This window comes from Streptomyces morookaense (genome assembly GCF_013030945.1).
In the GTDB taxonomy this organism is placed as follows: Bacteria; Actinomycetota; Actinomycetes; order Streptomycetales; family Streptomycetaceae; genus Streptomyces; species Streptomyces morookaensis.
This window is the reverse complement of sequence record NZ_JABBXF010000015.1, coordinates 1-56,557: the sequence shown is the minus strand read 5'-3', so window position 1 is coordinate 56,557 and position 56,557 is coordinate 1. Positions and strand designations below refer to the sequence as shown.

Genomic DNA, 56,557 nt, shown 5'->3' with positions numbered 1-56,557 from the left:
CGGACCACGCCTTCGCCTACATCACCGCCGTGTCCACGGGCGGCGCCATCACCGTCTGGAGCGTCATCCTCGTGACGCACCTGCGCTACCGGCAGGCGGTACGGGCGGGCCTGGCCGCCCCGTCCTCGTACCGGATGCCGGGGGCTCCGTACACCAACTGGCTCGCCCTGGCGGCCTTCGCCTTCATCACCGTGCTCATCGGCTGGGACTCCGGCACGCGCGTGGCCCTGTACGTCATCGCCGTGTGGTTCGCGCTGCTGGGGATCGGGTATCCGCTGGTGCGCCGCCGCGAACGGGCTCAGTGATGGAGGGCGTCACACGACCAGGACCCGCCGTCCGCGCGTGTGCCCCGCAGCGCTGTCCGTGTGCGCCGCCGCGGCCTCGGCGAGCGTGTACGACTTCTCGACCGGGATGTGGAGCCTGCCCCGCGCGATGAGGCGGACGGCCTCGGCGAGCGCTTCCGGTACGTTCCCGGTCACGCCGGAGAACCGGGCACCGGCCTCCGGTGCACCGAGATCCGCGATGGAGACCACCTTCCGCGGGTCCCCGGTCAGTTCGACGAGCTCGCGGATCACGCCCGAGCCGGCCAGATCGAGAGCCGCGTCGACGTGGCCGAGCTCCCGCACCCGCTCGGCCCAGCCCTCGCCGTACGTCGTGGCGAGGGCGCCCAGGCTGCGCAGGTAGTCCTGGTTCGCGGCGCCGGCCGTGCCGATCACCGTGATGCCGCGGTCGCGGGCGATCTGCAGCACCGCCGAGCCGACTCCCCCGGACGCCCCGCTGACCAGCAGCGTCTGCCCGGGCTGCACACCGGATTCGCGGATGATGCGCAGCGCAGTCTCCACCACGGAGGGGTACCCGGCCGCCTCCTCGAACGTCAGGCCCTCGGGCATACGGGCCCAGGCCGACAGCACGGCGAACTCGGCGTACGTGCTCGACCCCCGCCCGAGCACATGGTCGCCGATCCCGACCCCTTCGACGCCCTCGCCGACCTCGTCCACCACCCCGGAGGCGTCCTGCCCGACTCCGGAGGGCAGTTCGACAGGGTGGGCCTTCAGTTTCTGGCCTTCACGGATCCTCCAGTCGACGGGGTTCACGCCTGCCGCCCGTACAGCGATGCGTATGTGGCCGGGGCCCGCGTGCGGCTCCTCGGCGTCGGTGAGGCGCAGGACATCCGGACCGCCGAACTCGGCGAAGCTCACTCTCTTCATGCCGCCGAACATAGCCCTAACGGTTAGGGTTTAACAACCGTTTCGACTTCACACCTGGTAGCGTCAGGGCATGACCGTGCCGACCACGCCGACCGGGCGCCGCGAGCGCAAGAAGGCCGCGACCCGCCAGAAGATCGCCGACACCGCCCTGCGGCTCTTCCTGGAACGCGGGTACGACGCGGTGGGCATCCGGGACGTGGCCGCCGAGGCCGACGTGGCCGTGACCACGGTGTTCTCCCACTTCGCTTCGAAAGAGGCCCTCGTGTTCGAGCAGGACCAGGGCTTCGAGCAGCGTCTCGTGCAGGCGGTCACCGGCCGGGCGCCGCACGAGCCGCTCGTCCCCGCGCTGCGCCGCGAGATCGAGGCCCTGGTCCGCCATTGCGCGGGGGACGGTGCCGCCCCGGTCCGGCGCATGATCGATGCATCACCCGCCCTGCGGGAGTACGAGGAGTCGATGGCGCTGCGCCACGCGGAGTCGCTGGCGACGGCCATCGCCGCCGATCCCGGCCTGTCGCAGTCCGCAACGGCCTGCCGGACGATCGCGCGGTTCGCGATCGACGCCTATGCGCTGGCCCGCGAGGCGGCCGATCCGGAGGCGGCGCTCGACGAGATCTTCCGGATGATCGAGGCGGCCTGGGCGGTCGCCTGAATCGGGGGCAGGGCCTCGGTTCACCGGTCGGGGCCTCCCCGGTCGCGGTTTCGCCGGCAGCGGCCGATGGTGGGCCGGAGGGCGCCCGGCCGACCGCCGGTGCGGCCAGGACCTGAGGAGCGAGCAGCCGATGACCGAGTACGAGCGATCCCGCACCATGCCGGCCCTGCCCGAGCTGGTCTTCGACGAGGCGGCCGACACCGCGCGGCTCGAGGCATGGATGCCCCGCGACCTGCATGTGCAGGTCGGCGAACCGCCCGCGGTGACCGTGCACGAGGACCGCACCGACTCGGACGAGCGCGGACTGCTGCGGTCGCAGAAGGACCAGATGCGGATGGAGTGGGGCACCCGGGACGACGGGCGGTATGCCGGGTGGCTCCAGGTGGCCGGCATGGAATCCGCCGGGACGAGCCGGGTGACCATCCATCTGTCGTTCTTCGACGAGGACTCGGCCCCGCCGCGCGAGGTGATCGAGCAGGGGCTGGACGAGAGCCTGGCCCGGCTGGAGGAGCAGGTCCGTCTGCGGGCCGAAAGCAGCGGCTGACCCGCCGCGCCCGCCCCGCCGCCCTCCGGGGGGCACAGCCCTTCCCGTTTTGTGCAACACGTTCTACCGTGTGCGCCGGCAACGGGACCTTGGAGGGGCCGTGGATCTCCAGTACACCCCCGGACAGCAGGCGCTGCGGGCCGAACTGCGCGACTATTTCGCGGACTTGGCGCCCGGGGCCGCCGCGGCCCGGCACGCCGACCTCGCCGAGCAGAAGCGCTTCTACCGGCGCACCATCCGCCGGCTCGGTGCGGACGGGCGGCTCGGGGTGGGCTGGCCCGAGGAGTACGGGGGCAGCGGGATGACCCCCATGGAGCAGTTCATCTTCTTCGACGAGGCCGCGCAGGCGGGCGTGCCCCTGCCGCTCATGGCCCTCAACACCGTGGGTCCCACGCTGATGCAGTTCGGCACGGACGCGCAGAAGGCGTACTTCCTGCCCCGGATCCTCTCCGGCGAGATCGACTTCGCCATCGGTTACAGCGAGCCGGGAGCCGGCACCGACCTCGCCGCGCTGAAGACGCGGGCGGTGCGCGACGGCGGTCACTACGTCGTCGACGGGCAGAAGATCTGGACCACCAACGGCGACACCGCCGACTGGGTCTGGCTCGCCGTGCGCACCGACCCGGACGCCCCGCCCCACAAGGGCATCTCCATGCTCCTGGTGCCGACCACCGACCCCGGCTACTCCTGCACCCTCATCCACACCCTGGCCTCGCACGACACCACGGCCAGCTACTACGAGAACGTCCGCGTGCCCGTCGACCACCTCGTCGGCAAGGAGAACGAGGGCTGGCGGCTGATCACCACCCAGCTCAACCACGAGCGCGTCACCCTCGCCGCCCACGGCAGTTCCGTCATCAGGATCCTGCGCGATGTACGGGACTGGGCAGCCGCCACCGCCCTGGCCGACGGCCGCAGGGTGATCGACCTCGGCTGGGTCCGCAGCCGGCTGGCCCGTACGCACGTCCGGCTGGAGGCGATGAAGCTGCTCAACTGGCGGATGGTGGACGCCCTGCAGCGTTCCGCGCTCACCCCGCAGGACGCCTCGGCCGTCAAGGTGTACGGCTCCGAGGCGCGCCGGGATGCGTGTGCCTGGCTGATGGAGGTCCTGGGCGCGGCCGGGCCGCTGAAGGAGGGTTCGGCCGGGGCCGTGCTGCACGGCGAGCTGGAGCGCGCCTACCGCAGCGCCGTCATCTTCACCTTCGGCGGCGGCAACAACGAGATCCAGCGGGAGATCATCTCGTGGATCGGGCTGGGGATGCCGCGGGTGCGGCGCTGATGCACATCACACGAGCCCGTCACGCGGAGCGGCGGCGGACCTGGTCCTCCTGGGCGAGCCGCCGCAGGAGTTCGAGCAGCGGGCCGGAGAGGGCGACGACGACGACCGCCTGCTCGGCCAGGGTGGGGGAGTTCTCGAAGGCGGCCGCGCGCTCGAGGTCCAGGCGGGCGACGGAGCAGGCCAGTTCGGCGTAGCGGACGAGCCGCTCCGGGCGGTAGTCCGCGTCGAGCCGCCTGAGCTCCCGCAGGGCCGTCGTCAGCCCCTGCACGTGCGGGGAGGTGCCGGGGACCTGCCAGTCCATGGCCGCGATCAGGTCCGCCACATCCGCTGCCGCCGCCGCTGCGGCCTCCGCCTCCTCGTCGGCGTCCCCGGCCGGGGCCTGTGCGACGGGCACCGGCAGCGCGTAGCTGATCTCCTTGAGCGTCTCGTCGGTGCTCTCGGTCTGGTCGACCGCCGTCAGCACGTCGCGGGCGGCGGCGATGGACAGTCCGCCGAGCGTGGTCAGCGCCTTGATCAGGCGCAGGCGCTGCACGTGCTCCTCGCCGTACTCGGCCAGCGTGGCGGCCGTCGCCCTGCCCGCGGGCAGCAGGCCCTCCCGACGGAAGTACTTGATGCTGGCGACCGGCACGCCGGTTCTGCGGCTGAGCTCCGAGATCTTCATGCAGCTTCCTCGCTGGTGGTGCGGCCGGGCGTCCGCGGTCGCCACGGACGCGACTGGACACCCCAGGTAGATACTGCCACTATCGAGTACTGGATACTTTAAGTATCCAGCTACTTCCTGTCATCGAGTCGGAGCATCCATGCCTTCCCCTCAGCCCCCCTCCGTACTCCGCAGTCCGCGGCTGTGGATCGGTTCGGGCCTCATCCTCGCGGTGGTCGCCGCCCTCTTCTCCCTGCTCTACGTGGGCGGCAACGTCAACCCCAAGGGTCACCTGCGTGACCTGCCCGTCGCGCTGGTCAACAGCGACAAGGGCGCCACGGTGCAGGGCAAGCGCCTCAACGCCGGCGAGCAGGTCGTCTCCGGGATCACGAAGTCCGCGGAGGGCAACAACAGCTTCGACTGGCAGGTCCTCGACCGCGAGGAGGCCGACAAGAAGCTCGGCCAGGGCAAGCTTTTCGGCGCGATCGTCGTGCCCGAGAACTTCACCGCCTCGCTCGCCGGGCTGAGCAGCCCGCAGCAGACCAAGCCCGTCCGCCCGACGATCACGGTGCTCACCAACCAGTCGGCCGGCAGCTTCGGTTCGTCCATGGCGAGCACGGCGACGCAGAAGGCCGCCCACGCCGCCTCCGCCCAGCTCGGCCAGCAGCTCCTCAAGCAGGCGAACGCCCAGGGCGCCAAGCTCACCCCGGCCTCCCAGCTGATGCTCGCCGACCCCGTGACCGTGCAGGTCGCCGACGGCCACCCGCTCGGCACCCACAGCGCCATGGGCCTGAGCGCCTTCTATTACGCGCTCGTCCTGGTCGTCTGCGGCATGCTCGGCGCCAACGCGATCGTCTCCCAGGTCGACACCTTCCTCGGCTACCTGCACACCGACTTCGGCCCCTTCCGTCAGCGCATGCCGCTGCGGCACACGAGCCGGGTGCGCACCCTCGCCGTCGACTCCGTGCTCATGGCCGTCCTCTCCCTGGTCATGGGCTCCCTGGTCGAGCTCGCCACGGTCGGCATCCTCGGCATGGACGCCTCCCACCTCGGCCTGCTCTGGGTCTACTCCGTGACCACCGTCGCCGTCGTCGGCATCGGCGCCCTGGCCCTGCTCCGGGCCTTCGGCGTCCCCGGCATGCTGCTCTCGACGATCGTCTTCGTCGCCATGGCCGTCCCGTCCTCGGGCTCGACCGTGCCGCTCCAGGCGCTGCCGGACTTCTTCCGGGTGCTCTCGGAGTTCGAGCCGCTGCGGCAGATCACCGGCGGCCTGCGCTCGATCCTCTACTACGGCGCCCAGGCCGACGCCGGCCTGACCCGCGCCTGGGCCTCGCTGGGCATCGCGCTGGCCGCCGCCCTGGTGTTCGGCTTCGGCATGACCTGGTTCTACGACCGCAAGGGCCTGCACCGGGTCCCGCGCCCCGCCGACGAGGCAGCGGACGCGGAGCCGGTGCCCGCGGCGGTCTGACGCCGGGCACACATGGCAGTACGGGCATGACAGTGAGGACGCCGGGGCACCAATCCCCGGCGTCCTCACTGCAGTCATGGGCTGCAGTCGCACTGTCGACAGGAAGCCGCACCATGACGATCTACCAGCACATTCCCCACCCGCACATCGCCTCGCGCCACGCCCGCGGCCCGGTCAGGGTCGCCGACCAGCACGCCACGGGCAATGCGGTCACCCGCTTCAACACGAAGGTCGCCATCCTCGTCACGCGCGCCGTGGGCAGCATGTGGTGTGCCTACGCGTTCGCGCTGTTCGACCTGATCAGCCTGCCCGAAGCGATCCGCGGCGGAGCTGCGGCGATCGTCTCCTGGGTGGCGCAGACCTTCCTCCAGCTGGTGCTGCTGTCCGTGATCATGGTGGGCCAGAATGTCCAGGCCGCTGCCTCCGACAAGCGGTCGGAGGCGACGTTCCACGACGCGAGTGCGACGCTGCACGAGGTGGCGCATGTGCAGAGCCATCTTGCTGCGCAGGACGTGCTGTTGACGCGGATCGCGGAGAAGATCGGGCTGGAGCCGGTGCCGGTCATCGATATGCCGGAGGAGGAAGCGGAGGGCTGAGCTCTGCCCTCGGGTGCGGGTCCGTTGTGGCTGCTCGCGCAGTTCCCCGCGCCCCTTACGGGGCGCCTCTCAACGGGCGCTGCGCTTGAACGTCTTGCGGCCGTTCGCCGCGCACGACGTCTTTTCCGCGCCCGTCATCTTGCGGCTCTTGACGACCACGGCGTTGCTCACGCCCTCCGTGCCGTTGGGCGCCGGGCCTGTCACGGTGTCGGGGACGTACCAGTAGTAGTGGCCCCACTTCGGGTTGTCGTAGTGCGTCTGCCAGGTGCCCGAGACGGTCTGCATCACCTGGGCGCGGGAGATCCAGCCGACCTCGCCCGGCTGCACCGTCATGTTCAGCGAGCTGGACTCCGAGTGGGAACTCGACCACGTGTGGCTGTAGTTCGCGGTCACGCTGAGGTCGATGATGTCCGCGATCTTGCCGCCCGCGGTGATGGACACCCCCACCGAGTCGGTCGAGCCCACGGTGTCGGACCACGTCATCGACTGGGTCGCGGGCGAAGTGCTGCAGTTGTAGAGCGAGTCGGAGACCTGGCGGAAGTCGCCCAGGTAGGCCTTGCCGAGCACCGGGTCGTTGAAGCTGCACTTGCCCAGCCCCGAGGCGCAGTCGGCTATGAGCTCCTTGCGGGTCGGGCCGCTGTCGGCCGCCGCGGGCAGGGCCATCGCCGTCACCATGCCGAGGGCCGTCGCGCCCAGGGCCAGCGCGCGGGTGCCGCGGCGCAGCGTTCTGTTGTCCACCATGTCTGTTCCTCTCGCTCCGTGCGTGGGGGGAGGGGCGGCAAGCGCAGGTCGATACCAATGGGCCTGAAATCGCCGCCTGTTGCGGAAGAGACTGGTGTAAATGCTTACTCAAATATACCAAGGGTAAGTAAAGTTGTAGTTGATCGTTCAGTGAAACCGCTATGGGAGGCTCCAGGGGCGCGTGAAGTGCCGCGCGCGCCGTCGGCCTACAAGCTGCGCAGACCGGACGCCATACTGTGAAGGGGCCGGGGGCGGGATGGCGAATCGACGGGGGCGGCGGCAGGGGATGGCGGAGACCAGGCTGATCCAGGGCCGGTACCAGCTGCTCGAACTGATCGGCCGGGGCGGGATGGGCGAGGTCTGGCGTGCCCGCGACGAGTCGCTCGGGCGGCATGTGGCCGTCAAGTGCCTGAAGCCGATGGGCCCCCGGCACGAGCAGTCCTATCTGCGGGTGCTGCGCGAGCGGTTCCGCCGCGAGGCCCGGGTCGCCGCCTCCCTGCAGCACCGCGGCATCACCGTCGTGCACGACTTCGGCGAGTCCGACGGCGTGCTGTACCTGGTCATGGAGCTGCTCGACGGGCGCAACCTCAGCCAGCTGCTGGAGGACAACAAGCACCACCCCCTGCCCGTGCCCGACGTCGTCGACATCGCCGAACAGGTCGGCGCCGCCCTCGCGTACACCCACCGGCAGGGCATCGTCCACCGCGACCTCAAACCCGCCAACATCGTGCGGCTCGCCGACGGCACCGTGAAGATCTGCGACTTCGGCATCGCCCGGCTCGCCCACGACATCGGCTTCAGCACCCGCCTGACCGGCACGGGCATCGCCATGGGCACCCCCCACTACATGTCGCCCGAGCAGATCGGCGCCGGCAACGTGGACCACCGCAGCGACCTCTACTCGCTGGGCTGCGTGCTGTACGAGCTCGCCACCGGCGCCCCGCCCTTCGACATGGACGACGCCTGGGCCGTCCTCGTCGGCCACCGGGACACCCCGCCGCAGCCGCCGCGCGAACTGCGGCCCGAACTCCCCGAGCCCTTCGAGCGCGTCGTCCTCGACCTGCTCGCCAAGGACCCCGCGGGCCGGCCGGAGGACGCCGCGGACTTCCTGCGCCGCGTCCTGGCCGGCCACCCCGAACGCCCGTACCGGGACGGCACCTCCGGACACCTGATGCTCCCCGGCCCCCGGACCGCCCTGCGCGACCGCACCCGGCAGAACGAGCCGCCCCGGCTGCCCGGCTGGGCACGGCACATGACCACCGGCTCCAAGGCCGCCGGCACCGGCCCCCTCCAGCCGCCGCCCCCCGACCCCGCCGACCAGCTGACCGGTGCGTGGACCCGGTCGTGGACCACCCAGGGCGGCATCGCCGGCACCGAGCACCCGCCGCCCCCGGCACGCCTCACCGAACTCGCCGGGCGGCACAGCGAGGGACTGCGCTTCGCCCGCCTCGGCCGCTGGTCCGAGGCGGGCGAGGTGCACCGCGGCGTCGTCGCCGAGCGCGAACGCGCCCTCGGCCCCGACCACCCCGACACCCTCGCCAGCCGGTACGAACTCGCCTTCGCCCTCAGCCGGCTGGGACGGACGGACGAGGCCATGCGCGAATTCGCCCGCACCGCGGCCGGCCGCGAACGGGCGCTCGGCGCCGACCACCCCGACACGCTGGCCGCCCGCCAGGAGACCGCGTACGTGCTCGGCCAGCTCGGCCGGCACTTCGAGGCCCACCAGGTCTACGCCGCCGTGCTCGCCGCCCGTGAGCGCACCATGGGCCCCGACGACCCGGACACCCTGCGCTGCCGGCACAACCTCGCCTTCAACCTCAGCCGGCTCGGGCGCCTGGAGGACTCGTACCGCATGGCCCACGAAGTGGCCGAGGCCCGCGCCCGGGTGCTCGGGCCGGACCACCCCGACACCCTCGTCACCCGCTACGAAGTGGGCTACGCCCTCGGCCAGTTGAACCGCTGGAGCGAGGCCCTGCGCACCTACCGCGAGGTGGCCGAGGCGCGGGCCCGGGTGCTCGGGCCGCTGGAGCCGGACACCCTCGCGGCGCGTTACGAGGCCGGCATCTGCCTCGGCCGGCTCGGCCGCAGCGCGGAGGCGCTGGAGCTCTACCGCGGTCTCGTCGAGGACCGCACCCGCGCCCAGGGGCCCGCACACCCCGACACCCTGCGGGCCCGGCACGGCCTCGGCGTCAACCTCGGCCGCCTGGGCCGCTGGGAGGAAGCCCTGGCCGAGGCGCGGGACGTGTGCGCCATCCGCACCCGGGTGCTGGGGGCCGACCACCCCGACACGCTCGTCAGCCGGCGCGAGGTGGCGGTCGGGCTGGGGTGGCTCGGCCGGTGGACGGATGCGCTCGCCGTGTACCGGGAGGTGGCGCAGGCGCGGCAGCGGGTGCTGGGCGCCGACCACCCTGATGCGCTTGCCAGCCGGAACGACGAGGCGCACTGTCTCGAGCAACTCGGGCGGTCCGCCGAGGCGGTTGAGCTCTACCGGCAGGTTGCCGCCCTTCGGCAGACGCGGGCCACGCGGGGCGCCCCGTAAGGGGCGCTGGGGGCACCTCCCAGCGGTAGCTGGGGGAGGAACTGCGCGACCAGCCCCCACCGGCCCGCAGCCGAACGCACCACGCCCGGGGGTCCGGGGCGAAGCCCCGAGCACCTCGCCCGCGGGCGCGTCGTGGTTGCTCGCGCAGTTCCCCGCGCCCCTTACGGGACGCGGACGACGGGGCGTGCACCAGTCTTCCCCTTGCACCCCGCATGCGCCATCCTGCGCCCCATGCGGACCGCCCTGAGCGAGCAACTCGGCATCGAGCACGCCCTCTTCGGGTTCACCCCGTTTCCCGCCGTGGCCGCCGCCATCAGCCGGGCCGGTGGGCTCGGGGTGCTCGGTGCCGTGCGGTACAGCGAACCCGAACAGCTTGCCCGGGATCTCGACTGGATGCAGGAGCACACCGACGGCCGGCCGTACGGGCTCGACGTCGTCATGCCCGCCCGGCAGGTGCGGGGCGTGACCGAAGCCGACATCGACGGCATGATCCCCGCCGCGCACCGCCGGTTCGTCGAGGAGACGCTCGCCCGCCACGGGGTCCCCCCGCTGCCCGCCGGCGGGCGCTCCGGGTGGCGCATCACCGGCTGGCTGGAGGACGTCGCCCGCGCCCAGCTCGACACCGCCTTCGACTACCCCCTCGCCCTCCTCGCCAACGCCCTCGGCCCGCCGCCCCCCGACGTCATCGACCGCGCCCACGGTCACGGCATCCGCGTCGCCGCGCTCGCCGGCAGCGCCCGGCACGCGCTGCGCCACGCGGACGCGGGCGTCGACATCGTCGTCGCCCAGGGGTACGAAGCCGGCGGCCACACCGGGGAGATCGCCACCATGGTGCTCACCCCCGAGGTCGTCCGCGCCGTCGACCCGCTGCCCGTGCTCGCCGCCGGAGGCATCGGCAGCGGTGAACAGATCGCCGCCGGGCTCGCGCTCGGCGCGCAGGGCGTCTGGCTCGGCTCCATCTGGCTCACCACCGAGGAGGCCGGGCTGCAATCCGGTGCGCTCACCGGCAAGCTCCTGGCGGCCGGTTCGGGCGACACGGTGCGCTCGCGCTGCCTGACCGGCAAGCCCGCACGCCAGTTGCGCACCGCATGGACCGACGCCTGGGAGGACCCAGCGGGGCCCGGCACGCTGCCGATGCCGCTGCAGGGGCTGCTGGTCGCCGAGGCGCTCACCCGCATCCAGCAGCACGAGGCCGTGCCCCTGCTGGGCACGCCCGTCGGGCAGATCGTCGGCCGGATGGACTCCGTCCGCGGAGTGCAGGCCGTGGTCGACGAGCTGACGGCCGGCTTCGAGCGCGCGGTGCGCCGGCTCGACCGCATCGCCGGACACGCCTGAGGAGGACGACGCGCCATGACCGCAACTCCCAACGGCTTCTGGGCCCAGGCCGCCGCCGACCCCGCCCGCACCGTCCTCATCGCACCGGACGGCAAAGGATGGAGCGCCGGACGGCTGCACGCCGCCGCCAACCGGCTCGTGCACGGGCTGCGTGCCGCCGGGCTCCGCGAGGGCGACGCCTTCGCGACCGTGCTGCCCAACGGCGCGGACTTCCTCACCGCCCATCTCGCCGCCACCCAGGCCGGGTTCTACCTCGTGCCCGTCAACCACCACCTCGTCGCACCCGAGATCGCCTGGATCCTCGCCGACTCCGGCGCCAAGGCCCTGATCGCCCACGGCCGTTGGGCCGCCGCCGCGGCGGCCGCCGCGGACGAGGCCCGGCTGCCCGCCGCCGCGCGCTACGCAGTCGGGGACATCGCCGGCTTCCGCCCGTACACCGCGCTCCTCGACGGACAGCCGGACACCCCGCCCGCGGGGCGCACGCTCGGCTGGGTCATGAACTACACCTCCGGCACCACCGGCCGGCCGCGCGGCGTCCGCCGCCCGCTGCCCGGCAGACCGCCCGAGGAGACCCATCTGGGCGGATTCCTCGGCATCTTCGGCATCCGGCCCTTCGACGGCAACGTCCACCTGGTGTGTTCACCGCTCTACCACACGGCCGTCCTGCAGTTCGCCGCCGCGTCCCTGCACATCGGCCACCGGCTGGTCGTGATGGACAAGTGGGCGCCCGAGGAGATGCTGCGCCTGATCGAGACCCACCGGTGCACGCACACCCACATGGTGCCCACCCAGTTCCAGCGGCTGCTGGCCCTGCCGCACGACATCCGGAACGCGTACGACATCTCGTCCATGCGCCATGCCATCCACGGCGCGGCCCCCTGCCCCGAGCACGTGAAGCGGGCGATGATCGGCTGGTGGGGCGACTGCGTCGAGGAGTACTACGCAGCGAGCGAGGGCGGCGGCGCGTTCGCCACCGCCGAGGACTGGCTGAAGAAGCCCGGCACGGTCGGCAGGGCGTGGCCCATCAGCGAGATCGCGATCCTCGGCGACGACGGCGCACCGCTGCCGCCGGGCGAACTCGGCACGGTCTACCTGAAGATGAGCACCGGAGGCTTCGCCTACCACAAGGACCGGGACAAGACCGAGAAGAACCGTGTCGGCGACTTCTTCACCGTCGGCGACCTCGGCCACCTCGACGAGGACGGCTATCTCTTCCTCCGCGACCGCAAGGCCGACGTGATCATCTCGGGCGGGGTCAACATCTATCCCGCCGAGATCGAGTCCGTCCTGCTCGCCCATCCCGCCGTCGCCGATGCCGCGGTCTTCGGCATCCCGCACGACGAGTGGGGCGAGGAGGTCAAGGCCGTCGTCGAACCGGCCGAGGGCCACCGCCCGGACGAGCGGCTCGCCGCCGCGATCCTCGCGCACTGCACGGACCGGCTGGCCGGCTACAAGCGCCCCAAGTCCCTCGACTTCGTCGCGGAACTGCCCCGCGACCCCAACGGCAAGCTCTACAAACGGCGTTTGCGCGACCCTTACTGGCGGGGCCGCGCAAACGCGATCTGAGGGGGCGGTTCGGCGCCCCGAAGGGGCGCGGGACAGTTACACCATGCGGCTCCGCCGCGTGGGCGCGACGAGCCACAACGCACCCGCACCCGAAGAACCACGCCTACCGGCGCGGAGCGCTCACCCGCTGTAGTGGGGCGACGTGGGGTCGGAGTCACCTGATCCCGCGATACAGGCTGGCGCCGAGCTCGGCCGGGGCGGTGGTCTTCCATGGACCAGAGCGGATCCGTCGACCTGGTCTGGAACGGCATCAGGTGCGACGAGAAGATCACGCCGGGCGGGCTCACCGCCCAGGGACCGATGAGGGTCGACCGCCGTCGAACTCACCTGCTCCCCGACGAGCTACGGGGACGACGCCCACTGGCTGCTTCCACTCCACCCGCCTGTGCCACGCCCTGGCCGACCACCTGCTCGACAAACGTTTTCCGGGGACAAGAGCTCGCCTCACAGGTGAAACGGCGTATGTCTGTCGTGGCCGTAGCCACTGCCCGGACAACCGTTTGAGTCACTTCGACCGACACCGCGGACACGCCTTCGACCGACGAGAACAGCAGCTTTTCCAGCTGCGGCCGTACTTCGCTCACGCTTGGTCCCGGGCGCGCCTCTGCCCGACGCCGTCAGGCCGTACGAGACGGACATGCTCGACCACGGCTTCGCCGCGGTCGCCGCCGCCACCCGCAACCACGGGGGATGACTCCTGGGCCCCTGCGGGCCGCGCCGCCGCGCCGCGTTCTCAAGGCGCCGGCCGCCGCGGTGTGCCGGTGACTTCGGCCAGTAGGCGGGCCAGGTCGCGGTGTCCGGACCGGTTGGCGTCGTCCAGGGGGGTGCCGCCCCAGCGGTCCACGGGGCGTGGGTCGACGCCCTTGGCGAGGAGATATTCCACGAGGCTGCGGTGCCCTTCGGCCGCAGCCAGGTGGAGGGCGGTGCGTCCGTCGTAGTCGGCGGCGTCGAGGGGGATGTTGCAGGCGGCCAGGCGGCGGATCTCGTTGACGTCGCCCCTGCTGGCGGCGAAGCACAGGCCCACGATGCCTTCGGTGGCACTCTGGTGGCGCTTGAGGCGGGGGTCGCGTTTGCCGGTCTCGGCGCCGGTGCCGGTGAGCAGGTCGTAGGTGTGGACGTTGTAGCAGTCGACGAGACGTCGGCAGACCTCGATGCCGCGCACCGAGTTCCCGTGACCGTCCAGCCGGGGGGACCAGATGGCGATGCCCATCAGCTGGGGGACGACCAGCATCAGCGCGCCCGATACGCCGCTCTTGGCCGGCAGGCCGATGGTGAAGGCGAACTCGCCGGAGAAGTCGTACATCCCGCACGAGGACATCAGCGAAAGGCAGTGGCGCACTGTTTGAGCGGAGAACACCGGGTCCTCCGTCAGCGGGCACACCCCGGCGTTGGCCAGGGACGCCGCCGCTACGGCCATTTGCCGCGTGTCGACCTCGATCGAGCAGCACTGTATGTAGAACTCCAGCGTGGCCAGCAGATCGGTGCCGGGCGGGAAGGCGCCGCGTTCGCGCATGGAATAGCCGAGGGCGAAGTTGCGGTCGGCGGTGTTGCGTTCGGACAGGTAGACGGAGTTGTTGAACCCGACGCTCCGGCCGCCGGCGAGGCGTTTCCAGGTTTCGGCGACGAAGTCGAAGCGGTCCGCGGCGTCGAGGCCGCGCTGGATGAGCGCGCAGCTCATGATGGCACCGGCATTTATCATCGGGTTGTGCGGCAGGCCTGCCTTGTTGAAGGTCAGCTCGTTGAAGCCCTGGCCGCTGGGTTCCCTGCCCACATGCCGGTGGACGGTGTCGGGGCCGTGTTCCTCCAGGGTGAGGCAGTAGCCGACGGTCTTGGACACCGATTGCAGGCAGAAGTTCACGTCCGCGTCGCCGATGGAGAAGCGCTGCCCGTCCACCGTGCACACCGAGATCGCGAACTGCTCCGGGTCCACGCGGGCGAGCTGGGGGATGTACGAGGCGACGGCGCCGCTCCGGTCGGCGCGGACCTCCTCGTGGATGCGCTGGAGGTCGGCCACCAGCGCTGGGAAGTCGGGCACCGCGAGTTCCCCGCAGGCGGCCCGTTCGATGATGCCCCGGTTGTGCCGGGTCGCGGCGGTGAACTCCTCCGCGGTCAGCAGGAGCGGCCCGGTCGCCGGTGGTGCGGGCCGGCCGCGGTCCAGATGGGCGATGGTCTCGGCGATCCTGGGGTCGTCGCGCAGGATGCCCGCCTCGTTGAGCACCTTCAGTAACCGGTCGGGAGAGAGCCGGCCCGGCGAGTCCTGTGCGAAGCAGGCGAAGACGTCCGCGTGCGATTCCCCGCCCCGGTCGGCTGCGCCGTGCGCACGGGAACGGGTCGCGGTGCGCTTCCCGCTTTTCGCAGCAGGCATGGCTTCCCTCCGGCCCCGGACATCTCCACCGCACCGACGATTCCCGGCCGCCGGAGACGAAAACCAGCCAGTTTCGCGGCCTGTGCGCCCCGGCCGGTGGTGCGGTTGCGTACACCGGTGCGCAATTTCTCTCGCGCGCCGTAGGCCCCGCGGCTGTTCGTCAGGGCGATTCCGACAGGTCCAGCGCCGTATCGGGTGCCACCCGGTAGAAGTCGAGGACGCGCTTGCGCCACTCCTCACGGCGGTGCTGTCGCAGCCAGGCGTTGTATCCGGCGGCCCAGCCCCGCATCAGTTCCTTCGCCTGCCGGGTGGGCCCGGCCGGAGCGGGCTGGCCGAGGAGCTTCTCCACGGTCTTCGCGTTCCGGATGCCGCGGAAGAACAGGTCGCTGGAGAGGGTGGACCTGGCGTTGGAGAGCGAGCGGTCGGTCGTACCGTCGGGGTAAGTGGTGGCGCCGTTGCAACGTGACCTCCTAAGGGGTCACAAGACGACAACAGGCGTTCTGTAAAACGCCAGTTGTGAGCGTCACGGTTGCGTGAACTGATCGTCGAGTTGTCACCGGCCAGCCCCCTTGACGCCCGTCGCCCGCTGCCCAAAGATCCGGGCCATGTCCGGAGTACGCGAGAGCACCGTGGACGGCATCATCCGGCGCACCGCCCGGCGCGTACCGGACAGAACCGCGGTGCGCTACGGCGAACGCACCTGGACCTACCGCGAATTGGACGAGGCGGTGACCGCGGCGGCGGGCGTGCTCCTGGAACACGGCCTGCAGCCCGGCGACCGCGTCGCCGCCTACGGCCACAACTCCGACGCCTACCTGATCGGCTTCCTCGCCTGCGCCCGCGCCGGGCTGGTGCACGTACCCGTCAACCACCAGCTCACCGGCGGCGAACTGCAATACCTCCTGGACCAGTCGGGCAGCACGCTCGTCCTGGCCGACCCGCAGCTCGAACCCCGGCTCCCGGACACCCCGCGGTCGCTGCCCCTGTGCGACGCCCCCGGCTCGCTGCTGGACCGGCTCGACGGCACCCGCTCCCGCCTGCTGTACGAACTGAACGGGAACCGCCCCGAACTCGTCCAGCTCCTCTACACCTCGGGCACCACCGCGCTGCCCAAGGGTGCGATGATGACCCACCGCGCCTTCGTGCACGAATACGTCAGCGTCATCACGGCAATGGACTTCAGGGAGACGGACCGCCCCGTCCACGCCCTGCCGCTCTACCACTCGGCCCAGATGCACGCCTTCCTGCTGCCCTACCTGGCGGTGGGCGCCGAGAACACCATCATCGACGGGCCGGATCCCGCACGGGTCATGGCACTCGTCGAAGAGGGGCGGGCCGACAGCTTCTTCGCCCCGCCGACCGTCTGGATCGCCCTCGCCCAGCACCCCGACTTCGCCACCCGCGACCTCTCCGCCCTGCGCAAGGCCTACTACGGGGCCTCCGTCATGCCCGTCCCGGTGCTGGAGAAGCTGCGCGCCCGGCTGCCCGGCCTCGCCTTCTACAACTGCTTCGGGCAGAGCGAGATCGGCCCGCTGGCCACCGTCCTCGGCCCCGACGAGCACGAGGGGCGGATGGACTCCTGCGGACGGCCGGTGCTGTTCGTGGAGGCGAAGGTGGTGGACGAGACGGGCGAGGAGGTCCCCGACGGCACGCCCGGCGAGGCCGTCTACCGCTCGCCGCAGCTGTGCGAGGGCTACTGGAACAAGCCGCAGGAGACCGAAGAGGCCTTCCGCGACGGCTGGTTCCGCTCCGGAGACCTGGTCGTCCGGGACGCGGACGGCTACTTCACGGTCGTCGACCGAGTGAAGGACGTCATCAACTCCGGCGGCGTGCTCATCGCCTCCCGGCAGGTCGAGGACGTGCTGTACGGGCACCCCGATGTCGTCGAGGCGGCGGTGATCGGCCTGCCGGACGAGCGCTGGATCGAGGCCGTCACGGCCGTCGTGGTGACGCGCGGCCCGGTCGGCGAGGACGAGCTGATCGCCTACGTGCGGGAGCGGACGGCCTCCTTCAAGGCACCGAAGCGGGTCCTGTTCGTCGACGAACTGCCGCGGAACGCCAGCGGGAAGATCCTCAAGCGGGAGCTGAGGGAGCGCTTCGCAGATCGACGATCCTCCTGAGCTTGCCGACGGACCGCTCCAGGGTCTCGGGGTCGACGAGCTCGACGGCCACCGAGACCCCGATGCCGTCCTTGACCTGCCGCGCGATCTCCGCGGCGGCCGCCGCGCGTTGTGCGGACGTCGCCTCGGGACGGGCCTCGGCGCGCACGGTCAGCCGGTCCATCCGGCCCTCGCGCGTGAGGCGCAGCTGGAAGTGCGGCGAGGCGGCGGGCGTGCGCAGGACGATCTCCTCGATCTGCGAGGGGAAGAGGTTCACCCCGCGCAGGATGATCAGGTCGTCGCTGCGGCCGGTGAGCCGCTCCATGCGGCGGAACTCCGGGTACGCGGTGCCGGGCAGCAGCCGGGTGAGGTCGCGGGTGCGGTAGCGGACGACGGGCATGGCCTCCTTGGTGAGCGAGGTGAACACCAGCTCGCCGAGGGCGCCTTCGGGGAGCGGCTCGCCCGTGAACGGGTCCACGATCTCCGGATAGAAGTGGTCCTCCCAGATGTGCAGCCCGTCCTTGGTCTCCACGCTCTCCTGGGCCACGCCCGGGCCCATGACCTCCGACAGCCCGTAGATGTCGACGGCGTCGAGCGCGAACCGCTCCTCGATCTCCCGCCGCATCTCCTCGGTCCAGGGCTCGGCACCGAAGATGCCGACCTCGAGCGAGGTGGTGCGGGGGTCGATGCCCTGGCGCTCGAACTCGTCGAGGAGGGTGAGCATGTAGGAGGGCGTCACCATGATGATCCGGGGCCGGAGATCCTGGATCAGCCGCACCTGGCGCGAGGTCATCCCGCCGGAGGCGGGGATGACGGTGCAGCCGAGGCGCTCGGCGCCGTAGTGGGCGCCGAGGCCGCCGGTGAACAGACCGTATCCGTAGGCCACATGTACCCGGTCACCGGGCCGCGCGCCCGCTGCACGGAGGGAACGGGCGACCACATCGGCCCAGGTGTCGAGGTCGCCGTCGGTGTACCCGACGACGGTGGGAGTACCGGTGGTGCCGCTGGAGGCGTGGATGCGGCGGATGTCCTTCTCCGGCACGGCGAACATGCCCCAGGGGTACTGGGCGCGGAGGTCGTCCTTGGCGGTGAAGGGGAAGCGGGGGAGATCGGCGGGGGTACGGCAGTCCTCGGGACGGACGCCGGCGGTGTCGAAGGCGTTGCGGTAGAAGGGGACGTGCTCGTAGGCGCGGCGGAGCGTGGCGCGGAGGCGCTCCTGCTGGAGGGTTCGGAGATCCATGGCGCGCTCGCCTCCGGGGTGTGCCGACCGATCGTTCGGTCCAACCAAGCAGGCGGGGAGGGCGGCGTCAAGGGGGGGGCGCCCCCTGGGGCGTGTACGGAACGCAGCACCGTGGAGCGGTGCATCAACAAGATCAAGGACTGGAGAGGGCCGGCCACCCGCTACGCCGGCCCGTTGCGGAGGCGAAGCCCAGCCAGGTGTGGCGGTTGCCCGCCCAGCACCAGCCGACCTTGGGGGCGTTGCGGCGCTCGCGGCCATCGCGCCCGGTGCCGTTGCTGATCCAGAGTGCCGGCGTGCGGGCGTCCAGAGTGCCGTTGGCTTTGCGCAGCCGAGAGCCGACGGTCATGAAGCAGTGGTTGCGTTCCAGGACGGCGGGCTGCTGCATCACCCAGTGGATGCCCTCGGTGAGCAGCAACGGGGTCCGGGCCTTCGCGGCGAGGGCGGGCAGCGCCTCGTTCGGGCTCCAGTTGGCCATCTGGTCGCCACGGTCGAGGCCGGTGAGGAGGTAAAGCGGAGCGTCGGGCAGCGCGACCGTGTCGAGCGGGGCGAAGAGGTCGACATCCGGCATGTCTGTGACAACGAAGCCCGCTTTGCCGTCCCGGCGGAGCAGCGGCGCCAGGGCGGAGGCAGGGGCTTGGTCCGGGTGAACAGCGAGCAGGGCGCCATCGCCACCAGCAGTGGCCTCGGCGGCTGCGGCAAAGGTACGAAGCTCGGCGGCAGGCAGCCCTGCCAGCTCGTGCACCCCCAGTTCGATGAGTCGCTCGGCCTGCGCGCTCAGGGCCGGGAGTGCGGGGAGAACAGCGGAGGTGGCGTGCGTGGTTTCGGGCACGGTACTCCCAGTGATGGCAACGTGGATGGGCCCAGGGCGCAACGAAACGCCTCGCCGGAATGTTCCCGCCGCTGCGGCCTTCCCCCGGTCCCGTGATCGCGACTCCGTACAGGCCCCGGGCGTCGTGCCGCCGAAGTATGCGCCGAAGCGGGCGTAACGGAGCAGGTGGACGGTTCCGGCCGGGCAGCGTGCGTTTCGGGCCGTAGGGGCGGAGTCTGGTGTTGGGGACACGGCAAGGAGGTGGTGGCCCGGATGCCCACGTGCACCACCCGGAGCACGACCCGAAGGCGGGACGCCTCCGCTGAGGGAGGAGGCGCCGACGATGTCGGATGCCACGACCACCGACCTCTACGAGGTCACCATGGCCCTGTCGTACCTGCGCGACGGGCTGACCCGGCCCGCGACGTTCAGCCTGTTCGTACGCGATGTCCCGGAGGATCGCGGTTTCCTCGTGGCAGCGGGCCTGGAGCCCGCTCTCGACCACCTCTCCGGCTTTCGCGTGGACGCCGAGGACGTCGAGGTCTTCGCCGCCGTACTGGGCCGTTCCCCGGAGGATCTGGAACCGCTGCTCGGCCTCGGGTTCACCGGCGACGTACGGGCCGTACCCGAAGGGCGCGTGGCGCTGGCCGGTGAACCGTTGCTGGAGGTGACCGCGCCCCTGCCGCAGGCTCAACTGGTCGAGAGCTACGTCCTCAACCAGGTCAACCACCAGACCACCGTCGCCTCCAAGTGCGCCCGCTGCGTTCTGGCCGCCGACGGGCACCCGGTGGTGGACTTCTCGCTGCGCCGTGCACACGGCACGGAAGCCGCCCGCCAGGCGGCCCGGCTCGGAGCCATGGTCGGCTTCGCCGGCACCAGCAACGTGGCGGCCGCCCACGCCGAAGGCCTGCCCGCGTTCGGGACGATGGCCCACTCCTACATCGAGGCGTTCGGGACCGAGGAGGCGGCCTTCCGTGCCTTCGCCCGCGCCCACCCCGGCCCGGTGACATACCTGGTGGACACCTACGACACCGAGCGCGGCGTGGCGACCGCGGCCCGCGTCCTCACCGACCTCGGCCTCGGTCCGGGCTGCGCGATCCGCCTGGACAGCGGTGACCTGGGCGCGCTCGCCGTACGGTCACGGCACATCCTCGACGCTGCCGGGTTGCCCGAGGTGCGCATCGTCGCCAGTGGCGGCCTCGACGAGTTCGCCATCGACCGGCTCGTCCGCTCCGGGGCGCCCATCGACACCTACGCGGTCGGCACAAAGGTCGGCGTCTCCGCCGACGCCCCCTGTCTGGACTCCGCCTACAAGCTGGCCGAGTACGACGGACGGCCCGTCATGAAGCTGTCCGCCGCCAAGGTGACGTTCCCCGGCCGCAAGCAGGTCTTCCGGCGCCCTGGTTACGCGGACGTCATCGCCCTCCATGACGAGCCCGCGCCGCCGGACGGCGAGCCGCTGCTGGAGACGGTCATGAGAGGCGGCCGACGGACTTGTGCCGGTACGCGGCGGGACCGGCTGCAGGAGGCGAAGAGGCGGTTCGCCCGCGACCTCGCGGACCTGCCTGCCGACGCTCGGCGGATCACCTCGCCGGTCCCCCCGCGAGCGGTCGTCTCGCAGCAGGCTCTGGACCTCGCAGCCCGGGTGCGGCGCCGGATCGAGCGGGAGTTCCTGACCGACACATGATGAACGGGCGCGCCGGCTCTCACCGGTGGGGCACCACCGCCACAGGGCAGCCCGCGCGATGCAGAGCCGTGTGACTGACCCGGCCCAGGTGCAGCCCGACCCCGTCCTGCCGCCGGGTGGCCCCGAGGACCAGAAGGTCGGCGTCGGCGGCCGGCCCGAGCAGCACGTGGTGCGTCGGCCCTTCCACCACCGTGCGGGTGACGGAGACGTCCGGGTGCTCGGCCAGGGACTCCTCCAGCACTTCGTCCAGGACGGCCTTCGCCCACGTCTCGTAGGACCGGGCGGCGGAGTCGAGCACGCTCAGTGGATCCGTCGGCTGCTGAGGGCTGCGCCAGGCTCGTACGGCCTGCAGCTCGCAGCCGCGGGCCGCGGCCTCGCGGAACGCGAAGCGTACGGCGGTGGCGGCCTCGTCCGCCTCACCCACGGCGACGACCACCCGGTGGCTCATGCCCTTGATGTTGCGTCCCTCGCCGCGTACGACGACGACCGGGCAGCGGGCGCGGCCCGCGACGGCGAGGCTGACCGAGCCCAGCAGGAGCTCCTTGACGGCTCCGCGCCCCGAGCGGCCGGTCACCAGTAGGGACGCGTTGTCGGACTCCGCCACGAGGGCCTGAGCGGCGTCGTCCGGCGCTGTCACGGCGTTCACCTCCACGTCGGGGCAGAGCTGCCGGGCACGTTGTTCCGACGAGGCGACGATGCGTTGAGCCGCGACCTCCTCCGCCGGCCGTTCACCGCTGAAAGAAGGGACTGCTACTTCGTAGCGTTCCCAGAGCGACGCGTGGACCACACGCAGAGGAAGCCGGAGGCGGGCGGCTTCCTCCACGGCCCAGTCGAGGGCGGCGAGGCTGCCGTCCGACCCGTCGACGCCCACCACTACGGGTTGAACCATCCTGCTCACCGCCTTCCCGGTCCGCCGGCCCCATTGGGCACAGCTCTCCGCATCCACCATCTCTCGGCGTCGCCTTCGTGGCATGTCCGGGCACGTCCGGGCTCCGGGAGTGCGGGCGGCAGCCGGGCTGGGGAAGATAGGGAGGAAAGCGCTGTTTGCGGCGAGGAACGGGGACACGGCATGGCCGCGGAACCAGATGACGAGGCCGGCTCCTCACGGGTACCTCCCGGCAGTGATCTCGGGCGGCGCGTGGCGCAGCGCAGGGAGGAACTGGGCCTGACGCGTGAGGAGACCGCTGCCCGGGCCGGCATGGACGCCGGTTACCTCGCCTACGTGGAGTCGCGAGCGGGTGTCGTCTCGCTGCAGACACTCACCGCCCTGGCCGGCGCACTGGGTACCTCGGTCTCCGCCCTGCTGGGAGGGGTCACCCAGCACCCGCCGGGTGGCGGTTCCCCGGCGCGTGCCCCGGTCCTCGAAGAGCTCCCGCTCGCGGAGTGCTGGGAGAAACTCGCGGCGGGCGGCATCGGCCGAGTGGTCTTCGCCAGGTCGGAGGGCCTGGAGGCCGCACCCGTCAACTACAGGTTCGCCGGTGACGCCATCATCTTCCGCACGGCCGCCGGAGGCGTGCTCGCGAGCGCCGTCGGCGGTGAGGTCGCCTTCGAGGTCGACAGGATCGACGAGGCACGCAACGAGGGATGGAGCATCCTCGTCAGAGGAATGGCCGAACCGGTCACCGACCCGCAGGAGCAGCAGCGCCTGCGCGAGAGCGCCGACCCGCAGCCCTGGCCGGGCGGCGGACGGGACACCTGGGTGCGCATCAGGCTCGGCACGATCAGCGGCCGCCGCATCCGCAGCGGCCTGTAGGCCCGCGGGGAGGGGGATCCGCCGGTGACGATGCGCCCTGGGGCGGGACCGGGGCATCATCCCCCACCCACCACCCCCCGCGCCCACCGGTAATCCGCCTTGCCGCTCGGCGACCGCCGTATGCAATCGGCGAACACCACCACACGCGGCACCTTGTACCCCGCCAGCCGTTCCCGGCAATGCGCCTGCAAGGCTCCCTGCGACGGAGTCGCAACCCCCGGACGCGGCTGTACGACCGCCGCCACCCGTTCGCCCCACCGCTCGTCCGGCGCCCCCGCCACCACCGCGTCGTACACGCCCGGGTGCGCCTTCAGCACCTCCTCCACCTCCTCCGGGAACACCTTCTCGCCACCCGTGTTGATGCACTGCGACCCGCGCCCGAGCACCGTGACGACGCCGTCCGTGCCGACCGTCGCCATGTCCCCCAGCAGCACCCACCGTTCGCCCTGCTCGTGGAAGAACGTCCGGGCGGTCAGCTCGGGATCGTTGTAGTAGCCCAGGGGGACGTGCCCGTGCTGGGCGAGCCGTCCGGGTTCGCCCGCGGCCACCGGGCGGTGAGTCACCGGATCCACCACCGCCGTACGGTTGTTGACGCGAATCCGGAAACCCTTTCCGTCCTGTGTGGCCGTGCCGTTGAAGCCCGACTCGGACGAGCCGAAGTTGTTGAGCAGCAGCACCCCGGGCAGCAGGGCCGTGAACTCCTCCCGCACCGTGCGCGACAGCACCGCCCCCGAGCTGCTCACGCTCAGCAGCGACGAGCAGTCGGTGCCCCGCAGCGGGCCGGCGAGTGCGTCCACCAGGGGGCGCAGCATGGCGTCGCCCACCAGCGACACGCTGGTGACGCGCTCCTGCGCCACCGTCCGCAGGACGTCCTCCGGCACGAACTTGCGGTGCAGCACGGTCTTCTGGCCGAAGCCGAAGGCGATGAACGCGGTGAGCGTGGACGTGCCGTGCATCAGCGGCGCGGTGGGGAAGAAGACCAGCCCCTCCCCGCCCGCCGCCACCCGCTCGGCCAGTTCCTCCGGGCGTTCGACCGGCCTGCCCGTCGGGGCGCCGCCGCCGAGGCCGGAGAAGAAGAGGTCCTCCTGCCGCCAGACCACGCCCTTGGGCATGCCGGTGGTGCCGCCGGTGCAGATGATGAAGCGGTCGTCGCCGGAGCGGGACGGGAAGTCCCGCCCGGGGGAGCCGGATGCCTCGGCTTCCGTGAAGGGGACCGCGTTGATACGGGGTTCCTCCGTAGTTCCCACCTGCACCAGATGCCTCAGCATCCTCGTCCGCGGCAGCGCCTCCGCCACCCGCTGCGTGAACTCGGCGTCGAAGACCACCGCCACCAGGTCCGTGTCGCGGTACAGGCGGGCCAGCTCGTCCGCCACGTAGCGGTAGTTGATGTTCACCGGCACCGCCCGGATCTTCAGGCAGGCCAGCACGGTCTGGAGGTACTCGACGCCGTTGTAGAGGTGGAGACCCACGTGCTCGCCCGGCGCGATGCCGCTGTCGCGCAGGTGGTGGGCCAGCCGGTTGGCCGCCGCGTCGAGCTGCGCGTACGTGAGCCGGCGGGCGGCGCCGCCGGGCGGGCCGAGGTGGACGAGCGCCTCCCGGGCGGGCACCGTGTCGGCGACGGACTCGAAGAGATCGGCGAGGTTGTAGTCCACGGCGGCCATTAGAGCGCCGGGCCGGGGCGGCGGGAAGGGCCGGCGCCAAGAAAACTGACGGGTTGTCAGAAATCTCTTGTACCGCCCCGCACCCTCCTGCACCCTGTGCGGCATGGACGGCAACGGACACCTCACCGTGGAGCGCGTCGGTGCGACCCTCGTGCTCACCCTCGACCGGCCCGAGGCGAAGAACGCCCTGTCGCTCCCGATGCTGGCCGGCCTGTACGACGGCTGGCTCGCCGCGGACGCCGACGACGGCATCCGCTCGATCGTCCTCACCGGCGCGGGCGGCGCCTTCTGCTCCGGCATGGACCTCAAGGCCCTCGCCCGCACGGGAGAACCCGACGGCGGCGACGACTCCGTACGCGCCCGCTTCCGGGCCGACCCCGACCTGCACTGGAAGGCCATGCTCCGCCACCACCGGCCGCGCAAGCCCGTCATCGCCGCCGTCGAGGGGCCGTGCGTGGCCGGCGGCACCGAGATCCTCCAGGGCACCGACATCCGCATCGCCGGACAGAGCGCCGTCTTCGGCCTGTTCGAGGTCCGGCGCGGCCTCTTCCCCATCGGCGGCTCAACCGTCCGCCTGCCCCGGCAGATCCCGCGCACCCACGCCCTGGAGATGCTGCTCACCGGACGCCCGTACGGCGCAGCCGAAGCGCAGCGCATCGGGCTGATCGGCCATGTCGTGCCGGACGGGACCGCCCTGCGGAAGGCGTTGGAGACCGCCGAACTGATCAATGCCAACGGGCCGTTGGCGGTGGAGGCGGTGAAGGCTTGCGCCTATGAGACCGCCGGGATGGGCGAGGTCGAGGCTCTTGCGGTCGAACTCGACCGCGGTATGGGGATTTTCGGCACTGCCGATGCCAAGGAGGGGGCTCGGGCCTTTGTGGAGAAACGGGTCGCCGTGTTCCGGCGTGCCTAGCGCCCCGTAAGGGGCGCGGGGAACTGCGCGCTCAGCCACGACGCGCCCGCGGTCGAAGCACTCGGGGCTGCGCCCCGGACCCCTGCGGGCCGGTGGGGGCTTGTCGCGCAGTTCCCCGCGCCCCTTACGGGGCGTGGTATCGGTACCAGTACCCAGGAGGTGCCCCATGGCTCTCACAGCCCCCCTCGTGGTCGAGTTTCCCTTCACCCGGTCCCTCGGGCCCGTGCAGAGTGCCTTTCTCACCGGGCTGCGCGAACGCACCGTCCTCGGCGTGCGCACCGCCGACGGGCGGGTCCTCGTCCCGCCCGCCGAGTACGACCCCGGCACCGCCGAGGAGCTCCGCGACCTCGTCGAGGTCGGCAGCACCGGCACCGTCACCACCTGGTCCTGGGAGCCCGATCCGCGCCCCAAGCGACCGCTGCGCACCCCCTTCGCCTGGGTGCTCGTCCGCCTCGACGGCGCCGACACCGCCCTGCTGCACGCCCTCGACGCCCCCGGGCCCGAGGCCGTGCACACCGGCATGCGGGTCCGTATCCGCTGGGCGGCCGAGCGCACCGGCGCCATCACCGACATCGCCTGCTTCGAGCCGTATGGGGGTGAGGAGAGGCGGGCCCACGTCACCCCTCACAGCGGGCAGTTCGCCGACCCCGTCACCGTCCTCACCACCCCCGCCCGGCTCGACTACACCTACACCCCCGGCCGCGCCCAGAGCCGCCACCTCGACGCCCTCGCCCGGCACCGCATCACCGGCGAACGCTGCCCCGCCTGCCGCAAGGTGTACGTCCCGCCCCGCGGCGTCTGCCCCACCTGCGGTGTCGCCACCGCCGAGGAGGTCGACGTCGGACCCCGTGGCACCGTCACCACCTTCTGCGTGGTCAACATCAAGGCGCGGCACCTGGACATCGACGTGCCGTACGTCTACGCCCACATCGCCCTCGACGGCGCCGACCTCGCCCTCCACGGGCGCATCGCCGGGATCCCCTGCGAGCAGGTGCGCATGGGCCTGCGCGTCGAGCCCGTATGGACCGGCGACGGCCGCCACCCCGACCACTACCGGCCCACCGGCGAACCCGACGCCGCCTACGACACCTACAAGGGGCTGCTGTGACCGGCCACTTGCGCGCCACCTTGCGCGACATCGCCGTCGTCGCCTTCGCACAGAGCGTGGCCCCCGACCCAGGGCTGTCGGAGACCGAGATGCTGCTGCCCGTCCTCACCGACGTGCTCGCACAGGCCGGACTGGCGCCCGGCGAAGCCGACTTCACCTGCTCGGGCTCCAGCGACTACCTCGCCGGCCGGCCCTTCTCCTTCACCATGACCCTCGACGGCGTCGGCGCCTGGCCGCCGGTCGCCGAGTCCCACGTGGAGGCGGACGGGGCCTGGGCGCTGTACGAGGCCTGGGTGAAACTGCTCACCGGAGACGCGGACACCGCCCTCGTCTACGCCTGCGGCAAACCCACGGCCGGCGACCTGGAGGACGTCCTCACCCGGCAGCTCGACCCTTGCTGCACGGCCCCGTTGTGGCCCGGACCGGCCGCCCTCGCCGGACTCCAGGCACAGGCCCTCGCCGACGCGGGCGGGACCGTGCCGCCCGGGCCCGGCAGCACCGTCGTCGACGGTGCCGCGGCCGTGGTGCTCGCCGCCGGGGACCGGGCCCGTGCGATGTGCGCACGCCCCGCCTGGATCCACGGCATCGACCACCGCATCGAGCCCCACGCCCTCGGCGTGCGCGACCTCACCCGGTCGCCCTCCACCCGCCTCGCCGCCGAACGCGCCGGAGCCTTCGAGGCGCCCGTGGACACCGCCGAGCTCCACGCGTCCCACCCCGCCCAGGAGGTGATCCTGCGCAGGGAGTTGCGGCTGACCGACGACGTCGTGGTCACCCCGTCCGGCGGCGCCCCGGCCGCCGACCCGGTCATGGCCACGGGCCTGATCCGGATCGGCGAGGCCGCGGACCGCATCCGGCGCGGCGAGTCGGACCGGGCCCTGGCCCACGCCACGTCGGGCCCGTGCCTGCAGCACAACCTCGTCGCCGTCCTGGAGGGGGAGCGCCGTCCATGAGCGCCGTCCACGCCGTCCACGCCACCCACGCCGTCCACAAGGAGCCCGTCGCCGTCGTCGGGATCGGCCAGACGAAGCACGCCGCCGCCCGCCGCGACGTCTCGATCGCCGGACTCGTCCGCGAGGCCGCCCGACGCGCCCTCGACGACGCCGAGTTGGACTGGACCGACATCGAGGCCGTCGTCCTCGGCAAGGCCCCCGACTTCTTCGAGGGCGTCATGATGCCCGAACTCCACCTCGCCGACGCGCTCGGCGCCGCGGGCAAACCCGTGCTGCGGGTGCACACCGCCGGCTCGGTCGGCGGCTCCACCGCCCTCGTCGCGGCCAACCTCGTCGCCGCCCGCATCCACGGCACCGTCCTCGCCCTCGCCTTCGAGAAGCAGTCCGAGTCCAACGCCATGTGGGGCCTGTCGCTGCCCGTCCCCTTCCAGCCGCCCCTGCTCGCCGGCGCCGGAGGCTTCTTCGCACCACACGTCCGCGCCTACATCCGGCGCACCGGGGCACCGCCCGGCGTGGGCGCCCTGGTCGCCTACAAGGACCGCCGCAACGCCCTGAAGAACCCCTACGCCCACCTCCACGAGCACGGCATCACCCTGGAGAAGGTGCGTTCGTCGCCCATGCTGTGGGACCCCGTCCGCTACTCCGAGACCTGCCCCTCCTCCGACGGCGCCTGCGCCGTCGTCCTCACCGGCCGGGCCGGCGCGGCCCGTTCGCCGCACCCGCCCGCCTGGCTGCACGGCGGCGCCATGCGCAGCGAACCGACCCTCTTCGCAGGCAAGGACTTCGTCTCGCCGCGCGCGGGCCGCGACTGCGCGGCCGACGTCTACCGCCAGGCCGGGATCACCGACCCGCGCGGTGAGATCGACGTGGCCGAACTGTACGTCCCCTTCAGCTGGTACGAGCCGATGTGGCTGGAGAACCTCGGCTTCGCCGCCGAGGGCGAGGGCTGGAAGCTCACCGAATCCGGGGCGACCGCGCTGGACGGTGACCTGCCCGTCAACCCCTCCGGCGGCGTCCTGTCCACCAACCCCATCGGCGCCAGCGGCCTGATCCGCTTCGCGGAGGCGGCACTTCAGGTGCGGGGCAGGGCGGGCGAGCACCAAGTGGACGGTGTGCGCCGGGCGTTGGGTCATGCCTACGGCGGCGGAGCGCAGTTCTTCGCCATGTGGCTCGTGGGCGACCGGCCGCCCGGCGGCTGACGCAACCTCCTGCGGGCGGCCTGTGCGGCGGCGGCATCGCTCGCTAGGGTTGGGGCCGGGACGACGAGCCGGGAGGAGTGCGGACGTGGCGGACGGTACGACGCAAGCATGGGCGGGCGAAGCGGCTCCCGATCTCGACCTCGCCAACGCCATCTGGCAGACGAGCAGCCAGGGGCGCACGAGCGGAGTCCAGGTCGCCTTCGTCGAGGGCTTCGTCGCCATGCGCAGCGGGGGAAACCCGGACGGCCCGAAGCTGATCTTCCCGCCGGGGGAGTGGCGCGCCTTCGTCCTCGGCGCCCGCGAGGGCGAGTTCGACCTCACCTGACGGCCGGGGCCCCGCGAGAGTGCGGGGACGGTGCGAGCAACCACGGACGGCGCCCCCGTAGGATGGAGCCATGTCCTTCCTCCGCCGCCGCAGCGCCGCCACCCCCGCCGGGCCGGACTTCGACGTCCTCGCCATGGACCCGGGGGACTGGCCGGGCGATCTCGGGGCCGGGCTGCTGCCCGCGCCCGACGGGAGCTGCCAGGGCGTCTTCCTCCGCTACGACCTGTTCGGCGGACGCGGCCCCGCGATGATCATCGGCAATCTGCCCGAGGGCTCCCCGGCCCGGGAGCTCGCCGAGGGCCAGGTGCCCTTCGAGGTGGCCCAGCTGCTCGCGGCCCTGGGCAACGAGGAGCCGGTGGAGGTGCTGGAGACCGAGGACGTCCCCGTGATGCACGAGGACAACCTCCTCATCGTGCGCCGGCTGAAGTGCTCCGAGGGCCGCATCGCCTGCACCCAGTTCGACCGCAGCGACGGTGTGCTCGTCACCATCGCCAGCTGGGACCGGCCGATCACCGACGACCTGTACCAGCTGCTCAAGCCGCTGCCCGCGGAGATGTTCCAGGCGGGCTGAGCCCCCTTCACGACCGGACGGGAGCCCGGCACGGCCGACGCCGTGCCGGGCTCCTGCGCTGTCCTGTCCGCAAAGGGGCTCAGCGGTTCGAGGGCCGGAGCGTGACGTCCGAGGCCTTGACGAAGGCCACCCGGTGCCCGAACTGGATCTCGTAGTAGACGTCCTTGCCACGGATCACCTGGTGGCCCGCCGGTTCGAAGGTGGTCGCCCACAGATACTCGCTCGGGGACCGCTGGCCCAGGACGTAGGCCTGCCCGGCGAGGAGCTTGTACGGCAGCGGCTCCACGGTCTGCACGGGGACGCCCTGCGGATAGGCCTCCTTCTCGGGGAAGGCCCGCCCGTACACCGGGATCTCGTCCAGCCCCTCCCGCGGGGTGACGAACTCGCCGCTCGCATTCAGGGCCGTCGGCTGCCACCAGGGGTTGTGGAACCAGGCCTTCTGCCCCAGGTACCAGATGGCCGTCCAGTCGCCCCGGCGGTCGGCGACGGCGAACTGCTGCCCGGTGGAGGCGCGGGCGCCCGTGTCGTTGACGCCGGTCGTGGACGGGTCGTCGCCGTGCAGCCCGACGTCCTGCACGAGCGGTGCGCTCTCGTCCGGCGCCGTGTGCAGCCGCACCGCGCCCGAGCCGTGCGGGGCGCAGGGCTCGCCGGGCTTGACGCAGCCGGTGTAGTCCGGGCGGTTCTCGTCGTAGTCCGGGTCGATGGTGACCATGCCGCTGAAGGGGCTCGCCGTGGAGCGGAAGCGCTTGCCCAGCAGACCGAAGTAGTGGTCCCAGTCCCAGTAGGGGCCGGGGTCGGTGTGCATGCCCTTGATCGTGGCCGCGGTGGTGCCGGGGACGTTGTCGTGCCCCAGGATGTGCTGGCGGTCCAGCGGGATGTCCAGCTTCTGGGCCAGATAGCGCACCAGCTTGGCGGACGACAGGTACATCTCCTCCGTGTACCAGGCGTCCGGCTGGGCCAGGAAGCCCTCGTGCTCGATGCCCACCGACTTGGCGTTCACGTACCAGTTGCCCGCGTGCCAGGCCACGTCCTTGGTCGGCACATGCTGGGCGATGTGCCCGTCGTTGGAGCGCACCGTGTAGTTCCAGGAGACGTACGTCGGGTCCTGGACCAGCTTGACCGTGCCCTCCCAGGTGCCTTCCGTGTCATGGACGACGATGAAGTCGACCTTCTGGGAGCGGGGCCGGTCGGCGACGTCGTGGTTGCCGTAGTCCTTTCCGTTGTCGAGCTTCTGGTACGGCGCGGGGATCGACTCGCAGGCCACCGAGCGCGGGCATTCCACCTGGTCGCCGGAATGCAGGGGCGGCAGCCGGAGCCGGCCGAGCTGCTCGGTGCGGGGGGTGAGCCCGGGGGTGCCGGGCAGGGTGACGGCCTGGCCCGCGTCGGTGATGCGCTGCCGGCCGGCGCGGATCGCGTCGAAGACGTCGTCGGCGAAGGTGGCCGCCGTCGCCGAGTCGGTGGCGCCGGAGTACGCGGCCACCGCTCCGTACCAGTCGGCGGGGCTGCCGCCGTCGGCCAGACCCAGCCGCTTCTGCGCGTCCGCGAGCAGGGCCGCGCCGCCCCGCAGGTTGGCCGCGGTGCTGCTGCGCAGCTGCCCGGCCGGCAGCCCGGTGAGCTCGGCGGCGTGGGGGAGGGTGCGCAGCCGGGCGGGGAGGACCGCCGGTGCGGGGACGGACATGCGGCCGGCGGCACGCGGCCGGTCGGATTCGCCGCGGGCGTCCCCCGCGGCCTCGTCCCGCTCGCCCGCGGCGGCCACCGCGGTGGCCGCGTCCGTCAGATGCATCGGGCCGTAGCCGCCGGTGACGCTGGGGGCCCCGGCGTGGGAGTCCCAGCGCGACTCCAGATAGGCGACGCCGAGCAGCACGCTCTGCGGGACGTGGTACTTCGCCGCGGCGGCGGTGAACTCCTGCTGCAACGCGGCCGATCGGGGCTGCTCGGCCGGCACCGCGGGGGCGGCGGCGACCACCGGGAGCAGGAGGGCGGCCGACGCGACTGCGCCGGCCGCCCGGGAAGTACGGCGGCTTCTTCGGAGCCCTCTGCGGGGCGCCTGCCGTGACCGGTGTTGTTGCGATCCTCGCAATGCGGCCTCCTCTGGACGGACCGTGCCGTGCGCCGGCGCACGTGGACCGAGATGGGGCGAACCTACCAAGAGCCCCAGTGGGATCAGACGATCCGTCAATCAGACTGAAGGGGCCGCAATGCGCACGTCAACGTCCGCGCCAGGCGTTTCGCGGGTGGGGCCGGAGGCCCGTCCGGACAGGCCTCACCCGGATTGGTGACGGCGGTTCGATGCAGCCGACACGCCGAGGCGCCGCGCAGGGGTGCGCGGCGCCTCGGCGTCGGGGTGTCATCGTGTGCCCACGGCGGCCCTGACCGCGCGCCTGGCCAGCGCGCAGTCGTCGTGCAGTCGGCGGAGCAGCAGGCGCTGTTCCTCACCGGACTCCGCGCTGCCGGGGGTGGCCGGCTCGTGCAGGGCACGCTGCACGGCCATTTCGTACGTCCGGATCTCCCGGGTCAGGACCAGCATCAGGTTCACCAGGAAGGCGTCCCGGGACGTGGGCCCCGCGGCCTGGGCGTGCTGGCTGATCTGACGCCGCGCCACCGGAGCGTCGCCCAGCACCGCCCACAGCGTCGCCAGGTCGTACCCCGGGAGGTACCAGCCGGCGTGGTCCCAGTCGACGAGCACCGGACCCGCGGGGGAGAGCAGGACGTTGGAGAGCAGGGCGTCCCCGTGGCAGAACTGCCCCTGTACATGGGCCAGACCGTGCAGCAGCTTCTGCAGGTCGCCCATGTCCCGGTCGGTCAGCAGGCCCAGCTCGTGGTAACGGGCGATCCGCTTGCCGTAGTCGAGCGGCATGTCGAACATCCCGGCGGGCGGGCGCCAGAGGTTGACCCGGCACACCGCGCCGAGGGCCGCCCTGACATCCGCGCGGGGGAGCGTGTCCACCGGGTGCCGCTGGACGGCGGCAGGGCGCCCGGGCATCCGCTCGATGACCAGCGTGCAGTTGTCGGGGTCGGCTGCGATCAGCCGGGGGACCCGCACCGGGGGACGGTGCCGCACAAAGGCCCGGTATGTGGCTATTTCGTGCCGGAAGCGCTCGGCCCAGGACGGGGAGTGGTCCAGTAAACACTTGGCCACGGCCGTCGTACGTCCGGTCGTGCCGACCAGCAGAACCGAGCGGCCGCTGCGGCGCAGCACCTGAACGGGGTTGAACTCGGGGCAGATACGGTGCACAGAAGCGATCGCCGTGCGCAGCTGCGCGCCCTGAGGGCCGGACAAGTCGATTCTCCCGCTGAGCGGTTGGGCGCCGAGCCCCGGGCCCCTCCGCGCCCGTCCGCCCCCGAACCCGGCCCCGACGGCGTGGGAGGGGTCGAGGTAGGGGCCGCTGCCGCTCTGCTGGGGACGGAGCGGCCGGGGCGGAGCGGACACGGAGGTCGATGCTGCATACATGGGCGGAACAGATCCCTTCGTGTCGGCGAATGCGGCGCTCCCGGTCCCCGGGCCTTCACGCACCCTGGGGAATGCGGTCCGGCAACCGGGCGGCCGGGGTTGCGCGGTTCTACATCACACCCACGGCCCGGTGGCACACCATCTGGCGCACCCTGGCGAACCCTGGCGAATACTCGCCTGGCCCATGACGGGCCGATACCTTCAAGTCAGCCGAGGAACCTGGGGGCTTGACGTGACGAGGGAACCCAACACCCGCCTCGCGGACCTGTTCGGCCTGGCCGGATGGTCCAAGGGCGAGCTCGCGAGACTTGTGAACCGGCAGGCGGCGGCCATGGGCCACCCCCAGCTGGCGACCGACACCTCGCGGGTGCGGCGCTGGATCGACACGGGGGAGTCCCCGCGCGATCCCGTGCCCAGGGTGCTGGCAGCCCTCTTCACCGAGCGCCTCGGCCGTGTCGTGACCATCGAGGACCTCGGCTTCGGCCGTCGCGGGCGGGCCGGCAGCAAGGTGCAGACCCCGGACGGGCTGCCGTGGGCGCCCGAGCGGACGGCCGCGGTCCTCACCGAATTCACGGGAATGGACCTCATGCTCAACCGACGCGGCTTGGTGGGCGCGGGCGCCGCGCTCGCCGCAGGATCGGCACTCAGCAGCGCGATGCACGACTGGCTGCACACCGACCCCATCCTCGCTTCCGACGCTCCCCGATTCGACGACCCGCTGCGTGCGCACACCGTGCACGCCGACACCGCCGCCTACGACCGCTACGAGGCGACGCCCGTGGGCTCCACGGAGATCGACGCCCTGGAGCACTCGGTCGAGGTCTTCCGCGCCTGGGACGCCTCCCGTGGCGGCGGCCTCCAGCGCAAGGCCGTGGTGGGCCAGCTCAACGAGGTGGGCGGCATGCTCCAGTACCACCACCCCGACCATCTCCAGCGCCGGCTCTGGGGAGTTGCCGCCAACCTGGCGGTGCTCGCCGGCTGGATGTCCCACGACGTGGGCCTGGAGCCCACCGCCCAGAAGTACTTCGTGATCGCCGCGCACGCTGCGCGCGAGGGCGGCGACCGGCCCCGGGCCGCGGAGGCCCTCTCCCGCGCCGCCCGCCAGATGGTCCACCTCGGCCGCCCGGACGACGCCCTGGACCTGATGAAGCTGGCCCAGTCCGGCTGCGGCGACGAGACCCTGCCGCGCACCCGTGCCATGTTCCACACCATCGAGGCCTGGGCGCATGCCTCGAAGGGCCAGGGGCAGGCGATGCGCCGCACCCTGGGCAAGGCCGAGGACCTGTTCGTCTCCGACCGTGGCGATGTGCCGCCGCCGAGCTGGATGCAGCTGTTCAACGAGGCGGACATGCACGGCATGCAGGGGCTCGCCTACCGCACGCTCGCCGAGCACGAGCCCGCCGCCGCGGCCCCGGCCCAGCGGCACGCCAAGGAGGCGCTCGACCTGCGGGAGAGCGGCCGGCAGCGCTCGCAGATCTTCGACCACATCTCGATCGCCTCGGCCTGCTTCATCGCGGGCGATCCCGAACAGGCGGACTGCTACGCCCGGCTGGCGCTGCTCACCATCGGCGACACGTCCTCGCACCGCACCTGGGACCGGCTGCGCGAGATGTACCGGCTCACCGGGAGGTACGCGGGCAGCTCGCGGATCGACGAGCTGCGGCAGGATCTGCGGCGGGCGATGCCGAAGCCTTCGGCGACGGGCCGGACGGCGCCCGCGTGAGCGCCCGCGGCTGCTGCCGCAGCCGCGGGCGGGCCGGGCTCAGTGACCGACGCGGGCGATCAGCACGCAGGCGTCGTCCTCGCGCTCCCTGCCGCCGAACTCCTCCAGCACGGCCCGTGCGCATTCCTGGGCACTCCCCGCCTCGGCGAAGCGCGGGGCCAGGGCGGGCAGCCGTCCGGCGTCCGGCGACAGGCCCTCGGTGTGCAGGACGAGCACGTCTCCGGGAAGGAGCTCGTCCCGCGCCTGGGCGTACTCGGCATCGGCGACGGCGCCGAGCAGCACACCGGCCGGCGTCCGCAGCGTCCGGGCCGTGCCCTCGCGGAAGAGCAGCGGGGCGGGGTGTCCGGCCTGGGACCAGAGCAGGGTGCGGCTCCCCGGGTCGTAGCAGCAGCACAGGGCGCTGCCCAGGGCGGGCTGCGCGGAGGCGTCGAGCAGGTGGTTGAGCCAGCCCATCAGGGGGCCCGGCTCCGTCCCCGCGACGGCCATGCCGCGCACCGCGCCCAGCAGCATCGCCATGCCCGAGGTGGCCGTCACCCCGTGGCCGGTGAGTCCGCCGACGGTCAGCATCGTCCGCCCGTCGGGCAGGTGCAGGGCGTCGAACCAGTCGCCGCCGACCAGGGTGCTCACGGCGGAAGGGAGGTAGTGCCCGGCGAGGTCGAGCGCGCCCGCGGCCGGCGGGCGGGGGTCCGGGCCGGGCGGGAGCAGAAGGGAGCCGCGCCACGTCGGCAGCACGGCTTCCTGCAGCTCGACCGCGAGCCGGTGCTCGGTCCGTGCCCGGTGCTGCTGGTGCTGCAGCGAGTCATGGGTCTCGTGCACCACCTGCCGGCAGCGCTGCAGTGCGCTGACGTCCCGGAGCACGGCCCACATGGAGGCGGTGCAGCCGTCGGCGTCCAGCACGGGCTCGCCCTTCATATGCACCGTGCGGACGGTGCCGTCGTTGCGGACGATGCGGAACTCGCCGTCGATCGGCCTGCCGTCCACCAGGCAGTCGGTGACCATCGCGGTCAGCTGCGGCCTGTCCTCCTCCAGCAGCCAGGAGGGGAGCTCGTCGAGGGTCAGCGCGCCGTCCTCGGGGCTGCGGCCGAAGAGCCGGAAGAGCTCGTCGGACCAGGTGGCCGCGTCGGTGAGGAGATTCCACTCGGCGCTGCCCGCACGGCCCGCCGGGCCCTGGGCCACAGGGGCGGCCGGCGCCCCGGCCGGGGTGGGGGCGGCGGCGGGCGGACCCTCGCGGAGCTGGTCCAGGTGCTCGCCCAGGTTGTCGGCGTGGTGGGCGGCGAGCTCGCACAGGGCGCGCTGCCAGCGCAGCCGCGGGTCGTCCGACTGCTCGGCGTCCGCCGCGGCCTCCCGGCGCACGGCGTCGATACCGCCTCTGAGCCGCCGCGTCTGGGAGATGAGCGCGTCGACCGCGCCGTGCTCGGGGGACTCGGCGGAACGGTCCGCGGACACTGGGGACGGCATCTAGGACTCCGATACACGCGCGGCGGTGGCGCCGGCTCCGGGATACTTCGGTGGAGCGGCCGCTTCGACGACTGCTGTCACGACTCTTGCACAGCCGGCGACGGCCTGTAAGGGCTTTGGCAATACCCGATCCGGTGGTGCTCACGGCATATGCCGTGGACATGACCGTGACATATCCGGCACCACTCGGCGGAACCGCCGCTTCCAGGTAGGCTGCGGGCGCCCGGGCCCCCGGTTTCCACAGTTCACCGGCATGGACGGGCGCCCAGCGGCAAGAATGCCGTCCGGAAGGAAATCCCGTTGCCAGCCGACTCCCCGCACCGGATGCTGACCCCATGTTCGATCCAGACATAGCGCCCAGCGGCACCCTGCTCGGCCTCCTCCAGCGAGGCCGCGGCGACGGGACCCTGCATGCCCTCGCGGCGCCGCGCGCCGAGGCGCTCGCGGCGCTGAACCACTGCGTGCTCCGCGACCCGCGGCGCGACTGGCAGGTGGAGAACCGCTCGCTGTACTACGCGCGCCTGTATCTGGACCTCGACGGCGGACTCGGCGGGATCGAGCACCACCTCTTCCACCCGGACGACCTCACCGACCCCGCCGAGGAGCGCACCGGCCTGGCCCTCGCCGTCCTCGGCCACCTCGCCTCCTACGGGCGCGACGACGCCCTGCGGCTGCTGCGCCGTTACGCGGCCGACGGCGCCAACTGGTCCTGGGCCCTGGACGAGCTGGCCCTGCGCGACGACGACGCGGCCCTCGCGGCCCTCGGCGAGCGGGTCCTCGCCCGCTTCCCCCGCACGCCCGAGGGCGAGGGCGCCCTCGCCGCCGCGGTCCGCGACGCCTTCGAGCCCCGCCCCTGGCGGCTGTGGGCCGACGAGCAGCACTCCCCGCGCACCGCGGCCCGGGTGCGCGCCGCGCAGGAGCAGGGCTCCTTCGACCGCTGGCAGCGCCAGCTGCGCCCGCAGGGCCCCCGGCCCGGCTGGAGCGTGCGCGAGGTGCTCGACTGGGCCCAGCAGGGCCTCGCCCAGCACCCCGTCCAGCTGCGGCACGTCCCGGCGACCCGCTGCCTCACCGCCGTGGCCGGCCCCGAGGACCGGCTGGAGATCATCGAGGCCGCCGCCTTCGGCGAGGGCGCCGCCCGCGCCACCGCACTGCGCTACCTCGCCGAGCACGACGACCCGCAGGCCCTCGACCTCGTCGAGGCCGCCGCCGACGACCCTGACCCGCTGGTGGCCGACGCCGCCGTCACCGCCTTCGAACGGATGCGCAGCGCGGCCGCCCTGGAGCGCGCCCGCACCTGGATCCGGCGCGGCGACGCGCTGGGCGGCGCCGCGGCCGGGATGCTCGCCTGCCGGGGCGCGCAGTACGACGCCGCGCTCGTCCTCGACGCCCTGCGCCGCACCGTGCGCACGGAGGGCTGCGATGCCCCCGTGCTGTGGGAACTGGCCGACGGGGCCGGGCGGTTGCAGATCGCCTGCGCCGCGCCCGTCCTGCGGCACGTGTACCGCGAGACCGCCTCCTCGCATCTGCGCGGCCGCGCCGCCCGCGCCCTGGCCGCCACGGACCCGTCCTTCGCCGCGGGGTTCGCCGTCGAGTGCCTGTGGGACTGCGAGGAGACCACCCGCGAGCTGGCCGCGCACCACGCGACCACGGCCGATGCGCGGGTCGTCGAGCAGCTGCGCAGACTGGCCGCCGACCCGGTGGAGGAGGCCGAGGTGCAGACGGCGGTGCGCAGCCGCTTCGAGCCGGGCACACCGACGGGCTGAGCGGCGGCGGCACTTCCTAGGATGGCGGGGCTCTGTCCCCGTTCCTCCTGGAGTGTCATGCCCGTCCCCGCCGCCCGCGCGCTGCTCGTCCTCGGCACCGCGCTCGCCCTCCAACTCGCCCCGGCCGCCGCCGCGGTGGCCCGCCCGGTCCCCGCCGCCCCCGCGGCCGCCACGGTCCGGATCACCGAGGGGCAGGTCGCGGAGACCGGCCCCGGCGGCACGATCGTCTATCCGTCCGTCACCAGCTGTCTGACCGTCACCGTCCGGCTGCGGGACGGGAGCAAGGTCGGCGCCCACGCCAGCCTGTTCCAAGTGCCCGGCGCCTACCGCTCGGACGCGATCCTGGCCGCGGTGAAACAGCGCGTCGGCTCCCGCGCCGTCCGCGCGGTCGAGGTGCGCGGGGCCGTGGGCGCGTGGTCGCCGGGCTACTTCACCAAGGCCATCGAGGCGTACGGCGACGGGGAGGCCGTCCCCTACCCGACGAAGCCCGATCCCGACGGGCTGCGCCGGGCGGTGGCCGACGGCCTGGGCGTGCCGCGGGCGGCCGTGACCGTCCAGGACGTTCCCGACGGGGACCAGACCGTCACCTGAGGACCGGTAGCACACCGGCTCACGCAGCAGCACGGGATGCGCCCTGCGCTGCGGAGCGGGGCTGTGCGGATAATGGTGGCGCCCCCGGTGCGCCCGTCCCGGCCGCCGACGGGGCGTCAGTACTGCCGAAGCACCGAAACAGGGGGCCTGGATGAAGACCGATCAGCAGCACGAGGGACGGTTCCGGGCGCGCGTCGCCCGCAGGGCGTCCGCCGCCGTGGCCCTGGCACTGGGCGCAGTTCTGCTGGCCGCCCCCGCGCAGGCCGCGAGCGTGACCGCGCCGGCGCCGGGCGTGCAGCAGGCCGCCGTGGCCGAGGGGGCGGGCACGGCCGTCCCGGCGGAGGCCGCGGCGCAGCACCCGGTCCAGGCGCAGGCGCACCACGGTCACGCCACGGCCACGCGCCCGGCGCCGCAGAAAAAGAAGAAGAGGGGCTTCTTCAAGAAGCTGGGCATCTTCCTGATCGTCCTGCTGATCCTCGCCATCCTCGTCGTGGTGGCCGTGATCGCGCTGATCGTCCACTTCATCCGGCGGGCCTTCCGGCGTCGCCGCTGATCCGGGGGCGGCCGGTCACGGCCGGCCGCCCGGTCCGCCGGGTCAGCGCGTTCTGGTCACCCACGCCAGCGCCAGCCACGGGGTGGCCGCGCTCGCGACCGCCAGGGTCCAGCCCGTCGCCGTGGCGGGGAAGGCGGTCAGCAGCGGGACGATCAGCACGGCACCGCACAACAGCAGCGCCGCGGCGGGCAGATGGACCCACGGCTCGAAGCGGCGGGCCCGCCGGACGCGCCGTTCGTTGCGGCGCAGGGCCAGGCCGGTGAGGAACCCGGCGATGACCGCGGAGGTCCAGATCACCGGGAGGGCGACGTACCGGCCCGCGATGAAGCCGATGTCGGTCTCCGGGGCCTGCCGCACTCCCAGGCCTGGCCGGTCGGGGGCATAGCGCAGCTGGAGCGTGCGGCCCTCCTCCGGCAGCCCGCGGGTGACCACGTCGTGCAAGGTGACCTCCTTCTTCCCGGCGGAGAAGGGGATGTCGGCGACGACCGTCGAGGTGTACTCGTTGTCGTTGACCTCGTTGTCCACGGGCTGCGGCGTGCCGACGACGCCCCGGACGGGCACCTCGTACACCCCGCCCCCGGCCCGCTCGATCTTGGCGAGCCAGGCACCGTAGGCACCGTCGGGGCCCACGCCCTGGCACAGGGCGGCCGCGCTGGTGAACGCGATGCCGAAACCCACGACCCAGGAGAGCAGGCGCGACGAGCGCGGTGCGGGCCAGGGCCGGTATCGCCTGCGCCATTGCTTGCGGCGTAACACCGCACGCCTGCGCGCCCGTACGGCCAGGGAGGCCAGCACCCAGCACAGGGCGCATGCCGCGGTCGCGCCGAGCAGCCACAGCTGCTGCCGCTTGGGCGGCAGTTCCCGGAACGGGAGCATTCCGGCCACCATGGTCGCGTAGCCCACGAGCAGCGTCGCCCACCCGGTGAGCCGCGTCACCGTTCTCATGCCGTACTTCCCCCGCCACCTGCGAATCTGGACAAGGGGACAGCGTAATGGGGGCATTCGCGGCAGAAATCCGCAGGTCCGCCGGAGCGGCCTGCAGGCCGGTCTAGCGCACCGGGCCGAGGAACCTCTCGGGCTGGCACGCGTCGCACAGCCGCACATCCTGCCGGGCCACCTGGGCGCGGGCCTCGGCGGTGGTCAGTGTGGCCTCGCCGCCCTTGGGCACCCAGCAGCCGGCGTGGTGCAGTTCGTGGACGACACCGCCGGGGCGGCGCTGTTCGGTGAGCGGCCAGACGGCGTCCTCGATGTCGCGCCGGCCGCCGTTGAGCCGGTGCAGCACGACCGCGCGGACCCATTCACGCGGAGAATGGCCGACTTCTTGTGCGGCGGCCTCAATACGGGCGATTTCCTCATGGGTGAAGAGCTGCTCCATGAGGCGGGACAGTAGCAGCGGAGAGCCTGCCGCGAACCCTCTTCTCCCGGATGCCCGGCGCTGCTGACCTGCAGGTTGACCGGAGAGTCGGGGTTACTGCCGCGATTGCGGGGAAGGGACGGCAAAACGCCCGCGTGGCACCGGCGGCCGGTGCCGCGACTGGCATAGGACAACGGAGTATTACGGCCCGAATTCGACGGCCGGATTTCCGGAACATTCCATTCCGGAAGTGTTTTTGTGCGGGATTTCTTCAAGGGGTGCCCTCAGCTCCCCTCATGGTGCTCGTCCGGCACGGTGTCCGTCTCGACGCCGTGTGCGCGGGCCAGCCGCAGCGCGTCGTCGAGCTCGTCCTCCGCGAGGGCCGCCTCGTAGCTGTCCCCGGCGGCCCGTGCCGCCGCGAGGGCCGCGCGTGCCGCGCGCACCCGTTCCCGCATCGCCTCGGCGAACGCACTCACCGTCAGCCCCCTGTGGCTCGTCCGACTGTCCGCGCACTTGGTGAATTGAAGAATTCTGCAATTCTAGGACATGTCGCCGTCCCGGGCCGCTGCCGCGTCGCCGGGCTGAGCATTCTCTCCGGCCGTCGATCCCCCTCCAAGCGCGGGAACCGGTCATGCGTCGCTGCCGTGTGGGTGACGTGGTGCCGCTTTCGGTGCGTTTGTCACATGATCGTAGGTCCGTTTTGTTAGTTTTTCTCCCCCGAGGTGCCCCTGGGCGTCTTGAACCCGTGTCCGTCCGTGGCTGGGGGTGTTGTTGGTGGCGATTTCGGCGAGCGATGCCCGGTCGGCAACGGTCTGCGACAGTACGGGGCCGGGACGTCCCGGCGGGGTCGTGCCGGAGCCCGGCGGCGGTGGAGGAGGCGGAGCGGGGCCGCCCGGACCCGGCGGCACCGGCTCGGGCGGCCGCGGACCCGGCCCCTACGACTACGCACGCTTCAGCCGGCTGGCCGGCGGCCTGACCGACCCCCCGCCCGGCCCCTACCGGGTGCGCTACCGGCGGCTGATGAACAAGAGCACCAGCCGGGGCCTCGGCGCCCGGCTGCTCCTCGCCGCCGCCCCCTTGGTGTCGCTGACGCTGATGGTCTGGCTGATGCTGCCGGAGCACTGGGTGCACCGCGAGTACGCGAGCGACTGGGAGCGCGGTGCCGACACGGCCATGATGCTCTCCATCGGGCTGATCGAACTCTTCCGCGTCGTCAACGTCGTCTCCAACGCCCATGCCACCTTCATGGCCCGGGACCCGGTGCCGGTACGGGCCCAGCCGGGCACCCGGGTCGCCTTCCTCACCAGTTTCGTCCCCGGCAAGGAACCGCTGGCCATGGTGCGCGCCACCCTGGAGGGCGCGGTGCGCATCGAACACGACGGACTGCTGGACGTGTGGCTGCTGGACGAGGGCGACGACCCCGAGGCCCGGCGGCTGTGCGAGCGGCTGGGCGTACGGCACTTCAGCCGCAGGGGAGTCGACCGCTGGAACCGGCCCTCCGGGCGCTTCCGGGCCCGTACCAAGCACGGAAACTACAACGCCTGGCTCGACGCGCACGGCGACGACTACGAGTTCATGGCCTGCGTGGACACCGACCACGTGCCCCTGCCCAACTTCCTCGAGCGCATGATGGGTTACTTCCGGGACCCGGACGTGGCGTTCGTCGTCGGCCCCCAGGTCTACGGCAACTACACCGCGGCGGTGACCAAGGCGGCCGAGAGCCAGCAGTTCCTCTTCCACGCCCTGATCCAGCGCGCGGGCAACGCCTACGGCTCGCCGATGTTCGTCGGGACCTGCAACTGCGTGCGCGTCGACGTGCTGCGCCAGGTCGGCGGGCTCTACGACTCGATCACCGAGGACATGGCCACCGGTCTGGAGATCCACCGCCACCGCAACCCCGCCACCGGGCGGCGCTGGCGCTCGGTGTACACCCCGGACGTCCTCGCCGTCGGGGAGGGGCCGTCCACGTGGACCGACTACTTTTCCCAGCAACTGCGCTGGTCCCGCGGCACGTACGAGACGCTGCTGCGCCAGTTCTGGCGCGCGGTCTGGTCGCTGTCCCCCGGGCGGCTGCTCAACTACACGCTGATGGTCACCTATTACCCCATGGCAGCCCTCAACTGGCTGCTGGGCGCCCTGTGCTGCGCGCTCTTCCTGGGCCTGGGCGCCGCGGGCATCAATGTCGAGTCGCGGCTGTGGCTGATGCTCTACTGCGACGCCGCGGCCTTGCAGATCGGCCTCTACATCTGGAACCGCCGCCACAACGTCAGCCCGCACGAGCCCGCCGGCTCCTCGGGCACGGCCGGCATGGTGATGTCGGCCCTCTCCGCACCGCTGTACGCGCGCTCCCTCGGCGAGGCGCTGCTGCGGCGCACCTCCCGGTTCGTGGTGACCCCCAAGGGCGACTCCGCCAGCGCCGACTGCGTGGCCACCTTCCGCACCCACCTGATGTGGGCGGCCCTGTTCGCCCTGTCGCTGTGCGCCTCGGCGCTGCTCGGCCACGACCACACCGCCATGCGCATCTGGGCCCTGCTGGGACTGGCGACCGCGCTCGGCCCGGTCGGGGTCTGGCGGACGGGCCTGGCACGCGAACGCCGCGCACTGCGCACGGGCATTCCCGCGCCGGCACCCGCCGCCCCGGGGGTCGAACCGGGGCCCGGACCGCGGCCGGTGGGGCAGCGGACCGGGCACTGAGGGTGCCCCGGTCCCGCCCGCGCAGTTCCCCGCGCCCCCTATGGGGCGCACCCCCCTACCGCCCGCCGCCCGGCGCCGCGTTCGCGAGGTCCAGCGCGTACTCCGACCACCAGAAGCCCGCCGGAGGCGCACCCCGGCAGGTGCCGTCCGATTCCCCTGGGCGTTTGACCCAGACGAACGCGTCGACGAGCGGCGCCCCCGTCGCCGCGGTCGGCGGCGCCCCCAGCGCCCGGCCCGGCGGATTGCACCAGGACTCGTTCGCCGCGGGCAGCAGCGGGCCGTTGCCGTTGCGGCTGGTGTCGATGATGTAGTGCGCGCCGCCCAGCAGCGCGGAGAGCTTGTCGCCGTACTCGCGTGTCACGGCCGTCGTATGGAAGTTGGAGACGTTCAGGGCGAACCCGTCGGCCTCGCCGACCCCCGCCCGCTGCAGTGCGTCGGCCAGCATCTTCTGATCGGCGATCCAGCCCGCGTTGCCCGCGTCCACGTACACCGACGTGCCCGGCAGCGCCTTGAACGCCCGGACGGCCTCGGCGAGGAGGCCCAGCCGTTCCGCCGCGGCGTCCGCGGGGAGGCAGTGCGTGGCCCACTGGGCGATGGCATCCGGTTCGAGGACCACCCACGCCCTGCGGTCGCCGATCCCGGACGCGGCGCGGGCCACCCAGGTGCGGTAGGAGGCCGCGTCCTTGGCGCCGCCGGAGGAGTACTGCCCGCAGTCGCGGTGCGGGATGTTGTAGGCGACGAGGACGGGGATGCGGTGGGCCCGGGCCGCCTCGCCGGTGATCTGTGCGGCCTGGGTCTGCGGGTCGCCGGAGGTGAGCCAGACGGCCGCCGGCTCCTCGGAGATGCGGTGCAGCGAGACCGCGTCCCGGTCGCGGCCGCGCTCCTGCCAGACCCGCTCCTGCCGGGCGGGCCGGCCCAACGGCTCGGACCAGAAGGGGAATCCGGGTCCGTCCCCGGGGTCCGTTGCCGCGGCGACGCCCGCGCAGAGCGGCAGGCACACGGCACTCGAGCAGGCCAGGGCGGCGGCTCTCCGTCGCGTACGTCTCCTTGGCGTGGGCGTCTGCATGGGCGTCTTCCCTTCCGGCCGACGGCAGAGATTCTTACCAGGCTGGAATATGACGTCCCATCATGTCCTGTTCTGCTGCGCCGTACGGGTAGCCTGCTGCTCCGTACGGTTGTGACGAACCGTCAATTACCGTTCGCCCAGTACCTCGCCGAGGTCGTAGCTCACCGGCTCCTCCAGCTGTGCGTAGGTGCACCCCCGCGGCTCCCGGTCCGGGCGCCAGCGCCGGAACCGGGCCGTGTGCCGGAACCGGTCGCCCTGCATGTGGTCGTAGGCGACCTCGCACACCCGCTCCGGGCGCAGGGCGAGCCACGACAGGTCCTTCTTTCCGGTCCAGCGGCTCGGGGCGCCGGGCAGCCGGCCGGCGGCCTGGGCCTCCGGGTCGGCCCAGGACTCCCAGGGATGCCCCGCGGGCGACTCCATGCGCAGCGGCGCCAGTTCGTCCATCAGCTCCCGGCGCCGGCGCATGGGGAACGCGGCGCACACCCCGACGTGCTGGAGCCGGCCCGCGGTGTCGTACAGCCCCAGCAGCAGCGAGCCCACGACCGGGCCGCTCTTGTGCAGGCGCAGGCCGGCCACGACGCAGTCGGCGGTCCGCTCGTGCTTGACCTTCACCATGACGCGCTCGCCCGGCAGGTAGGGCAGCTCGGGCGGCTTGGCGACGACGCCGTCCAGGCCCGCCCCCTCGAAGTGCTCGAACCAGCCGCGGGCGACGTCCAGGTCGTAGGTGACGGGCGCGGTGAAGAGCGGGGCGGCCGCGTCCCGCAGCGCGGCCGTCAGGGCGTCCCGGCGGTCGCGCTGGGGCGTGGCCAGCAGCGACTCGTCGTCCAGGGCGAGCAGGTCGAAGGCTACGAAGGAGGCCGGTGTCGTCCCGGCCAGCATGCGGACCCGGGAGTCGGCGGGGTGGATGCGCTCCAGCAGCGCGTCGAAGTCCAGCCGGCCCTCCCGGGCGATCACGATCTCGCCGTCCAGGACGCAGCGCCGCGGGAGCTGTGCGAGCAGGGCGTCCACCAGTTCGGGGAAGTAGCGGGTGAGCGGCTTGCCCGTGCGGCTGCCCAGTTCGATCTCGTCCCCGTCGCGGAAGACGACGGCACGGAAGCCGTCCCACTTGGCCTCGTACTGCATGCCGGGCGGGATGGCGGCCGCGGGCTTCGCCAGCATGGGCGCCAGGGGTGGCATCACCGGAAGGTCCATGCCGGAATTGTGCGTTTTTCTCTGGTCCCGGGGGTGTTCCGACAGGCGGGAGACCCGCGCGGCGCCTAGCGTGAGCGCATGACGGAGGCCCTGGAACTCACGGCCGGCGGGCGCACGGTCCGGCTGTCCAACCCGGACAAGGTCTACTTTCCGCAGCGCGGATTCACCAAGCGGGACATCGCGGAGTACTACCTGAGCGTCGGCGACGGCATCCTGCGCGCCCTGCGGAACCGGCCCACCACCCTGGAGCGCTACCCCGACGGCGTGGACGGCGAGTCGTTCTTCCAGAAGCGAGCGCCGAAGAACACCCCCGAGTGGATTCCCACCGGCCGGATCTCCTTCCCCAGCGGCCGGCACGCCGACGAGATCTGCCCCACCGAGACCGGCGCCGTGCTCTGGGCGGCCAACCTCGGCTGTCTGACCTTCCACCCCTGGCCGGTGCGGCGCGAGGACACCGAGCACCCCGACGAACTGCGCATCGACCTCGACCCCCAGCCCGGCACCGACTACGCCGACGCCGTGCGCGCGGCCCTCGAACTGCGCGAGGTGCTGCGGGAACTGGGGCTGACGGGCTGGCCCAAGACCTCCGGCGGGCGGGGGCTGCACGTCTTCGTCCCCATCCGGCCCGTATGGACCTTCGTCCAGGTCCGGCGCGCGGCCATCGCCGTGGCCCGGGAGCTCGAACGGCGCGCACCGGAGCGGGTCACCACCGCCTGGTGGAAGGAGGAACGCGGCGCGAAGGTCTTCGTCGACTACAACCAGACCGCCCGCGACCGCACCATCGCCAGCGCCTACTCGCTGCGGCCCCGCCCCCACGCGCCCGTCTCCGCACCGCTGCGCTGGGAGGAGGTCCCCGATGCCGTGCCCGAGGACTTCGACCTGGCCACCATGCCCGCCCGGTTCGCGGAGCTGGGCGACGTCCACTCCGGCATGGACGAGCAGCCCTGCGGGATGGAGGCGGCGCTGGAGCTGGCCGACCGCGACGAGCACGACCACGGCCTGGGCGACCTGCCCTACCCGCCCGAACACCCCAAGATGAAGGGCGAGCCGAAGCGGGTGCAGCCCAGCAGGGCCAAGAAGTAACCACCGCGTTTATCCCGCGATTCCCCGTGGAACTGGGGCAATGCCGTACCCACTTCGCACCGAGGGAGAAGACCATGTCCGCCACCACCCTGGCCACCGCCGCCGCACTCGGCGGAGCGCTGCTGCTCGTCGCACCCGCCGCCTCCGCGGTCCCCACGGCCGTCCACCTCAGAGCCCACGGCACGGTCACCGCACCCTCCGGGCTCAACGAGCGCGCCTACCCGAGCACCGACTCCTCCGTGCGCGGCGTCCTCAAGTACCACACACAGGTGGGCCTGCGGTGCAAGGCCCACGCGCAGGAGGTCGGGGGCAACCCCCTGTGGTACCTCCTGAAGGAGCGCAACGACTGGATCGCGGCACGCTACATCGACAACGCCGGCGAGGTCCCGCTGTGCCGCAACCTCGGCCGCAGTTCGCTCGACGACAGCGCGGAGTCCCGGGCGGCCATGGGGTGACGGTCATGGGGACGGTCCGGATGACGTTCCGGGTGAGGCTCCGGGTGACGAAGTGCGAAGTGCCCCTCCCTTCCGGCCGGATCCGGCGGGTGCCATCATGAGCGGAGGGGGAGGTAGGGCCGGTGAACTGTACTCGCTGCGGCGCGCCCGTGATACAGGGGTCGGACGGCGGCTGGTCGTGCAACAACTGCGGGGCCGCCGGTAAATAATGGACAGCTCCGACATCCCCCAGACGAATGCTGCCGCGATGCTCTGCAAAGACTGTCTGAACCCGGTGATCGAGGGCCCCGAGGGGGGCTACGTCTGCGGCCAGTGCTTTCACGTGGTCGAGCCCAACGGCTATGCCGAGCGCAGGGCCGAGGGCGTGAAGAAGGCCGCGGAGGAGCGCCGGATCCGCACCGAGGAGCGTCGTTCCCGCGTGCCCCGCACAGGCCTGTGACCGGAGAAGGAAGAACGCATTGGACCACCCGAACCATGGCTGCGTGCTGTTGCTGGACGGCACCCCGGACCGACGGCGGGGCACCCTGCCGAACCCGACCGCGCACGCCGTCGCCGGAGCGAACCCGCGCCGCTTCCTCGCCGCCGCCTCGTCCGATGTCGTACAACTGCCCGCCATGGCAGGCCCGCAGAGCGTCCTGGCCTACCTCCGGGACGCCGTCACCGTGCCGGGACCGCTGCTGGTCTGGGTGACGGGCCACCTGATGATCCCCGCCCGCCGCAGCGCCCAGCTGCACCTGGCACTGCGCGAGAGCACCCCCGCCACCGTCCGCTACACGGGCCTGCCCTGGGAGTGGCTCACCCGCACCCTGGGCGAACACCCCGGCCCCACCCTGCTGGTGATCGACGCCGAGGCCGACGCCGCCGCCTGGCCGCACGTCACCGCCGCGGTCCACGGGGGCCGACTCGGCGGCGGAGTCCCCGTCTGCGGTGTCGTCAGCCCCACCGCGGACAAGCCGGCCACGGAGGCCGGGCCCTACGCCCGCGCCTTCCTCACCGCCCTCTCCGTCGGCCACCCCACCGCGGGGCCCGTGCTCGACCCCGTGCTGCTCCATCAACTCGCCCTCGGCCAGGCCGCGCTGCCCGACGGCGCGCTGAGCGTGCAGTACGGCGACGCCGGCCCCGTCCTCGCCAACCCGGCAGCCATAACGCCTGCGCCCCGGGCACCCGAACCGGCCCCGGCTCCGGCTGCCCCGGTCCAGGCCCCGCCCGAAGAGGATCCGCTGCCCCGCATCCTGGCCGCCGCCCAGGCCGGCCGGCACAACGAGGCGGCCGCCATGGCCGCCGCCTGGGAGCAGCAGACGCTGCGCCGGCACGGCTCGCACAGCCCCGAGGCCGGGCTGTGGGTCGAGGTGCGGGCCGACCTCGCCCGGCTCGCCGGCGACCACCCGCGCGCCGCCGAACTCTGGCTGTCCGCCGCCTCCCACCGGCTGGCCCGGGGCGGGGCCGCCGACGCCGAGACGGTCGAGGCGCTCAAGCGGGCGCACTACTGCTGGCAGCACAGCGGCGACCGGGCGCCGCACCTGGCGCCCGCCCTGCTCGCCCTGTGGGAGCAGGTCCCCGACGGCGGCGAGGCCGCGGCCGACGTGCGGGCCAGGATGCGGGAGACGGCGCGCACCCCGTCGCGGTGACGGCCGGTCAGCCGCGCCCCGCCGTCCACCAGCGGGCCTTGTACATCCCCCCGTGCAGCAGGGTGCGGGTGCCGTCCGGCCGGTACAGCGTCAGCGTCGACGTGCACCAGCTGCACGTGTGACCCCGCTCGGGCCGGGCGACCAGCACCTGGCCGGTCCTCGGCTCGTCGCCGATGCTCTTGACGTCCGGGCCGCTGATCCGCGACTGCAGGGGGTACGACACGAACGCCTGCTCCGTCGTCGAGTACTGGTAGACGGCCGAGGCCGTGGTCACCCACAGCCGGCCGGGGTGGGTGAGCACGGGGGCCAGGTCGTGGCCGTTGCGGGTGGGCAGCGCGCGGCGGTGGACGACCGTCAGGGACGGGTCGTCCGGTGAACCGCCCACCCGGAGGGCGACCAGTTCCCGGCTGCCCAGTGCCCACAACAGCCGTGTGCGCGGGTCCCAGTGCACCCCGTGCGCCCCCGGGAGCGGCACCTGTACGTGCTCGGTGGCCCGCGAGCCGCGGGAGGCCGCGTACAGCCGCAGGTAGCCGCCGGTGCTCGCGGCCACCGCGACGTTGCCGTCGGGCAGCAGCTCGATGCTGTGGGCGTTGCCCTTGCCGGTGTCGGCCGCCCAGTACACCGAGCGGCCGGGGTAGCCGATCACGGCGGCCAGCCCGCCGGAAGCCGTGGCCAGCAGGTAGCGGTGGCCGCCGAGTTCACGGAACTTGGCCTCGCTCGGGTTCGCCCACGAACGGTCGGGGTCGAGGTCCGCGAGGTCGTCGTCGCCGTCGGGGCTCCACGACCAGAGCACCCCCGCGTCGTTGCTCCCGGCGTCCCACTGCACGCGCTTGGCGTCCAGCACATACACGGACCGCGTGGCCTGGTCGGCCGTCACGATCGGCGAGGAGGCGACCCGCCCGCCCCGGCCTCCTGCCTGAGCCGTGACGGTGGTCCCCGGGGCCGCCATCGTCACCATCGCCGTGAGCATCACGGCCCACACCCGTCTCACGACACACCGCTCCTGACGTCCACGCCTGCCCTGCACGGGTCGTCATGATCGGCCGGACCCGGGCCGGGAAGCGGGCCGCCACGCCCGGCACTCAGGCGAACGAGTGGATCGTCGGCGCACACCGCCGGCGCATCGTCAGCGCAGGAGCCGGTCCGCCTCCGTGATGGCGACGTCGTCGATGCTCGCGTAGCGGCGGCGCATCAGCCCGTTGTCGGCGAACTCCCAGTTCTCGTTCCCATGGCTGCGGAACCACCGGCCCGCGGCGTCGTGCCACTCGTACACGAAGCGGACCGCGATGCGGTTGCCGGTGTACGCCCAGAGCTCCTTGCGCAGCCGGTAGTCCAGCTCGCGCTGCCACTTGGCGCGCAGGAACTCCGTGATCGCGGCGCGGCCGGTGAGGAACACGTCGCGGTTCCGCCACTCGGAGTCCTCGGTGTAGCCGAGCGCGACCCGCTCGGGGTCGCGGCTGTTCCAGGCCTCCTCGGCGGCGCGGACCTTGGCCTCGGCGGTTTCGGCGGTGAACGACAGCACGGTCAACTCTTCCCTCCGACAAGGGAGAACGATCGTTCTCCCGGATGTGCGGTAGCGTAGGAGAACGATCGTTCTCGCGCAAGGGGAGAGGCAGTGACGGAAGAGTGGGCCGAGCGCGTCCTGGACGCCGCCGAGGAGCTGTTCTACGGGCAGGGGATCCAGGCCGTCGGCATGGATGCGGTACGGACCGCCGCCGGGGTGTCGCTCAAGCGCCTCTACGGTCTCTACCCGTCCAAGGACGCCCTGGTCGAGGCCTACTTGACGCGCCGGGACGCGCGCTGGCGCGGGGACCTGGAACGTCACGCCGCTGCCGTGCCCGCCGGCCGGGAGCGCATCCTGGCGGTCTACGACTGGCTGGAGCGGTGGTTCGCCGAACCCGGCTTCCGGGGCTGTGCGTTCGTCAACTCCTTCGGGGAGCTGGGTGCCGGGTCACCGGCCGTGGCCGCTGCGGCGCGGGCGCACAAGGAGGCGTTTTGCCTGTGGCTCACCGGTCTTGCGGCCGAGGCCGGGGCGGAGGGGGCGGCGGCGGACCGGCTCGGGCGGCAGCTGGCGCTGCTGGCCGAGGGGGCGATCGCGCTGGCGGCGCTGTCCGGCACCGTGGCGCCTGCGCGGCAGGCGCAGGAGGTGGCGGGTACGTTGCTGGAGCGCGCGTTGGCCGAGTGAGAGGTGTTCCGGCCGGTACCCCATACCGGGGATCACCTCCGTTCCACCGAAGAACCGGGTTCAAACCTTCCGGACAACACCCGTAAAGGTGAAGGGAGTTCATGCCTCCTTCTCCCGTGGTGGACTCTCCGATAGAACATCGGCAGTCACACAGATGGGTGGTCACGGATGGATTCCCGGCACGCAGCACCTTCGCCCGAGCCCGTCGAAGTTCCCCCGGAATGCCGGGGTTTCGTCGCGATCTCCGTCCGGCTCACCGGGTTCGACGAGTTCGACCTGAGGGCGACGGGCATGGTGCGGCTCTATCACGACACCACCGTCGACCAGGTCGGACGGGAGGCCGTCGGGCGGTTCATCGACGACCTGGCCGCCGTGGGCGGCGACCCGGACGACCTCGCCGACGAGACCTCGCGCGACATCGCCCGCGCCATCACCCACCTGTGGTACCTGGGAGTCTGGCCGCAGCTCGCCCGTTCCGTGCACGCCGCACTCGGCCGCGAGAAGGCCAACGTCGCCTTCATGGTCTCGCCCGAGGCCTACACCGAAGGGCTCGTCTGGCGCACCTTCCACGGCCACGCCCCAGGCGCCAAGCCCCCAGGCTTCGGCACCTGGGCCGCCCCGCCGCCCGGCGCCGCGCCGCTGCCCGCGGCGGACTGCCGTACGGAGGGCGCCGCGTGAGCAGCCCCTCGCCGCAACTCGACGGCCTCCACTACGACGTGATCGTGGTGGGCGCCGGACTCGCCGGCTCCCTGGTCGCCAAGCAGCTGGGCGACCACGGCTGGCGCGTCCTCGTCCTGGAGGCCGGCACCCGCACCCTGGACACCTGGCCCGGCCATCTCGACGCCATGAAGGCCTACTACGGGGCCCTGGCCAAGGTCCCCAACGCGCCCTACCGCGGCAACATCGCCGCCCCCTCGCCCGACCTGCTCGACCTCGAAGGCCTGCCCGGCGGCGGGTACCGCGCCAACGGCTACTTCGTCCAGAACGGCAACCTGCCCTACGCCAGCGACTACCTGCGCGCCGCCGGCGGCACCGCCCTGCACTGGATGGGCCTCACTCCGCGCATGCACCCCGAGGACTTCGCCGCGCGCACCGCCTTCGGCTACGGTCGCGACTGGCCCATCGGCTACGCCGACCTGGAGCCCCACTACCGCGCCGCCGAACGCGTCCTGGGTGTGGCGGGCGACGCGGCGGAGCAGCGCGACGCCATCGGCCTGCCCTTCCCCGACGGCTACTGCTACCCCATGCACGCGATCCCCCGCAGCCACCTCGACAACGTCCTGGCCGCCCGGCTGGACGGGATCCCGGTGCGGGAGTCGGACGACGCCCCGCCCACCACGCTGCGCGTGGTCACCACCCCGCACGCCCGCAACAGCACCCCCGACCTCCGCTACGACCAGGGCCGCGGCTACCGCCCCGCCGGAGCGGCCGGGCTGCCCAACTACGGCGAGCGCTGCGTCGGCAACGCCTCCTGCGTGCCCATCTGTCCGGTGCAGGCCAAGTACAACCCTTTGAAGACGCAGGCGACTTGGTCCTGCAAGGTCGACCTCGTGCCGCGTGCCGTCGTCAGCAGGGTCCTCGCCAACGCGAACGGCCGGGTGTTCGGCGTCGAGTACCAGCAGTACGACGACCCCGCATCCCCCGTGCACACCACCCGCACCGCCGAGGCCGACATCGTCGTGCTGGCCGCGCACGCCATCGAGAACGCCAAACTCCTGCTGGTGTCCCGGCTCGCCAACCACAGCGGACAGGTCGGCCGCAACCTCATGGACCACCCCGTCCTGCTCACCTGGGGCCTGCTGGACGAGCCCGTCGGCCCCTTCCGAGGCCCCGGCTCGACCTCCGGACTGGAGTGCTTCCGCACCGGACCCGCCCGCCGGGACCGCGCCCCCTTCCGCATCGAGATCGCCAACTGGGGCTGGAGCTGGCCCACCGGCTCGCCCTCCGGCGACGTCGCCCGCATGCTCGGCATCACCGGCGACTCCGGACAGCCGCGCGGCAGAGGCCGCTTCGGCACCGGGCTGCGCGAGGCACTGGGCCGGCGGATCGGGCGCCAGATCTCCCTGCAGTTCGCGGTGGAACAGGACGCGGAGAGCCGCAACCGCGTGACCATCGACCCCGCTCTGCGCGACCGGCTCGGCAATCCGCGGCCCGTCATCACCTACGACCTCTCCGACCACGTCAAGCGCGGCATCGCCGCCGCCAAGGCCGTATCCGACCGGATCTTCGGCATCCTGGGCGCCGAGGACCACACCGACTACGCCCCGGGCCCCTTCGCCCCCGGCCACTTCCGGTACGACGGCCGGGACTTCGTCTACCACGGCGCGGGCCATGGCGCCGGCACCCACGTCATGGGCGACTCGCGCGAGACCTCGGTCGTCGACTCCTGGCAGCGCTGCTGGGACCACTCCAACCTCTACGCGGTCGGCTGCGGCAGCATGCCCTCCGTCGGCACCTCCAACCCGTCGCTGACCATGGCCGCCCTCGCGCTGCGCAGCTGCGAGCAGATCCACCGCGACCTGATGGACCTGCACCGGCCACGGGTGATCCGCCCGGTCCGCGTGGCCCGGGCCCGTACGGGGGAGGGACGTACATGACCGCCCCCGCATCGCCCACCGACATCGCGGGCGAGCCGGCCGTCGTCGACGAGCCGCCGTTCCGCGTCCCGCGCGACCGGGCGGACCTGCACACCTTCCTGCAAGCCGCCCTGGCCCTGGAACACCTGACGATCCCGCCCTACCTCACCGCGATGTACACCCTCCGGCCCGGCACCAACCGGCCCGCCTTCTACGCCGTCCGGGCCGTCGTGCTGGAGGAGATGCTCCACATGACCCTGGTCGCCAACCTGCTCAACGCGGTGGGCGGCCGCCCGCTGGTGGCGAACTCCCGCTTCGTGACCGGCTATCCCGCCCGGCTGCCCTACAGCAGGGACCGCTTCCCCGTCGCGCTGCGCCACTTCGGCGTCGCGGCACTGGAGACGTTCCTGCGCATCGAGCACCCCGCGTACGTGGCCGAGCCGCCGGGGCACCCGTCGGTGGCCGGCGACGAGGGCTGGACGTCGGTCGGGCAGTTCTACGCGGCCATCCGCGAGGGCCTGCTGAGCCTGGTCCGCGCGATGGGGGAGGGCGAACTCTTCACCGGGGACCCGGCCCGCCAGGTCGGTCCGCAGGACTTCTACAACTCGGGCGGGGAAGTCTTCCCCGTCACCGGCCTGGCCTCGGCCCTCAAGGCCGTCGAGGTCATCACCGACCAGGGAGAGGGCGCCGACCGGACCGTCTTCGACACGGACGACCGGTTCTTCGGCGAAGTCCGGGAGCCCGCCCACTACTTCCGCTTCAACGAGATCCTGCAGCAGCGTACGTACGGGCCGCAGGACACCCCCGCCTCGGGGCCCAGCGGGCCCGCGCTGGAGGTCGGCTGGTCCGACGTGTACCCCGTCGACTCCGAGGCGAAGGTGCGGCACTACCCGCACGGCAGCGCGGTGCGGGAGGCGGCCGAGCGGTTCAACGCGGGGTACGCGCGGCTGCTGTGGGTTCTGGAGTGTGCGTACGGGGGCCGTCCGGCGGTGCTGCGGGAAGCCGTTCCGGTGATGCTGGAGCTGCGGGACCTGGCGGAGCGGCTGTACCGGAACCCGCACCCGGATGCGGAGAAGGCGGCTCGGGGACTGCATGCGTCCGCGACGTACGAGGTGACGGAGGCCCACTTCGCGGCGGCTCGGGAGCGTTGGTCTCCGGACCGGGGGTGAGGGAGGACAGCGCGGTGGGGGCGGTGGACCGGTGGGCCCGGGTCGGCTCCGCCGGTTCCGTGGGCGTGCGGGTCGTGGCGGTTTCGTGCGCCGAGGGCGTGGGCGGGGACGCCGGCGGGGCCGTGGTCTCCGGCGGGTACGACCCCGCCGACGGGGTCGGGGCCGAGGACGAAGGCGACGGCGAGGACGATCCAGGTGATCCCGGCGACTCCGGTGACCCCGGCGACCCCGGCGACCCGGACCCCGGGCTCCGCGAATCCCCCGGAAGGGGACTCGGCTTGGGGACCGTCACCACCGCCGAGTCCCCCTTGCCGTCACCGCTGCCGACCTCCCGGTCGAACCCCTTCCCGCTCTGCCGCGCGTCGACCAGGGGGATCTTCGTCATCGGCCCCTGGCTCTCCGGGCGCGGCACCACGACCGTGACCTCGACGACGGCGAAGCCCGTCCACCGATCCCCCTTGTACGTCGAGGCCTTGCGGTCGATGTCGTCGGGCTTCAGCAGCGGATTGCCGCAGTTGCACTTCACGGACGGCTGCCCGTACCCGTCGACGAGCACCGCCATGCCGGCCTGCAGCACGGACAGATAGGCGGTGGTCACGCCGCCGCCGTCGTAGTTGTGGTTCTTCACCAGGGTGTCGCGGATCAGCACCACCGAGGTGAGGCCGTTGATGTACTCCGGAATCCGGCGGTAGTCGAGGTCGTGCACCTTGGCCCAGGCCTTCGCCTTGACGGGGTCGGCGGTGAGGTTCCTGGTGATCAGGGCCTTGTCGCACTGGGTGGCGTTGCGGGTGCCGCCGAAGGCGCCGCGGGCGTCCCCCGCGGTCGTGCCCCCGCTGCGGTAGGCGGGGTCGACGTTCGTGACGTCGCTGCCCGGGGCGTCGAGGAACGGTTTGGCGCCGGCCACCCCCACCGGTTCCAGCTGCACGTCCGCGGCCTTCTTGCCCCCGGACGACGAACAGGCCGCGAGCCCCGCGCCGCCGAGCAGCACGGGCACCGCCAGCAGTGATACGAGACGGAGCCGGACAGGAACCCTTCGCATGGTGCACCCCCCAGGTGTTCAGCCGCAGTTGGTCACCCAGCCCCCGCCGCACGTCGACGTCGGATAGGACGTCGGGTGGTCCGAAGGGCCGGGGCCCAGGGGCGGAGCGGGGACGGTGGACGGTGTGGGCGAGGCCGGGCCGGTGGCCGGGGCGCTCGTGGCGGGGGCACTGGGGGTGGACCCCGAGCCTCCAGGTCCTCCCGGCGTGTCCCGGGTGCCGTGCGAGGCCGCGAGCAGTGCGGCGGCGGTTCCCCCGCCGATGAGCAGCAGGGCCGCCAGCAGGGCGGCGAACACCCGGGCGCGCCCCCGGGGTCCGGGTGCAGGCGGGGCCCCGGGCGGCGGAGCTGCCGGCATCGTCGGCACGTACCCCGGCGGTGCGGCCGGCGCCCGCGTGACCGTACCGGCCGCCACCGCGTCCAGCAGCCGCAGCGCCTCGGCCGAACTCGTCCGCTCCTGCGGGTCCTTGACCAGCAGCCCCTCCAGCAGCGGGGTGAGCGGACCGGCGCGCCGCGGCGGGGGCGGTTCGTCCTGGACGACGGCATGCAGGGTGAGCAGCGGCGAGGTGCGACGGAACGGGGAGACGCCCTCGACGGCCGCGTACAGCGTCGTGCCCAGCGACCACAGGTCGGAGGGGATGCCGGGGCGCTGCCCCAACGCCCGTTCCGGGGCGAGGTAGTCGGGCGAGCCGATGAGGTCCCCGGTGCGGGTGAGCGTGCCCGCGCCTTCGACCAGGGCGATGCCGAAGTCGGTCAGCACGACCCGGCCGGTGTCCTCCAGCAGCACGTTGGCCGGTTTGACGTCGCGGTGCAGCACGCCGGCCGCGTGGGCGGCCTGCAGGGCGCGGAGGACAGCCGCGCCCACGCGCGCGGCCTCCTTGGGGTCGAGCACTCCTTCGCGCTCCAGGATGTCGCCGAGCGACTGCCCGCGTACGAGCTCCATCACGATCCAGGGGCGGCCCTGTTGCTCGACCACGTCGTGCACGGTGATCACGTTGGGGTGGGCGATGCGGGCGGCGGCGCGGGCTTCCTGCTTGAGCCGCGCGAAGAGGATGCGGACGTCTTCCTCGCGCAACATGTCAGGTGCGCGCACCTCTTTGACCGCCACCTCGCGGTCGAGTACTTCGTCGAAGGCGCGCCAGACCACGCCCATGCCGCCGCTGCCGAGCCGGGCGACGAGCCGGTACCGCCCGGCCAGCAGTGGGGGCCGCTCGCCTGTGTCCACGTCGCACGCCCTCTCCCCCGTGGGCCACACCGGCTGAGACGGGGGCGGCGGGCATTCCGTTCCCCGGATGCGTATGCGCCCTGAAGGGGCGCGGAGCTGTGACGTGGTGC

The 56,557-nt window shown here is 72.6% G+C and carries 50 protein-coding genes and 2 pseudogenes (1 of these 52 cut by a window edge); 31 read left to right on the top strand and 21 right to left on the bottom strand.

The genetic code is table 11. From position 1 onward, the window contains the following. Positions 1-305, top strand: partial view of an amino acid permease gene (locus HG542_RS08740; protein ID WP_373313052.1) — the end only. 1,129 nt of this gene lie to the left of the window's left edge; 305 of the gene's 1,434 nt are visible here — the last part of the coding sequence; its start codon lies beyond the left edge, outside the window; it ends in the stop codon at positions 303-305. Between the two features lie 9 nt (positions 306-314). On the opposite strand, the gene HG542_RS08735 is transcribed toward HG542_RS08740, so the two are convergent. Next, a complete protein-coding gene (locus HG542_RS08735) occupies positions 315-1,208 on the bottom strand; it encodes an NADP-dependent oxidoreductase (RefSeq protein WP_171079534.1) in 894 nt (297 codons plus the stop codon). Between the two features lie 70 nt (positions 1,209-1,278). Here HG542_RS08735 and HG542_RS08730 point away from each other — a divergent pair, with 70 nt between their 5' ends. The 3 genes from HG542_RS08730 to HG542_RS08720 all read left to right on the top strand — a co-directional run bounded on the left by HG542_RS08730 (position 1,279) and on the right by HG542_RS08720 (position 3,680). Then, the gene (locus HG542_RS08730; protein WP_171079533.1) at positions 1,279-1,857 is read left to right on the top strand and encodes a TetR/AcrR family transcriptional regulator; all 579 of its coding nucleotides are present in this window, start codon (positions 1,279-1,281) and stop codon (positions 1,855-1,857) included. A gap of 130 nt (positions 1,858-1,987) precedes the next feature. Next, positions 1,988-2,401, top strand: coding sequence for an SRPBCC family protein (locus HG542_RS08725; protein ID WP_171079532.1), 414 nt, complete (start codon positions 1,988-1,990; stop codon positions 2,399-2,401). A 100-nt stretch (positions 2,402-2,501) separates the two neighbouring features. Continuing rightward, a complete protein-coding gene (locus tag HG542_RS08720) occupies positions 2,502-3,680 on the top strand; it encodes an acyl-CoA dehydrogenase family protein (RefSeq protein ID WP_171079531.1) in 1,179 nt (392 codons plus the stop codon). Between the two features lie 19 nt (positions 3,681-3,699). Here HG542_RS08720 and HG542_RS08715 read toward each other — a convergent pair whose 3' ends face one another. Beyond that, on the bottom strand, positions 3,700-4,341 hold the full coding sequence (locus HG542_RS08715; protein ID WP_171079530.1) for a MerR family transcriptional regulator: 642 nt from the start codon (positions 4,339-4,341) through the stop codon (positions 3,700-3,702). A 139-nt stretch (positions 4,342-4,480) separates the two neighbouring features. On the opposite strand from HG542_RS08715, the gene HG542_RS08710 reads away from it, so the two are divergent. Together HG542_RS08710 and HG542_RS08705 are read left to right on the top strand one after the other, a co-directional pair. After that, positions 4,481-5,788 (top strand): YhgE/Pip domain-containing protein, encoded by a 1,308-nt coding sequence (locus HG542_RS08710; RefSeq protein ID WP_171079529.1) that lies wholly within the window; start codon positions 4,481-4,483, stop codon positions 5,786-5,788. A gap of 113 nt (positions 5,789-5,901) precedes the next feature. Further along, positions 5,902-6,384, top strand: coding sequence for a DUF1003 domain-containing protein (locus tag HG542_RS08705; RefSeq protein WP_176606349.1), 483 nt, complete (start codon positions 5,902-5,904; stop codon positions 6,382-6,384). Positions 6,385-6,453: 69 nt separating this feature from the next. Here the strand turns inward: HG542_RS08705 and HG542_RS08700 are convergent, their stop codons facing one another. Continuing rightward, complete coding sequence (locus HG542_RS08700; RefSeq protein WP_171079528.1) at positions 6,454-7,125, bottom strand: hypothetical protein; 672 nt, start codon at positions 7,123-7,125, stop codon at positions 6,454-6,456. A gap of 286 nt (positions 7,126-7,411) precedes the next feature. On the opposite strand from HG542_RS08700, the gene HG542_RS08695 reads away from it, so the two are divergent. The 3 genes from HG542_RS08695 to HG542_RS08685 all read left to right on the top strand — a co-directional run bounded on the left by HG542_RS08695 (position 7,412) and on the right by HG542_RS08685 (position 12,565). After that, the gene (locus HG542_RS08695) at positions 7,412-9,664 is read left to right on the top strand and encodes a serine/threonine-protein kinase (protein WP_171079527.1); all 2,253 of its coding nucleotides are present in this window, start codon (positions 7,412-7,414) and stop codon (positions 9,662-9,664) included. A gap of 231 nt (positions 9,665-9,895) precedes the next feature. Further along, entirely contained in the window at positions 9,896-10,999 is a 1,104-nt protein-coding gene (locus HG542_RS08690; RefSeq protein ID WP_171079526.1) for an NAD(P)H-dependent flavin oxidoreductase, read from the top strand. A 15-nt stretch (positions 11,000-11,014) separates the two neighbouring features. Further along, positions 11,015-12,565, top strand: a complete 1,551-nt coding sequence (locus HG542_RS08685) for an acyl-CoA synthetase (protein WP_171079525.1) — start codon at positions 11,015-11,017, stop codon at positions 12,563-12,565. Positions 12,566-13,298: 733 nt separating this feature from the next. Here HG542_RS08685 and glsA read toward each other — a convergent pair. Beyond that, positions 13,299-14,930, bottom strand: a complete 1,632-nt coding sequence (gene glsA, locus HG542_RS08680; RefSeq protein WP_171079524.1) for a glutaminase A — start codon at positions 14,928-14,930, stop codon at positions 13,299-13,301. A 160-nt stretch (positions 14,931-15,090) separates the two neighbouring features. After that, positions 15,091-15,318: pseudogene (locus HG542_RS36255) on the bottom strand (penicillin acylase family protein); the annotation flags it as partial. A 217-nt stretch (positions 15,319-15,535) separates the two neighbouring features. Here HG542_RS36255 and HG542_RS08670 point away from each other — a divergent pair. Beyond that, entirely contained in the window at positions 15,536-17,050 is a 1,515-nt protein-coding gene (locus HG542_RS08670) for an acyl-CoA synthetase (RefSeq protein WP_171079523.1), read from the top strand. Here HG542_RS08670 and paaK read toward each other — a convergent pair. Together paaK and HG542_RS08660 are read right to left on the bottom strand one after the other, a co-directional pair. Further along, entirely contained in the window at positions 17,004-18,269 is a 1,266-nt protein-coding gene (paaK, locus tag HG542_RS08665) for a phenylacetate--CoA ligase PaaK (protein ID WP_171079522.1), read from the bottom strand. The two genes, HG542_RS08670 and paaK, sit on opposite strands and share 47 nt — an antisense overlap. 133 nt (positions 18,270-18,402) lie before the next feature. After that, positions 18,403-19,098 carry a DUF5701 family protein gene (locus tag HG542_RS08660; protein ID WP_171079521.1) on the bottom strand — a complete coding sequence of 232 codons (696 nt, stop codon included), beginning with the start codon at positions 19,096-19,098 and terminating at the stop codon, positions 18,403-18,405. Between the two features lie 322 nt (positions 19,099-19,420). On the opposite strand from HG542_RS08660, the gene HG542_RS08655 reads away from it, so the two are divergent. After that, positions 19,421-20,764 (top strand): nicotinate phosphoribosyltransferase, encoded by a 1,344-nt coding sequence (locus HG542_RS08655; protein ID WP_171079520.1) that lies wholly within the window; start codon positions 19,421-19,423, stop codon positions 20,762-20,764. Positions 20,765-20,783: 19 nt separating this feature from the next. Here HG542_RS08655 and HG542_RS08650 read toward each other — a convergent pair whose 3' ends face one another. Then, positions 20,784-21,653, bottom strand: coding sequence for a universal stress protein (locus HG542_RS08650; protein WP_171079519.1), 870 nt, complete (start codon positions 21,651-21,653; stop codon positions 20,784-20,786). 180 nt (positions 21,654-21,833) lie between these two features. On the opposite strand from HG542_RS08650, the gene HG542_RS08645 reads away from it, so the two are divergent. After that, complete coding sequence (locus tag HG542_RS08645; protein WP_171079518.1) at positions 21,834-22,517, top strand: helix-turn-helix domain-containing protein; 684 nt, start codon at positions 21,834-21,836, stop codon at positions 22,515-22,517. A gap of 56 nt (positions 22,518-22,573) precedes the next feature. Here the strand turns inward: HG542_RS08645 and HG542_RS08640 are convergent, their stop codons facing one another. Continuing rightward, complete coding sequence (locus HG542_RS08640) at positions 22,574-24,169, bottom strand: acyl-CoA synthetase (protein ID WP_171079517.1); 1,596 nt, start codon at positions 24,167-24,169, stop codon at positions 22,574-22,576. Positions 24,170-24,281: 112 nt separating this feature from the next. Here HG542_RS08640 and HG542_RS08635 point away from each other — a divergent pair, with 112 nt between their 5' ends. The 6 genes from HG542_RS08635 (at position 24,282) to HG542_RS08610 (ending at position 29,247) form a co-directional block, all read left to right on the top strand. After that, positions 24,282-25,091, top strand: a complete 810-nt coding sequence (locus HG542_RS08635; protein WP_171079516.1) for a crotonase/enoyl-CoA hydratase family protein — start codon at positions 24,282-24,284, stop codon at positions 25,089-25,091. A 166-nt stretch (positions 25,092-25,257) separates the two neighbouring features. Next, positions 25,258-26,199, top strand: a complete 942-nt coding sequence (locus HG542_RS08630) for a Zn-ribbon domain-containing OB-fold protein (protein WP_171079515.1) — start codon at positions 25,258-25,260, stop codon at positions 26,197-26,199. A 20-nt stretch (positions 26,200-26,219) separates the two neighbouring features. Further along, entirely contained in the window at positions 26,220-27,152 is a 933-nt protein-coding gene (locus HG542_RS08625) for a thiolase family protein (RefSeq protein ID WP_171079559.1), read from the top strand. Then, the gene (locus HG542_RS08620) at positions 27,149-28,351 is read left to right on the top strand and encodes a thiolase family protein (RefSeq protein ID WP_171079514.1); all 1,203 of its coding nucleotides are present in this window, start codon (positions 27,149-27,151) and stop codon (positions 28,349-28,351) included. Before HG542_RS08625 ends, HG542_RS08620 begins: the two co-directional genes overlap by 4 nt. Positions 28,352-28,436: 85 nt before the next feature. After that, entirely contained in the window at positions 28,437-28,676 is a 240-nt protein-coding gene (locus HG542_RS08615) for a DUF397 domain-containing protein (RefSeq protein WP_227724073.1), read from the top strand. A gap of 70 nt (positions 28,677-28,746) precedes the next feature. After that, positions 28,747-29,247: a hypothetical protein gene (locus HG542_RS08610; RefSeq protein ID WP_171079512.1), complete on the top strand. Its 501-nt coding sequence runs from the start codon at positions 28,747-28,749 to the stop codon at positions 29,245-29,247. A gap of 79 nt (positions 29,248-29,326) precedes the next feature. Here the strand turns inward: HG542_RS08610 and HG542_RS08605 are convergent, their stop codons facing one another. Together HG542_RS08605 and HG542_RS08600 are read right to left on the bottom strand one after the other, a co-directional pair. Then, positions 29,327-31,327, bottom strand: a complete 2,001-nt coding sequence (locus HG542_RS08605) for an N-acetylmuramoyl-L-alanine amidase (protein WP_171079511.1) — start codon at positions 31,325-31,327, stop codon at positions 29,327-29,329. Positions 31,328-31,594: 267 nt separating this feature from the next. Beyond that, positions 31,595-32,698 carry an aminoglycoside phosphotransferase family protein gene (locus HG542_RS08600; RefSeq protein ID WP_171079510.1) on the bottom strand — a complete coding sequence of 368 codons (1,104 nt, stop codon included), beginning with the start codon at positions 32,696-32,698 and terminating at the stop codon, positions 31,595-31,597. Positions 32,699-32,930: 232 nt separating this feature from the next. On the opposite strand from HG542_RS08600, the gene HG542_RS08595 reads away from it, so the two are divergent. Next, a complete protein-coding gene (locus HG542_RS08595; protein WP_171079509.1) occupies positions 32,931-34,421 on the top strand; it encodes a DNA-binding protein NsdB in 1,491 nt (496 codons plus the stop codon). 39 nt (positions 34,422-34,460) lie between these two features. On the opposite strand, the gene HG542_RS08590 is transcribed toward HG542_RS08595, so the two are convergent. Then, positions 34,461-35,879, bottom strand: a complete 1,419-nt coding sequence (locus tag HG542_RS08590; protein WP_171079508.1) for a PP2C family protein-serine/threonine phosphatase — start codon at positions 35,877-35,879, stop codon at positions 34,461-34,463. Positions 35,880-36,214: 335 nt separating this feature from the next. Here HG542_RS08590 and HG542_RS08585 point away from each other — a divergent pair, with 335 nt between their 5' ends. From HG542_RS08585 to HG542_RS08575, 3 genes are all read left to right on the top strand, one after another. Next, positions 36,215-37,642, top strand: coding sequence for a HEAT repeat domain-containing protein (locus tag HG542_RS08585; RefSeq protein WP_171079507.1), 1,428 nt, complete (start codon positions 36,215-36,217; stop codon positions 37,640-37,642). Positions 37,643-37,699: 57 nt separating this feature from the next. Next, the gene (locus tag HG542_RS08580) at positions 37,700-38,233 is read left to right on the top strand and encodes a hypothetical protein (protein WP_227724059.1); all 534 of its coding nucleotides are present in this window, start codon (positions 37,700-37,702) and stop codon (positions 38,231-38,233) included. 151 nt (positions 38,234-38,384) lie between these two features. Continuing rightward, complete coding sequence (locus tag HG542_RS08575; RefSeq protein ID WP_171079505.1) at positions 38,385-38,786, top strand: hypothetical protein; 402 nt, start codon at positions 38,385-38,387, stop codon at positions 38,784-38,786. A 42-nt stretch (positions 38,787-38,828) separates the two neighbouring features. Here HG542_RS08575 and HG542_RS08570 read toward each other — a convergent pair whose 3' ends face one another. The 3 genes from HG542_RS08570 to HG542_RS08560 form a co-directional block, all read right to left on the bottom strand. Continuing rightward, a complete protein-coding gene (locus tag HG542_RS08570) occupies positions 38,829-39,731 on the bottom strand; it encodes a hypothetical protein (RefSeq protein WP_171079504.1) in 903 nt (300 codons plus the stop codon). Between the two features lie 103 nt (positions 39,732-39,834). Further along, a complete protein-coding gene (locus tag HG542_RS08565) occupies positions 39,835-40,161 on the bottom strand; it encodes a DUF6233 domain-containing protein (RefSeq protein WP_171079503.1) in 327 nt (108 codons plus the stop codon). A 263-nt stretch (positions 40,162-40,424) separates the two neighbouring features. Next, positions 40,425-40,616, bottom strand: a complete 192-nt coding sequence (locus HG542_RS08560; protein WP_171079502.1) for a hypothetical protein — start codon at positions 40,614-40,616, stop codon at positions 40,425-40,427. A 373-nt stretch (positions 40,617-40,989) separates the two neighbouring features. Between HG542_RS08560 and HG542_RS08555 the strand changes: the two genes are divergently transcribed. Continuing rightward, a complete protein-coding gene (locus tag HG542_RS08555; protein WP_171079501.1) occupies positions 40,990-42,834 on the top strand; it encodes a glycosyltransferase family 2 protein in 1,845 nt (614 codons plus the stop codon). A 55-nt stretch (positions 42,835-42,889) separates the two neighbouring features. On the opposite strand, the gene HG542_RS08550 is transcribed toward HG542_RS08555, so the two are convergent. Both HG542_RS08550 and HG542_RS08545 read right to left on the bottom strand, forming a co-directional pair. Continuing rightward, a complete protein-coding gene (locus tag HG542_RS08550) occupies positions 42,890-43,900 on the bottom strand; it encodes a glycoside hydrolase family 6 protein (RefSeq protein WP_171079500.1) in 1,011 nt (336 codons plus the stop codon). Between the two features lie 126 nt (positions 43,901-44,026). Beyond that, entirely contained in the window at positions 44,027-45,091 is a 1,065-nt protein-coding gene (locus HG542_RS08545) for an ATP-dependent DNA ligase (RefSeq protein WP_171079499.1), read from the bottom strand. A 78-nt stretch (positions 45,092-45,169) separates the two neighbouring features. Here HG542_RS08545 and ligD point away from each other — a divergent pair, with 78 nt between their 5' ends. The 4 genes from ligD (at position 45,170) to HG542_RS08525 (ending at position 48,257) form a co-directional block, all read left to right on the top strand. Further along, on the top strand, positions 45,170-46,174 hold the full coding sequence (ligD, locus tag HG542_RS08540; RefSeq protein ID WP_171079498.1) for a non-homologous end-joining DNA ligase: 1,005 nt from the start codon (positions 45,170-45,172) through the stop codon (positions 46,172-46,174). A gap of 74 nt (positions 46,175-46,248) precedes the next feature. After that, positions 46,249-46,629 carry an SH3 domain-containing protein gene (locus tag HG542_RS08535; RefSeq protein WP_171079497.1) on the top strand — a complete coding sequence of 127 codons (381 nt, stop codon included), beginning with the start codon at positions 46,249-46,251 and terminating at the stop codon, positions 46,627-46,629. Between the two features lie 247 nt (positions 46,630-46,876). Then, complete coding sequence (locus HG542_RS08530; RefSeq protein ID WP_171079496.1) at positions 46,877-47,068, top strand: hypothetical protein; 192 nt, start codon at positions 46,877-46,879, stop codon at positions 47,066-47,068. A 19-nt stretch (positions 47,069-47,087) separates the two neighbouring features. Next, complete coding sequence (locus tag HG542_RS08525) at positions 47,088-48,257, top strand: hypothetical protein (protein WP_171079495.1); 1,170 nt, start codon at positions 47,088-47,090, stop codon at positions 48,255-48,257. A 7-nt stretch (positions 48,258-48,264) separates the two neighbouring features. Here the strand turns inward: HG542_RS08525 and HG542_RS08520 are convergent, their stop codons facing one another. Beyond that, positions 48,265-49,248 carry a DUF6528 family protein gene (locus HG542_RS08520; protein ID WP_176606345.1) on the bottom strand — a complete coding sequence of 328 codons (984 nt, stop codon included), beginning with the start codon at positions 49,246-49,248 and terminating at the stop codon, positions 48,265-48,267. 135 nt (positions 49,249-49,383) lie between these two features. Next, positions 49,384-49,779 carry a nuclear transport factor 2 family protein gene (locus HG542_RS08515; RefSeq protein WP_229922445.1) on the bottom strand — a complete coding sequence of 132 codons (396 nt, stop codon included), beginning with the start codon at positions 49,777-49,779 and terminating at the stop codon, positions 49,384-49,386. A gap of 93 nt (positions 49,780-49,872) precedes the next feature. Here HG542_RS08515 and HG542_RS08510 point away from each other — a divergent pair, with 93 nt between their 5' ends. The 4 genes and pseudogenes from HG542_RS08510 to HG542_RS35760 form a co-directional block, all read left to right on the top strand. Then, the gene (locus HG542_RS08510) at positions 49,873-50,442 is read left to right on the top strand and encodes a TetR/AcrR family transcriptional regulator (protein ID WP_171079493.1); all 570 of its coding nucleotides are present in this window, start codon (positions 49,873-49,875) and stop codon (positions 50,440-50,442) included. A gap of 168 nt (positions 50,443-50,610) precedes the next feature. Then, the gene (locus HG542_RS34850; protein ID WP_227724045.1) at positions 50,611-51,120 is read left to right on the top strand and encodes a hypothetical protein; all 510 of its coding nucleotides are present in this window, start codon (positions 50,611-50,613) and stop codon (positions 51,118-51,120) included. Beyond that, entirely contained in the window at positions 51,117-53,039 is a 1,923-nt protein-coding gene (locus tag HG542_RS08505; RefSeq protein WP_227724043.1) for a GMC family oxidoreductase, read from the top strand. The genes HG542_RS34850 and HG542_RS08505 overlap by 4 nt, the downstream gene beginning before the upstream one ends. Beyond that, a pseudogene (locus HG542_RS35760) lies at positions 53,036-53,779 on the top strand (ferritin-like domain-containing protein); the annotation flags it as partial. The gene HG542_RS08505 and the pseudogene HG542_RS35760, both read left to right, overlap by 4 nt. Positions 53,780-53,945: 166 nt before the next feature. Here HG542_RS35760 and HG542_RS35755 read toward each other — a convergent pair. Further along, a complete protein-coding gene (locus HG542_RS35755; protein WP_306665287.1) occupies positions 53,946-55,226 on the bottom strand; it encodes a DUF6777 domain-containing protein in 1,281 nt (426 codons plus the stop codon). An 18-nt stretch (positions 55,227-55,244) separates the two neighbouring features. Then, the gene (locus tag HG542_RS08495; RefSeq protein WP_373313053.1) at positions 55,245-56,447 is read right to left on the bottom strand and encodes a serine/threonine-protein kinase; all 1,203 of its coding nucleotides are present in this window, start codon (positions 56,445-56,447) and stop codon (positions 55,245-55,247) included. Positions 56,448-56,557 lie beyond the last annotated feature (110 nt).

Excerpts from the sequence above, each read along its gene's own strand:
- HG542_RS08585 (WP_171079507.1), top strand. The coding sequence starts at position 36,215 with ATGTTCGATCCAGACATAGCGCCCAGCGGCACCCTGCTCGGCCTCCTC.
- HG542_RS08590 (WP_171079508.1), bottom strand. The coding sequence starts at position 35,879 with ATGCCGTCCCCAGTGTCCGCGGACCGTTCCGCCGAGTCCCCCGAGCAC.
- HG542_RS08610 (WP_171079512.1), top strand. The coding sequence starts at position 28,747 with ATGTCCTTCCTCCGCCGCCGCAGCGCCGCCACCCCCGCCGGGCCGGAC.
- HG542_RS08570 (WP_171079504.1), bottom strand. The coding sequence starts at position 39,731 with ATGAGAACGGTGACGCGGCTCACCGGGTGGGCGACGCTGCTCGTGGGC.
- HG542_RS08550 (WP_171079500.1), bottom strand. The coding sequence starts at position 43,900 with ATGCAGACGCCCACGCCAAGGAGACGTACGCGACGGAGAGCCGCCGCC.
- HG542_RS08545 (WP_171079499.1), bottom strand. The coding sequence starts at position 45,091 with ATGGACCTTCCGGTGATGCCACCCCTGGCGCCCATGCTGGCGAAGCCC.
- HG542_RS08730 (WP_171079533.1), top strand. The coding sequence starts at position 1,279 with ATGACCGTGCCGACCACGCCGACCGGGCGCCGCGAGCGCAAGAAGGCC.
- HG542_RS08670 (WP_171079523.1), top strand. The coding sequence starts at position 15,536 with ATGTCCGGAGTACGCGAGAGCACCGTGGACGGCATCATCCGGCGCACC.
- ligD (WP_171079498.1), top strand. The coding sequence starts at position 45,170 with ATGACGGAGGCCCTGGAACTCACGGCCGGCGGGCGCACGGTCCGGCTG.
- HG542_RS08535 (WP_171079497.1), top strand. The coding sequence starts at position 46,249 with ATGTCCGCCACCACCCTGGCCACCGCCGCCGCACTCGGCGGAGCGCTG.
- HG542_RS08635 (WP_171079516.1), top strand. The coding sequence starts at position 24,282 with ATGGACGGCAACGGACACCTCACCGTGGAGCGCGTCGGTGCGACCCTC.
- HG542_RS08735 (WP_171079534.1), bottom strand. The coding sequence starts at position 1,208 with ATGAAGAGAGTGAGCTTCGCCGAGTTCGGCGGTCCGGATGTCCTGCGC.
- HG542_RS08695 (WP_171079527.1), top strand. The coding sequence starts at position 7,412 with ATGGCGGAGACCAGGCTGATCCAGGGCCGGTACCAGCTGCTCGAACTG.
- HG542_RS35755 (WP_306665287.1), bottom strand. The coding sequence starts at position 55,226 with ATGCGAAGGGTTCCTGTCCGGCTCCGTCTCGTATCACTGCTGGCGGTG.
- HG542_RS08685 (WP_171079525.1), top strand. The coding sequence starts at position 11,015 with ATGACCGCAACTCCCAACGGCTTCTGGGCCCAGGCCGCCGCCGACCCC.
- HG542_RS08655 (WP_171079520.1), top strand. The coding sequence starts at position 19,421 with ATGTCGGATGCCACGACCACCGACCTCTACGAGGTCACCATGGCCCTG.
- HG542_RS08650 (WP_171079519.1), bottom strand. The coding sequence starts at position 21,653 with ATGGTTCAACCCGTAGTGGTGGGCGTCGACGGGTCGGACGGCAGCCTC.
- HG542_RS08580 (WP_227724059.1), top strand. The coding sequence starts at position 37,700 with ATGCCCGTCCCCGCCGCCCGCGCGCTGCTCGTCCTCGGCACCGCGCTC.
- HG542_RS08700 (WP_171079528.1), bottom strand. The coding sequence starts at position 7,125 with ATGGTGGACAACAGAACGCTGCGCCGCGGCACCCGCGCGCTGGCCCTG.
- HG542_RS08725 (WP_171079532.1), top strand. The coding sequence starts at position 1,988 with ATGACCGAGTACGAGCGATCCCGCACCATGCCGGCCCTGCCCGAGCTG.
- HG542_RS08645 (WP_171079518.1), top strand. The coding sequence starts at position 21,834 with ATGGCCGCGGAACCAGATGACGAGGCCGGCTCCTCACGGGTACCTCCC.
- paaK (WP_171079522.1), bottom strand. The coding sequence starts at position 18,269 with ATGGATCTCCGAACCCTCCAGCAGGAGCGCCTCCGCGCCACGCTCCGC.
- HG542_RS08710 (WP_171079529.1), top strand. The coding sequence starts at position 4,481 with ATGCCTTCCCCTCAGCCCCCCTCCGTACTCCGCAGTCCGCGGCTGTGG.
- HG542_RS08530 (WP_171079496.1), top strand. The coding sequence starts at position 46,877 with ATGCTCTGCAAAGACTGTCTGAACCCGGTGATCGAGGGCCCCGAGGGG.
- HG542_RS08690 (WP_171079526.1), top strand. The coding sequence starts at position 9,896 with ATGCGGACCGCCCTGAGCGAGCAACTCGGCATCGAGCACGCCCTCTTC.
- HG542_RS08620 (WP_171079514.1), top strand. The coding sequence starts at position 27,149 with ATGAGCGCCGTCCACGCCGTCCACGCCACCCACGCCGTCCACAAGGAG.
- HG542_RS08575 (WP_171079505.1), top strand. The coding sequence starts at position 38,385 with ATGAAGACCGATCAGCAGCACGAGGGACGGTTCCGGGCGCGCGTCGCC.
- HG542_RS08565 (WP_171079503.1), bottom strand. The coding sequence starts at position 40,161 with ATGGAGCAGCTCTTCACCCATGAGGAAATCGCCCGTATTGAGGCCGCC.
- HG542_RS08705 (WP_176606349.1), top strand. The coding sequence starts at position 5,902 with ATGACGATCTACCAGCACATTCCCCACCCGCACATCGCCTCGCGCCAC.
- HG542_RS08600 (WP_171079510.1), bottom strand. The coding sequence starts at position 32,698 with ATGTATGCAGCATCGACCTCCGTGTCCGCTCCGCCCCGGCCGCTCCGT.
- HG542_RS08630 (WP_171079515.1), top strand. The coding sequence starts at position 25,258 with ATGGCTCTCACAGCCCCCCTCGTGGTCGAGTTTCCCTTCACCCGGTCC.
- HG542_RS08715 (WP_171079530.1), bottom strand. The coding sequence starts at position 4,341 with ATGAAGATCTCGGAGCTCAGCCGCAGAACCGGCGTGCCGGTCGCCAGC.
- HG542_RS34850 (WP_227724045.1), top strand. The coding sequence starts at position 50,611 with ATGGATTCCCGGCACGCAGCACCTTCGCCCGAGCCCGTCGAAGTTCCC.
- glsA (WP_171079524.1), bottom strand. The coding sequence starts at position 14,930 with ATGCCTGCTGCGAAAAGCGGGAAGCGCACCGCGACCCGTTCCCGTGCG.